47 protein-coding genes (1 of these 47 running past the window's edge) are annotated in these 57,671 nt (G+C 65.9%); 28 read left to right on the top strand and 19 right to left on the bottom strand.

The genetic code is table 11. From position 1 onward, the window contains the following. From Q2M23_RS34050 to Q2M23_RS34000, 11 genes are all read left to right on the top strand, one after another. On the top strand, window positions 1-309 hold the 3' end of the coding sequence (locus Q2M23_RS34050; RefSeq protein WP_229191405.1) for an ABC transporter ATP-binding protein. The gene continues 546 nt to the left of window position 1, outside the view; the window shows 309 of its 855 coding nt (coding positions 547-855); its start codon lies beyond the left edge, outside the window; the stop codon is at window positions 307-309. 2 nt (window positions 310-311) lie between these two features. Next, window positions 312-1,088 (top strand): ABC transporter permease, encoded by a 777-nt coding sequence (locus Q2M23_RS34045; protein WP_316398396.1) that lies wholly within the window; start codon window positions 312-314, stop codon window positions 1,086-1,088. A 44-nt stretch (window positions 1,089-1,132) separates the two neighbouring features. Next, complete coding sequence (locus Q2M23_RS34040) at window positions 1,133-2,158, top strand: ABC transporter substrate-binding protein (RefSeq protein ID WP_316398395.1); 1,026 nt, start codon at window positions 1,133-1,135, stop codon at window positions 2,156-2,158. Window positions 2,159-2,262: 104 nt separating this feature from the next. Further along, entirely contained in the window at window positions 2,263-3,699 is a 1,437-nt protein-coding gene (locus Q2M23_RS34035) for an amidohydrolase family protein (RefSeq protein ID WP_316398394.1), read from the top strand. A 173-nt stretch (window positions 3,700-3,872) separates the two neighbouring features. Beyond that, window positions 3,873-6,305, top strand: coding sequence for a CoA transferase (locus Q2M23_RS34030; RefSeq protein ID WP_316398393.1), 2,433 nt, complete (start codon window positions 3,873-3,875; stop codon window positions 6,303-6,305). After that, the gene (locus Q2M23_RS34025; RefSeq protein ID WP_316398392.1) at window positions 6,305-7,381 is read left to right on the top strand and encodes an ABC transporter ATP-binding protein; all 1,077 of its coding nucleotides are present in this window, start codon (window positions 6,305-6,307) and stop codon (window positions 7,379-7,381) included. The genes Q2M23_RS34030 and Q2M23_RS34025 overlap by 1 nt, the downstream gene beginning before the upstream one ends. Further along, window positions 7,378-8,403 (top strand): ABC transporter ATP-binding protein, encoded by a 1,026-nt coding sequence (locus Q2M23_RS34020; protein WP_253640401.1) that lies wholly within the window; start codon window positions 7,378-7,380, stop codon window positions 8,401-8,403. Before Q2M23_RS34025 ends, Q2M23_RS34020 begins: the two co-directional genes overlap by 4 nt. After that, window positions 8,400-9,947: an ABC transporter substrate-binding protein gene (locus Q2M23_RS34015; RefSeq protein ID WP_057015153.1), complete on the top strand. Its 1,548-nt coding sequence runs from the start codon at window positions 8,400-8,402 to the stop codon at window positions 9,945-9,947. Before Q2M23_RS34020 ends, Q2M23_RS34015 begins: the two co-directional genes overlap by 4 nt. A 3-nt stretch (window positions 9,948-9,950) precedes the next feature. Beyond that, a complete protein-coding gene (locus tag Q2M23_RS34010; RefSeq protein WP_057015154.1) occupies window positions 9,951-10,907 on the top strand; it encodes an ABC transporter permease in 957 nt (318 codons plus the stop codon). Then, the gene (locus tag Q2M23_RS34005; protein ID WP_316398391.1) at window positions 10,904-11,788 is read left to right on the top strand and encodes an ABC transporter permease; all 885 of its coding nucleotides are present in this window, start codon (window positions 10,904-10,906) and stop codon (window positions 11,786-11,788) included. Before Q2M23_RS34010 ends, Q2M23_RS34005 begins: the two co-directional genes overlap by 4 nt. 208 nt (window positions 11,789-11,996) lie before the next feature. Beyond that, a complete protein-coding gene (locus Q2M23_RS34000) occupies window positions 11,997-15,299 on the top strand; it encodes a carboxyl transferase domain-containing protein (RefSeq protein ID WP_316398390.1) in 3,303 nt (1,100 codons plus the stop codon). Between the two features lie 198 nt (window positions 15,300-15,497). Here the strand turns inward: Q2M23_RS34000 and Q2M23_RS33995 are convergent, their stop codons facing one another. Then, window positions 15,498-17,132, bottom strand: a complete 1,635-nt coding sequence (locus Q2M23_RS33995; RefSeq protein WP_316398389.1) for an NAD(P)/FAD-dependent oxidoreductase — start codon at window positions 17,130-17,132, stop codon at window positions 15,498-15,500. 235 nt (window positions 17,133-17,367) lie between these two features. Between Q2M23_RS33995 and Q2M23_RS33990 the strand changes: the two genes are divergently transcribed. The 4 genes from Q2M23_RS33990 (at window position 17,368) to Q2M23_RS33975 (ending at window position 22,050) form a co-directional block, all read left to right on the top strand. Beyond that, window positions 17,368-18,591: a cytochrome P450 gene (locus tag Q2M23_RS33990; RefSeq protein ID WP_316398388.1), complete on the top strand. Its 1,224-nt coding sequence runs from the start codon at window positions 17,368-17,370 to the stop codon at window positions 18,589-18,591. A 118-nt stretch (window positions 18,592-18,709) separates the two neighbouring features. Then, window positions 18,710-20,311 (top strand): GMC family oxidoreductase, encoded by a 1,602-nt coding sequence (locus Q2M23_RS33985; RefSeq protein ID WP_057017568.1) that lies wholly within the window; start codon window positions 18,710-18,712, stop codon window positions 20,309-20,311. 8 nt (window positions 20,312-20,319) lie between these two features. Beyond that, window positions 20,320-20,769: a hypothetical protein gene (locus Q2M23_RS33980; protein WP_057017567.1), complete on the top strand. Its 450-nt coding sequence runs from the start codon at window positions 20,320-20,322 to the stop codon at window positions 20,767-20,769. A gap of 258 nt (window positions 20,770-21,027) precedes the next feature. Further along, window positions 21,028-22,050, top strand: a complete 1,023-nt coding sequence (locus Q2M23_RS33975; protein ID WP_316398387.1) for a S1C family serine protease — start codon at window positions 21,028-21,030, stop codon at window positions 22,048-22,050. 193 nt (window positions 22,051-22,243) lie between these two features. Here the strand turns inward: Q2M23_RS33975 and Q2M23_RS33970 are convergent, their stop codons facing one another. The 6 genes from Q2M23_RS33970 to Q2M23_RS33945 all read right to left on the bottom strand — a co-directional run bounded on the left by Q2M23_RS33970 (window position 22,244) and on the right by Q2M23_RS33945 (window position 30,677). Further along, the gene (locus tag Q2M23_RS33970) at window positions 22,244-22,432 is read right to left on the bottom strand and encodes a hypothetical protein (protein ID WP_316398386.1); all 189 of its coding nucleotides are present in this window, start codon (window positions 22,430-22,432) and stop codon (window positions 22,244-22,246) included. Between the two features lie 681 nt (window positions 22,433-23,113). Continuing rightward, window positions 23,114-23,893, bottom strand: coding sequence for an alpha/beta hydrolase (locus Q2M23_RS33965; protein WP_316398385.1), 780 nt, complete (start codon window positions 23,891-23,893; stop codon window positions 23,114-23,116). A 5-nt stretch (window positions 23,894-23,898) separates the two neighbouring features. Then, on the bottom strand, window positions 23,899-25,194 hold the full coding sequence (locus Q2M23_RS33960; RefSeq protein WP_316398384.1) for an O-acetylhomoserine aminocarboxypropyltransferase: 1,296 nt from the start codon (window positions 25,192-25,194) through the stop codon (window positions 23,899-23,901). A 107-nt stretch (window positions 25,195-25,301) separates the two neighbouring features. Then, window positions 25,302-26,606, bottom strand: coding sequence for a nicotinate phosphoribosyltransferase (pncB, locus tag Q2M23_RS33955; protein WP_092082610.1), 1,305 nt, complete (start codon window positions 26,604-26,606; stop codon window positions 25,302-25,304). 61 nt (window positions 26,607-26,667) lie between these two features. Next, window positions 26,668-30,210, bottom strand: coding sequence for a molybdopterin cofactor-binding domain-containing protein (locus Q2M23_RS33950; protein WP_316398383.1), 3,543 nt, complete (start codon window positions 30,208-30,210; stop codon window positions 26,668-26,670). Next, window positions 30,210-30,677: a (2Fe-2S)-binding protein gene (locus Q2M23_RS33945; RefSeq protein ID WP_076827089.1), complete on the bottom strand. Its 468-nt coding sequence runs from the start codon at window positions 30,675-30,677 to the stop codon at window positions 30,210-30,212. The genes Q2M23_RS33950 and Q2M23_RS33945 overlap by 1 nt, the downstream gene beginning before the upstream one ends. 275 nt (window positions 30,678-30,952) lie before the next feature. Here Q2M23_RS33945 and Q2M23_RS33940 point away from each other — a divergent pair, with 275 nt between their 5' ends. The 8 genes from Q2M23_RS33940 (at window position 30,953) to Q2M23_RS33905 (ending at window position 39,211) form a co-directional block, all read left to right on the top strand. After that, the gene (locus Q2M23_RS33940) at window positions 30,953-32,401 is read left to right on the top strand and encodes a 6-hydroxynicotinate reductase (protein WP_316398382.1); all 1,449 of its coding nucleotides are present in this window, start codon (window positions 30,953-30,955) and stop codon (window positions 32,399-32,401) included. Continuing rightward, window positions 32,398-33,306, top strand: coding sequence for a UPF0280 family protein (locus tag Q2M23_RS33935; protein ID WP_316398381.1), 909 nt, complete (start codon window positions 32,398-32,400; stop codon window positions 33,304-33,306). Before Q2M23_RS33940 ends, Q2M23_RS33935 begins: the two co-directional genes overlap by 4 nt. A 16-nt stretch (window positions 33,307-33,322) precedes the next feature. Continuing rightward, window positions 33,323-33,907 (top strand): amino acid synthesis family protein, encoded by a 585-nt coding sequence (locus tag Q2M23_RS33930; RefSeq protein ID WP_057017559.1) that lies wholly within the window; start codon window positions 33,323-33,325, stop codon window positions 33,905-33,907. Between the two features lie 28 nt (window positions 33,908-33,935). After that, a complete protein-coding gene (locus tag Q2M23_RS33925; RefSeq protein ID WP_229192283.1) occupies window positions 33,936-35,150 on the top strand; it encodes an ABC transporter substrate-binding protein in 1,215 nt (404 codons plus the stop codon). 211 nt (window positions 35,151-35,361) lie between these two features. Next, window positions 35,362-37,251, top strand: coding sequence for an ABC transporter permease (locus Q2M23_RS33920; RefSeq protein WP_316398380.1), 1,890 nt, complete (start codon window positions 35,362-35,364; stop codon window positions 37,249-37,251). After that, window positions 37,248-38,039, top strand: coding sequence for an ABC transporter ATP-binding protein (locus tag Q2M23_RS33915; protein WP_316398379.1), 792 nt, complete (start codon window positions 37,248-37,250; stop codon window positions 38,037-38,039). Before Q2M23_RS33920 ends, Q2M23_RS33915 begins: the two co-directional genes overlap by 4 nt. Beyond that, a complete protein-coding gene (locus Q2M23_RS33910) occupies window positions 38,036-38,740 on the top strand; it encodes an ABC transporter ATP-binding protein (RefSeq protein WP_038383941.1) in 705 nt (234 codons plus the stop codon). The genes Q2M23_RS33915 and Q2M23_RS33910 overlap by 4 nt, the downstream gene beginning before the upstream one ends. A gap of 15 nt (window positions 38,741-38,755) precedes the next feature. After that, window positions 38,756-39,211: a MarR family winged helix-turn-helix transcriptional regulator gene (locus Q2M23_RS33905; RefSeq protein ID WP_057017555.1), complete on the top strand. Its 456-nt coding sequence runs from the start codon at window positions 38,756-38,758 to the stop codon at window positions 39,209-39,211. Window positions 39,212-39,402: 191 nt separating this feature from the next. Here the strand turns inward: Q2M23_RS33905 and Q2M23_RS33900 are convergent, their stop codons facing one another. The 3 genes from Q2M23_RS33900 to Q2M23_RS33890 all read right to left on the bottom strand — a co-directional run bounded on the left by Q2M23_RS33900 (window position 39,403) and on the right by Q2M23_RS33890 (window position 43,157). After that, complete coding sequence (locus tag Q2M23_RS33900; protein WP_229192288.1) at window positions 39,403-40,071, bottom strand: hypothetical protein; 669 nt, start codon at window positions 40,069-40,071, stop codon at window positions 39,403-39,405. Window positions 40,072-40,173: 102 nt separating this feature from the next. Continuing rightward, a complete protein-coding gene (locus Q2M23_RS33895; protein ID WP_229192289.1) occupies window positions 40,174-41,574 on the bottom strand; it encodes a selenium-binding family protein in 1,401 nt (466 codons plus the stop codon). A 386-nt stretch (window positions 41,575-41,960) separates the two neighbouring features. Then, window positions 41,961-43,157 carry an amidohydrolase family protein gene (locus tag Q2M23_RS33890; protein ID WP_057017552.1) on the bottom strand — a complete coding sequence of 399 codons (1,197 nt, stop codon included), beginning with the start codon at window positions 43,155-43,157 and terminating at the stop codon, window positions 41,961-41,963. A gap of 146 nt (window positions 43,158-43,303) precedes the next feature. Between Q2M23_RS33890 and Q2M23_RS33885 the strand changes: the two genes are divergently transcribed. Next, entirely contained in the window at window positions 43,304-44,077 is a 774-nt protein-coding gene (locus tag Q2M23_RS33885) for a ferredoxin--NADP reductase (RefSeq protein WP_141341369.1), read from the top strand. Window positions 44,078-44,200: 123 nt separating this feature from the next. On the opposite strand, the gene soxA is transcribed toward Q2M23_RS33885, so the two are convergent. The 9 genes from soxA to Q2M23_RS33840 all read right to left on the bottom strand — a co-directional run bounded on the left by soxA (window position 44,201) and on the right by Q2M23_RS33840 (window position 52,398). After that, entirely contained in the window at window positions 44,201-44,974 is a 774-nt protein-coding gene (gene soxA / locus Q2M23_RS33880; protein ID WP_316398378.1) for a sulfur oxidation c-type cytochrome SoxA, read from the bottom strand. Continuing rightward, window positions 44,971-45,291 (bottom strand): thiosulfate oxidation carrier complex protein SoxZ, encoded by a 321-nt coding sequence (gene soxZ, locus Q2M23_RS33875; protein WP_076827071.1) that lies wholly within the window; start codon window positions 45,289-45,291, stop codon window positions 44,971-44,973. The genes soxA and soxZ overlap by 4 nt, the downstream gene beginning before the upstream one ends. Further along, on the bottom strand, window positions 45,291-45,755 hold the full coding sequence (locus tag Q2M23_RS33870) for a SoxY-related AACIE arm protein (RefSeq protein WP_316398377.1): 465 nt from the start codon (window positions 45,753-45,755) through the stop codon (window positions 45,291-45,293). Before Q2M23_RS33870 ends, soxZ begins: the two co-directional genes overlap by 1 nt. A gap of 13 nt (window positions 45,756-45,768) precedes the next feature. Then, window positions 45,769-46,197, bottom strand: a complete 429-nt coding sequence (gene soxX, locus Q2M23_RS33865) for a sulfur oxidation c-type cytochrome SoxX (RefSeq protein WP_410469805.1) — start codon at window positions 46,195-46,197, stop codon at window positions 45,769-45,771. Window positions 46,198-46,210: 13 nt separating this feature from the next. After that, on the bottom strand, window positions 46,211-47,482 hold the full coding sequence (locus Q2M23_RS33860; protein WP_076827065.1) for an NAD(P)/FAD-dependent oxidoreductase: 1,272 nt from the start codon (window positions 47,480-47,482) through the stop codon (window positions 46,211-46,213). 58 nt (window positions 47,483-47,540) lie between these two features. Then, the gene (locus Q2M23_RS33855) at window positions 47,541-49,727 is read right to left on the bottom strand and encodes a xanthine dehydrogenase family protein molybdopterin-binding subunit (RefSeq protein ID WP_316398375.1); all 2,187 of its coding nucleotides are present in this window, start codon (window positions 49,725-49,727) and stop codon (window positions 47,541-47,543) included. A gap of 10 nt (window positions 49,728-49,737) precedes the next feature. Further along, window positions 49,738-50,187, bottom strand: coding sequence for a (2Fe-2S)-binding protein (locus Q2M23_RS33850; RefSeq protein WP_316398374.1), 450 nt, complete (start codon window positions 50,185-50,187; stop codon window positions 49,738-49,740). A gap of 153 nt (window positions 50,188-50,340) precedes the next feature. Next, on the bottom strand, window positions 50,341-51,738 hold the full coding sequence (locus tag Q2M23_RS33845; protein WP_316398373.1) for an MFS transporter: 1,398 nt from the start codon (window positions 51,736-51,738) through the stop codon (window positions 50,341-50,343). Window positions 51,739-51,837: 99 nt separating this feature from the next. Continuing rightward, a complete protein-coding gene (locus Q2M23_RS33840; RefSeq protein WP_316398372.1) occupies window positions 51,838-52,398 on the bottom strand; it encodes a helix-turn-helix domain-containing protein in 561 nt (186 codons plus the stop codon). 140 nt (window positions 52,399-52,538) lie between these two features. On the opposite strand from Q2M23_RS33840, the gene Q2M23_RS33835 reads away from it, so the two are divergent. The 4 genes from Q2M23_RS33835 (at window position 52,539) to Q2M23_RS33820 (ending at window position 57,423) form a co-directional block, all read left to right on the top strand. After that, a complete protein-coding gene (locus Q2M23_RS33835) occupies window positions 52,539-52,901 on the top strand; it encodes a darcynin family protein (protein WP_016846500.1) in 363 nt (120 codons plus the stop codon). Between the two features lie 578 nt (window positions 52,902-53,479). Beyond that, window positions 53,480-55,255, top strand: coding sequence for an iron ABC transporter permease (locus Q2M23_RS33830; protein ID WP_316398371.1), 1,776 nt, complete (start codon window positions 53,480-53,482; stop codon window positions 55,253-55,255). A gap of 23 nt (window positions 55,256-55,278) precedes the next feature. Continuing rightward, window positions 55,279-56,304: an ABC transporter substrate-binding protein gene (locus Q2M23_RS33825; RefSeq protein WP_316398370.1), complete on the top strand. Its 1,026-nt coding sequence runs from the start codon at window positions 55,279-55,281 to the stop codon at window positions 56,302-56,304. Window positions 56,305-56,319: 15 nt separating this feature from the next. Then, window positions 56,320-57,423, top strand: a complete 1,104-nt coding sequence (locus Q2M23_RS33820) for an ABC transporter ATP-binding protein (RefSeq protein WP_316398369.1) — start codon at window positions 56,320-56,322, stop codon at window positions 57,421-57,423. The last annotated feature ends 248 nt before the right edge of the window (window positions 57,424-57,671 follow it).

The raw sequence follows: 57,671 nt of genomic DNA, 5'->3' as shown, positions 1-57,671 counted from the left end.
CTCGACGAGCCGTTCGGCGCGCTCGACCAGTTCACCCGCGAGGAGCTGTGGGGAATCCTTCAGCAGCTCTGGATGACCCACAGGCCGACCGTGCTGCTGGTCACCCATGATCTGCGCGAGGCCGGCTTCCTCGCCAGCCGCATCTGCGTGATGAGCGCGCGGCCCGGCCGCATCCTCGACGACTCCAGGGTCGACTTCGCCCGTCCGCGCACCGTGGCGATGACCTTTGAGCCCGACTTCGTCGCGCTCAACCAGAAGCTCCGCGCCTTCATCGTCGATGCGCGCAGCGCGGCGCGCGAGGGAGCCTGACCATGTCCGTGTCAGACATCAGGCAGAAGGCCTGGTCCGCCGCCCTGATCGTGCTGTTCTTCGTCGCCTGGGAGCTGTTCTGCCTGATGACGGGGATGTCGGACCTCGTGTTGCCGCGGCCGTCGCAAATCTTCGTCACGCTGTTCGAGAAATTCCCGATCCTATGGCCGCACATCGTGCAGACCCTGGTCACCACCATGATCGGCTTCGTGCTCGGCGTGGCGCTCGGCGTCGCGCTCGGTGCCGTGATCGGGGTGTCAAAAATCGCCTACGACACCTGTTATCCGCTGCTGGTCGGCTTCTCGTCGATCCCGAAGGTCGCCGTGGTGCCGATCTTCGTGCTGTGGTTCGGCTCCGGTACCGTGCCGGCGGTGTTGACCTCGTTGTCGATCTGCTTCTTCCCGATCGTCGTCAATATCGCCACCGGTCTTGCCACCACCGAACCCGAGCTCGAGGATGTGCTGAAGGCACTCGGCGCCAGCAAGTTCGACATCCTCTGGAATGTCGGCCTGCCGAGGACGATGCCGTTCTTCTTCGCCTCGCTGAAGGTCGCGGTCTCCTACGCCTTCGTCGGCGCGGTGCTGTCGGAAACCGTCGCCTCAAACCGCGGCATCGGCAACGTCATGATGACGGCGTCCTCCAATTTCAACGTGCCGCTGGTGTTCGCCGGGCTGTTCGTGCTCGCCGGTCTCGGCGTCGCGCTCTACGTCCTGTTCTCGCTGATCGAGGGCCAGGTCACCGGCTGGGCGACACGCAAGGACAATGTCATCGCCACTTGAGACACTTCGTCAACCGTCAAGCAATGAAGCTTAAGGAGATCTCGATGCTGAGAAAAGTAAGCGCCGCGCTGTTGGGATTGGCCCTGATCGCCGCTCCCGCGCGCGCCGAGGAAACCACCATCAAGTTCACGCTGGGCTGGAAGACGCAAGGCTCGGACGCCGCGTTCTTCTACGCCAAGGACAACGGCTACTTCAAGGAAGAGGGCCTCAACGTCGTGATCGACCAGGGCGAAGGCTCCGGCGCGACCGTGACGCGCATCATGTCGGGCGCCTATGACGCCGGCTTCGGCGACGTCAATGCGATCATCCAGAACGCCGCGACCAAGCCGCAGGATGCGCCGGTCATGGTCTACATGATGTGGAACCAGCCGCCATTCGCGATCGTCGCCAAGAACTCGAGCGGCATCAAGACGATCAAGGATTTCGAGGGCCACACGCTCGGCGGCGCGCAGGGGACGCCGACCACGCGGCTGTTGCCGGTGTTCGTGCACAAGAACGGGCTCGATGGCGAGAAGATCAAGGTCTCCAACATGGCGCCGAACCTGCAGGAGCCGATGCTGATCAAGGGCGACATCGACGCCGCGCTGGTGTTCAACATCACGAGCTATTTCAACCTGGTGCTGAACCGTCAGGACCCCGACAAGGACTTCAAATGGTTCTCGTTCGGCGATTACGGGCTCGACCTCTATTCCAACGGCGTGATGGTCTCGCGCAAGCTGATCGCCGCGAACCCGAAGGCGGTGGCCGGACTCGTCCGCGCCATCAACAAGGGCGCGATCGCGGTCGGCAAGGACCAGAACGCGGCCATGAAGGCGGCGCTGAACTATGACAATCTGATCAATGTCGATGTCGAGAAACGCCGGCTGCAATATTCCTTCGAGAAGCTCATCGTCTCGCCCGAGATGAAGGACATCGGCATCGGCGACGTCAAGGACGACCGCATGGCGCGCGCCATCGGCTTCATCGTCGAAGGCTACCAGCTCACCCGCACGCCGGCCCCGGCCGAAGTGTTTTCGCGGGAATTCCTGCCGCCACGCGCGGAGCGGGAGCTGGTGTATACGGCGAATTAAGTTTAACTCGTCATTGCGAGCGAAGCGAAGCAATCCATTCTTCGGCACGGGAATAGATGGATTGCTTCGTCGCTCCGCTCCTCGCAATGACGGCGGAGGGACCGATGGACGTCACGGCAACCCGTCTGTTCTGCGGTTCTGACCACGACATCCGCAACGACGTCGTGCTCCGTCACGACGGCGGCGTCATCACCGATATTTCCGAAGCCGCGCGCCCGGCGACAGGCCCGCGTTCCCTTGTCCTTCCCGCCTTCGTCGACGCCCACGACCACGCCCGCCCGCGCGCCTCGAGCTTCGGCGCGGTCGGCATGCCGCTGGAGAGCTGGATCCTGCGCACGGTGGTCGGCACGCCGGTCGATCCCTATCTCACCGCGGCCTCGGCGTTTGCCCGCGCGGCGCAGGCCGGCTGCGCGGCGATGATGGTGCACTACACCCGCCCGAGCGGTACCATGCCGCTCGTCGATGAAGCCAGGGCGATCGCGCGCGCCGCCGGCGATGTCGGCATCCGCATCGCCTTTGCGATCGCGGTGCGCGACCAGAACCCGATCGTCTATGGCGACAGCGAAGCGGTGCTGTCAGGTCTTCCGGCCGATGACCGCAAGACGATCGAACAGCTGTTCGTGCGCGCCCCGATGTCGCCGCAGGCCTATATCGAGCTGACCGACGCGATCGCGGCTGCGATCGGCGGGCCGAAGGTTGATGTGCAGCTTGGCCCGGCCGGGGTGCAGTGGTGCTCGAAGCCGCTGCTGGAGGCGGTCGCGGAGAACTCGGCGCGGACCGGCCGCCGCATCCACATGCATCTGCTCGAGACCACCTACCAGCGCACCTGGGCCGACCAGCATTTTCCCGGCGGCATCGTGCGCTATCTCCGCGATATCGGCTTCCTCTCGGAGCGGCTGACGCTCGCGCATTGCATCCACGCGCGGCCCGACGAGCTCGAGATGATCGCGGCGTCGGGCGCGCGCATTGTCACCAACTTCTCCTCCAACCTGCATCTGCGCTCCGGGCTGGCACCGATCGCGGCGGCGCACGGCTGCGGCTGTGCAGTCGCGGTCGGCGTCGATGGCCTCGCGCTCGATGAGGATGACGACGTGCTGCGCGAGATGCGGCTGGTGCAGATGATGCACGGTGGTCTCGGCTTCAAGCGTACATGGACTGCTCAGGAATTCTTCACGCTCGCGATCCGCAACGGCCGCCGCGCCACCGGCGCGCCGGGCACCGGCGAGCTCGCGGTCGGTGCGCCGGCCGATTTCGTCAGCATCGATCTCGACCGCCTCGAGCGTGATCAGATTCTCGATGCCGATCCGCTCGATCTGCTGTTCGCACGCGGCAATGCGTCGCTGATCTCTGAGCTTGTGGTCGATGGTCGCAGCGTCGCCAGGGCCGGCCGGTGCCTCGGTGTTGATCTCCCCGCCATTGAGCAGGAACTGCGCGGCATCACCCGCGCGAGCGCGGCCACATACGCGCATGTCTTGCGCGCATGGCCGCGATTGTCGAACTCAGTGCAACACTGGTTCGAAGCGCAGCTCACCTGCAATTAGCTGCACAATCTTCGCTTCGCGCTGAGCAGCAACTTCGGTCATACGCTCGCTAATTCCGTCAAGCGGAAGAAAATTCCACTTGCATCACACAGTCGGCGCGGCTTCAAGTTCACCCAACAAGAAGACTGAATCAGTCGCTGTCACCGGCTGGTCATGTGTCGCGAGGAAGCCTGATGGGCGCGTTATCGCATCTGCGGATTGTCGAGATCGGAAGTGCTGCGGCGACGAGCTATTGCGCGCGGCTGTTTGCCGACTTCGGCGCCGATGTGCAGAAGGTCGAGCCGCGGCACGGCGATCCGCTTCGCCGCACCGCGCCGCTGACGCCCAAGGGCCGGAGCGCGTGGTTTGCGTTCCTCAACTTCAACAAGTCGAGTGTCGTGCTCGACACGCGCGATGCGGGCGCGGCATCGCGCCTGCGGGAGCTGATTGCCGGCTGCGACATCCTGCTCGACGGGCGCGGCATCGCTGCGGCGGATTGTCCCGAGATCGATCTCGACGCGATCAGGCGGGACCATCCCGGCCTGATCCATCTCGACCTCGCCTGGTTCGGCGATCGCGGTCCCTACGCCAATTTCGCGGCGACGGACTCCACGATCCGCGCGCTGACCGGACTGGTGAAGCTGGTCGGTCCGGAGCAGGGGCCGCCGATGCATGCGCCGGATTTCCAGACCGGCATTCTGGGCGGGCTGTGGAGCTTCATCGCGGCCGCTTCGTCGGTGCTCGGCCGCATGCACGATGGGCGCGGGCGCGAAAACCATATCAGCCTGTTCGAGGCCTCTATCGCCGTCACCGAATACATCATGTTCGAGGCATTCCAGCGCGGCGACATCATGCGGCGGATCGGCGTCAACCGGTTCTGGCCGACCTTTCCGGTCGGCATCTACGAGACCAAGCAGGGCTGGCTCGGCGTCACCACGGTGACCCCGGCGCAGTGGCGCGCGTTCTGCGAGATGCTCGGGCTCAACGAGCTGCGCGACGATCCGACACTGGTCATGGGGGTCGACCGGCTGCGCCATGTCGCCGAGATCGAAGCCAAGATCCTGCCGAAGCTGAAGCAGCGCACCGCGCAGGAATGGTTCGCCGAAGGGCTCAAGCGCAAGATTCCGATCGTGCCGGTGCCGGAGGTCGCGGATCTCATCGCCGATGAGGAGAAGCGTGCGCGTGGCGCCATCGTCCCGATCACCATCGGTGACGAGACCGGCTTTTCCGCCGGCACGATGCAGCGGCTGACCGCAACGCCGCCGCTGCGCGGCGGCCGGGTGCCTGATCTCGGGGAGCAGCAGGCGAGGCGCGAGGCTGCGCCGCGCGTGCCGGCGCCCAAGCCCGCTGCAACCGATCGCTTGCCGCTCGAGGGCATCCGCGTCGTCGACTTTTCGATGGGCTGGGCCGGGCCGATCTGCACCCGCACGCTCGCCGATCTCGGCGCCGACGTCATCAAGATCGAGGCGACCCAGTATCCGGACTGGTGGCGCGGCGTCGACCGCCGTCCGGCCTATGTGCTGGAGCAGATGTACGAGAAGTCGGTGCGCTACTGCATCATGAACCGCAACAAGCGCGGCATCACGCTCGATCTGACCCGGTCGAAGGGGCTTGAATTGGCCAAGCGCCTGCTCGCCGATGCCGACCTCGTGGTCGACAATTATTCGGTCGAGGTGCTGCCCAAGCTCGGCCTCGGCTACGACGTGCTCAGCAAGATCAATCCCAAGCTGGTGATGATGTCGATGTCGGCGTTCGGTGCCGGCAGCGTGCATCGCGACTGCCGCGCTTACGGCTCGACGCTGGAGCAGGGCTCCGGCCTGCCCAGCGTGGTCGGCGATCCCGATGGTCCGCCGGTCATGAGCCATACCGCGTTCGGCGACGCCGTCGGCGGGCTCAACGGCGCCGCCGCGGTGCTGACCGCGCTGATCCACGCCAAACTGACGGGACAGGGGCAGTTCATCGATCTCGCCCAGATCGAATGCATGATGCCGTTCGCCGCGCCCTGGATCGTGGCGCATTCGACCAGTTGCGAGCCGCCGACCAAATACGGCAACCGCCATCCCGATTTCGTGCCGCATGGCTGCTTTCGCTGCGCCGGAGAAGACAACTGGATCGTCGTCGCGGCGTCCGACGACGCGATGTGGCCGAAGCTCGCCCGGCTGCTCGGCCGCGAGGATTGGGCAGCGGACGCGGCACTCAAGACGGCCGCGGGCCGCCGCGCCATCGAGGCCGAGATCGAGGCTGCGATCACGGCTTGGACCGCGGTGCGCGATGCCGATGCGGCGATGACCGCGCTGCAATCTGCCGGCGTTGCCTCCGGCGTGGCGCGGCTGCCGATCGATCTCCTGGAGGATCCGCAGCTCCACGCGCGCGGCTTCATCCAGCATGTCGACCGCGCGTTCATCGGACGACATCCGCAGCCATCGATGCCGTTTCGCGAGAGCGATGCGCCGTTCGCGATCCGCTCGGTGCCGCCGACGCTCGGCGAGCACAACCGCGAGATCCTCGGCGGCATGCTCGGGCTTTCCGACGCCGAGCTCGATGAGCTCACCCGCGAGGGCATCATCGGCACCGAGATGCTGATGGAGGAGCAGCTGGTGAAAGAGAAGAAGCGGGCGGCGGGCTGATGGAGGCAGGCCAGCCGGCACAGCGCAGGGCGGAGGGGGCGCGCGAGGTCGCGCGGCCGCTGCTGTCCGTGCGCGGGCTCGGCATCCGCTTTAAGACTGCGCAGGGCGTCTGGCAGGCGACGCGCCGCATCGACTTCGACATCGCGCCCGGCGAGCGCGTCGGCATCGTCGGCGAGAGCGGCTGCGGCAAGACCATCACCGGCCTGTCGATCCTGCGGCTGTTGCCGGGCAATTTTGCCGGCCTCGACGGCAAGATCCTGTTCGACGGCGTCGATCTCGCTTCCTGCAGCGCGCGGCAGATGCGCGCGATCCGGGGCAAGCGGATCGCGATGATCTTCCAGGAGCCGATGAGCGCGCTCGACCCGGTCTTCACCGTCGGCCACCAGATCGCCGAGACGCTGCGCGTCCATACGGACGTTTCCCATGAGGAGGCGCGCGCCAAAACGCTGGAGATGCTCCGCCGCGTCGGCATCGCCTCGCCCGAGCGGCGGATCGACGACTATCCGCACCAGCTGTCCGGTGGCATGCGCCAACGCGTGATGATCGCGGCGACTTTGATCTGCGGGCCGCAGCTTCTGATCGCGGACGAGCCGACCACCGCGCTCGACGTCACCGTGCAGGCGCAGATCCTCGAGCTGCTGCGCGACATCAGCGAGACCTCGAAGACCGCGCTGATGCTGATCACCCACGATCTCGGCGTCGTCGCCGAGACCTGCACGCGGATGATCACGATGTATGCCGGCGAGGTGATCGAGGACGCCACGGTCGACGAGGCGCTGGTGCGGCCGCTGCATCCCTACACGTCCGGACTGTTGCGCTCGCTGCCGCATTTGAGCCCGCGCCACGGCCGGCTGCCGTCGATCCCGGGCCGGGTGCCGTCGATCGCGGAGATGCCGAATGGCTGCCGCTTCCGGGCCCGCTGCGCGCATGCGGCCAAAGGTTGCGAGGCCGAGCAGAAGCTGCAGGACGCCGGCGGCGGCAGAAGGGTGCGTTGCTGGCGCTTTGCCGAGCTCAATCTGCCGGGCGCGCTGCATCCGCCTGGCGCGCCGGCTGCTGCGAAGGTCGCGACGCAATGACCACAGCCGGTGCCGAGCCCCGCCGCGATGCCATCGTCTCGGTGCGCGACCTTCAGGTCCGCTTCCAGACCTCGGACCGCCGCGCCACCGTGAAGGCGGTCGACGGCGTCAATTTCGACGTCCGCCGCGGCGAGACCTTCGGCATCATCGGGGAGTCCGGATCGGGCAAGACCACGATCGGCCGCGCGCTGGTGTTCCTGCTCAATCCCAGCGCCGGTGCCATCCTGCATGACGGCATCGATCCAACGGCGCTGCCACGCCGGGAGTTTCAAAACCATCGCCGCGACTACCAGATCATCTTCCAGGACCCGAACGCCGCGCTGAATCCGCGCATGACCATTCTGGCCTCGGTGCTGGAGCCGCTGGAGCTCGCACGTGTCGGCAGCCGCGCCGAGCGTGAGGGGCAGGCGCGGGAGGCGCTGGAGCGCGTCGGCCTGCCGCAGGAGTTCGGTGCGCGCTACCCGCACCAGCTGTCCGGCGGCCAGAAGCAGCGCGTCGTGATCGCCCGCGCGCTGACGCTCAAACCAAAACTGATCGTCTGCGACGAGGTGGTGGCCGCGCTCGACATGTCGATCCGCGGCGACGTGCTCAATCTGTTTGCCGATCTGCAGCGCGACCTCGGGCTGACCTACGTCTTCATCACCCATGATCTCGCCGTGGTCTCGCATATCAGCGAGCGCGTCGCGGTGATGTATCTCGGCCAGTTCGTCGAGCTCGGGCCGACCGAGGAGGTCGCCGAGCGGCCGCTGCATCCCTACACGATCGCGCTGCTGTCGGCCGAGCCGCGGCCGCTGCCGTCCACGATGCGGCAGGAGAGCCGCATCGTCCTGCAGGGCGAGGTGCCGAGCCCGATCGATCCGCCCTCGGGCTGCCGCTTCCGCACCCGCTGCCCGCACGCGCAGCCGCTCTGCACCGAACGCGTGCCGGAGTGGCGCGAGCTGAAGCCCGATCACTGGGTGGCCTGCCATTTCGCCGACCGCCCGAATTTTTCGCCGAACTCACAACCGGAGACGACGCCATGACAATGACGACACGACGCGAGGCCATGGCGCTGATCTCGGGTGCATTGGCCAGCACCACGCTCAGCGGCCGTGCGTTTGCGGAAGGCGCGCCGAAGAAGGGCGGCACCTTGCGCATCTCGGCACCCGCCAATCCGTCGAGCCTCGATCCGGCGACCGGCGGCGCCGGCTCTGACCATGCCTTCCTGTTCACGATGTACGACACGTTAACTGAGTGGGAGTTCGACACGCTGAAGCCGAAGCCCGGCCTTGCCGAAAGCTGGAAGTTCACCGACCCCACCACGCTGGTGCTCAACATCCGCGCCGGCGTCACCTTCCATGACGGCACGCCGCTTGATGCGGAAGCCGTCAAGTTCAATCTCGAGCGCAACCGCAGCGATGCGAAGTCAAACATCAAGGCCGATCTGCTCTCGGTCGCCGCGGTCGAGGTCACCGGCCCGCAGCAGGTGACGTTGAAGCTGAAGACACCGGATACCGCGCTCCCCGGCATCCTCTCCGACCGCGCGGGCATGATGGTGTCGCCGACGGCGCTGAAGGCGGCCGAGGGCGGCGTCGTGACGCGCAAGCCGGTCGGCGCCGGCGCCTATTCGTTCGTCAGCTGGGCCGACGGCGAGAAGATCGTGGTCAAGCGCAACGAGAAATACTGGAAGCCGGAGCGGCCGCTTCCTGACGCCATCGAGATCTCGATCATTCCCGAGCTCACCACCGGCGCCCGCTCGGTCACCGCCGGGCAGAACGATCTGATCTACCAGCTGCCGCCGCGGCAGAAGGTGATCATCGAGCGCGCCTCGAGCGTCAAGGTGGTGCATGGCCCGACGCTGTACGTGCTTCAGATCTTCCTCAACTGGGCCAAGCCGCCGTTCGACAATCTCAAGGTCCGTCAGGCGCTCAACTTCGCGATCGATCGCGAGTCCTTCGTCAAGGCCGCGCTCGCAGGTCTTGCGGAGCCCGCCTACATGAACCTGCCGAAGGCGCATTGGGCATACGACGCGGAGGTCGCAAAACTCTATCCTTATGATCCCGACCGAGCGCGCAAGCTGCTCGCCGAGGCCGGCTTCAAGGAGGGTACCCAGATCGAGCTCGGCGGCTATCCGGACCAGGATTCGGTGCAGCGTCAGGAGATCCTGATCGAGCAATTGCGCAAGGCCGGCATCGGCGTGCGCTTCGTCAACGCCCCGATCGCGGAAGCTTCCGCGGCCTTCTTCGGTCCGGAGAAGAAGGGGGCAGGGCTGCTCTCGGCCTGGACCGGCCGGCCCGACCCGAGCCTGACCTATTCGCTGATGTTCACCAAGGACGCCTATTACAATGGCGGCCGCGCGCCGGTGCCGGCCGAGCTCGAGGCCGCGATCAAGGAATCGCGCGCCTCGGAGGACATCGACACCAGGCGCAAGGCGTTTTCCACCGTGCAGCGGCTGGTGATGGAGAACGCCTTTGTCGCGCCGCTGGCGTTCCAGTTCGAGCTGGTCGCCATGAACAAGAAGGTGCAGGGCTATCGGCCGAACCTGCTTGGCAAGCCGAAATACGACGACGTCTGGCTCGGGAGTTAGGCGATGGCGCGGCGGTCACCGGTCAAGGTCGTCGGCAGCCGCCTCGTGCAGGCGCTGCCCGTGATCCTGCTCGCGACCTTCATGGTGTTCGCGCTGCTCAAACTGGTGCCCGGCGACATCGCCGTGACGCTGGCGGGCGACAACGCGACCGACGCGCGGATCACCGAGATCAGGAAGATCTACGGCCTCGACCGCCCGTTCCTGGTGCAATACGGCGCCTGGCTCGGCAATGTCGCGCAAGGCGATCTCTCGCAATCGCTATTGACCGGCGAGAAGGTCGCGGACTCGATCGGGCGCGCGTTTCCGAACACGCTGCTGATCGTCGTGATCGCGCTGGCGCTGGCGCTGGTCACCGGCATCCCGATGGGCGTGATGGCCGCGATCAAGCCGAACGGCTGGATCGACAAGCTGATCAGCATGCTGGCGTCGCTCGGCGTCGCGGTGCCCGGCTTCTGGCTCGCGATGATCCTGGTGGCGGAATTCTCGCTGAAGCTGAACTGGCTGCCGGCGACCGGCGCAAAATCCTTCAGCGCCTCGCCGGTCGATGCGATCAGGCATGCGCTGCTGCCTGGCATCGCGATCGCGGCCTACGGTATGGCCGAGGTCGCGCGCCAGCTGCGCGGGGCGCTGCTGGAGGTGCTGTCGTCGCAATATGTCCGCACGCTGCATGCCAAGGGGCTGTCGATGTCCCGCATCCTCTGGCAGCACGGCCTGAAGAATGTCGGCGTCAATCTGCTCACCATCATCAGCCTTTTGGTCAACCGCATGCTGGCGGCGACCGTGGTGATCGAGGCGGTGTTCGCCATTCCCGGCCTGGGCAGCCTGATCGTGCGCGGCGCGATCCAGCGCGATTTCCCGATCGTGCAAGGCGTCGTCTTCACCATGGTGGTGGTTGTGATCGCGGTGAACCTGATCACCGATTTGCTCTGCGCCGCGGTCGATCCGAGGATCGAGCAATGACCGAGGTGGCGCTTGCACCCCTGAAGGCACCGGCGCGGCCGACGCGACTGCGGCGCTTTGCGCGCTGGCTCGCCGGCGACCTCCGCGCCGCGCTGTCGATCCTGGTGCTCGTGGTGCTCGTCGTCGTCGCAATCGGTGCGCCCTGGATCGCGCCCTATGCGCCGACCGCGCAGGACGTCAACAACATGCTGGCGCCGCCGGGGCCGGCCCATCTGCTCGGCACCGACGACCTCGGCCGCGACATCTTCTCGCGTTTGATCTACGGCGCGCCGGCCACCGTCTACGCCAGCCTGCTTGCGGTCGGCGTTGCGGTCCTGATCGGGCTGCCGGTCGGCCTCATCGCCGGCTATTTCGGCGGCTGGATCGACGACATCATCAGCCGCATCATCGACACCTTCCTGTCGTTCCCCGCCATCGTGCTGGCGATCGCGGTCACCGGCGCGCTCGGCATCGGGCTGACCAACGGCATGATCGCGGTCGGCATCACGATGTTTCCGGCGCTGGCGCGCATCGTCCGCGCCCGCACGCTGATCGTGCGGCAGGAGCTCTATGTCGATGCCTCCAGAGGCTTCGGCGCGCCGACATGGCATTTGCTGTGGCGGCACGTGCTGCCGAACACGCTGCAGCCGGTCATCGTGCAAGTGACGCTCTTGCTCGCCGCTGCCCTCTTGGCCGAAGCCAGCCTGTCGTTCCTCGGCCTCGGCATCCAGCCGCCGGACCCGAGCTGGGGCGCGATGCTGGCGCGCGCCTATCAATACATGGAAATCGCCCCGGAGCAGATGTATGCGCCGGGTCTTGCCATTCTCGTCGTCTCCCTGGCGTTCAATGCGCTCGGGGAATCCTTGCGTGTCGTGCTCGATCCGACCATGAAGGATCGCTAGTGCAAATGTGTACGGGATGCCGCGCGCTCATCACCTCGCCCCGCTTGCAGGGAGAGGTCGAAGCCGAAGCGAAGCGTAGGCTTCGGGTGAGGGGGAGTCTCCGCAGGCGAGCTCGCGGAGAGTCCCCCTCACCCGAAATTCGCGCTGCGCGCAAATTTCGACCTCTCCCCGCAAGCGGGGCGAGGTGAGCAAACTTACGGAACCGATCATGTCCTTCAAGAAATTGCTGATTGCCAACCGCGGTGAGATCGCGATCCGGATTGCCCGCGCCGCTGCCGATAGCGGCATCGCGACCGTCGCGATCTATCCCGCCGACGATGCCGCCTCGCTGCATGTCCGATCCGCCGACGAGGCCCGCGAGATTCCGGGCCGCGGCGCGCGGGCCTATCTCGACATCGAGGCGGTGGTTGCGGCGGCCAAGGCCGCAGGCTGCGACGCGTTGCATCCGGGCTACGGCTTCCTCAGCGAGAACACCCAATTGGCGCGGCGCTGTGCCGAGGAGAAGATCACCTTCGTCGGCCCGTCGCCAGAGGCGCTCGATCTGTTCGGCGACAAGGCCAAGGCAAAGGCGCTGGCGAAAAAATGCGGCGTCCCGATCATTGCCGGCACATCAGGCGCGACCAGTCTCGACGAGGCAAAGGCGTTCTTCGCCGCGCTCGGCGCCGGCGCCGCCGTGATGATCAAGGCGATCGCCGGCGGCGGCGGGCGCGGCATGCGCCTGGTCGAGGACGCCGCCAGGCTCGACGAGGCCTATGCGCGCTGCCAGTCGGAGGCCAAGGCGGCGTTCGGCAGCGATGCGGTCTATGTCGAGCGGCTGATCCGCAAGGCCCGCCATATCGAGGTGCAGATCATCGGCGACCGTCACGGCGTCATCAGCCATCTCTGGGAGCGCGAATGCACCATCCAGCGCCGCAACCAGAAGCTCATCGAGGTGGCGCCCAGCCCGTCGCTGAGCGATGGCATGCGTGCGCGCATCATCGAAGCGGCGAAGCAGCTCGCGACCGCCGCGCGCTACGACAATCTCGGTACCTTCGAATTCCTGGTCGATGACGAAGCCGGCGAAGGCGAGGGTGCCTTCGCCTTCATCGAGGCCAACCCACGGCTCCAGGTCGAGCACACCGTCACCGAGGAGGTGCTCGGCGTCGACCTCGTGCGCGCGCAGCTCGCGGTCGCCGCCGGCGCCACGCTCGCTTCGCTTGGGCTGGCGCAGGCCACCGTGCCGCTGCCGCGCGGCTATGCGATGCAGCTTCGCGTCAACATGGAGGTGATGGACGAGAAGGGCATCACAAAGCCAACCGGCGGCACGCTCAGTGTGTTCGACCTGCCGTCCGGCCCCGGCGTTCGCGTCGATACGTTCGGCTATTCCGGTTACCGGACCTCTGCCGCGTTCGACTCGCTGCTGGCAAAAGTCATCGTGCATTCGCCGAGCCCAAAGTGGACCGACGTGGTGCACAAGGCATCGCGCGCCTTGCGCGAATTTCGGATCGGCGGCGTCGCCACCAACATCCCGTTCCTCGGCGCCATCCTGGCGCACCAGAGCTTTGGCCGGAACAAGATCAGCACCAATTTCATCGACACCCATGTTGCGGCGCTGGTCGGCGCGGCGCAGGATCTCGCCGCACCATTGATCGAGGTGAGCGAGGCGGCTGCGACCAAGGCCGTTGCTGTCGAAGCCGCCCCCGAGGGATCGCTCCCGGTGCCCGCGCCGCTGCAGGGCACGATCGTGGCGATCGAGGTCGCGGAGGGCGATCTGGTTCGGCCCGGCCAGCAGATCGCGGTGCTGGAATCGATGAAGATGGAGCATCTCGTCACCGCACCACATGGCGGCCGGGTGACCAGGATCGCGGGCGGCATCGGTGTCACCCTGATGCATGGCGAGCCGATCCTGTTCCTCGAGCCTGCCGAGGTCGACGGCCATCACGCGGCGGAAGAGGCCGCGATCGATCTCGATCACATCCGGCCTGACCTCGCCGAGTTGATCGCGCGTAAGGCGATCACACTGGACGAGAACCGCCCGGCCTCGGTCGAGCGCCGCCGCAAGACCAACCAGCGCACCGCGCGCGAGAACATCGCGCAGCTGGTCGATGAGGGCTCGTTCGTCGAATACGGGTCGCTCGCGATCGCGGCGCAGCGCCGCCGCCGCAAGGTCGAGGATCTCATCAAGAACACCCCGGCCGACGGCCTGATATCAGGCGTCGCCACCGTCAACGCCAAGGATTTCGGCGCCGACGGCGCGCGCTGCATGGTGATCTCGTACGACTACACCGTGCTCGCCGGCACCCAGGGCCATATGAACCACAAGAAGATCGACCGCATGCTCGGCCTCGCCGAGCAGTGGCGCATGCCGCTGGTGTTCTATGCCGAGGGCGGCGGCGGGCGTCCCGGCGATACCGACCGGCTTGGCATGACCGGCCTCGACGGCCCGTCCTTCGTGCAGTTCGCAAAACTCTCCGGACTGGTGCCCGTGGTCGGCGTGGTCTCCGGCTATTGCTTCGCCGGCAATGCCGCGATGCTCGGCGTCTGCGATGTCATCATCGCCACCAAAAATGCGTCGATCGGCATGGGCGGTCCGGCGATGATCGAGGGCGGCGGGCTCGGCGTCTACCATCCGGCCGAGGTCGGCCCGGTCTCGTTCCAGTCGCCGAACGGCGTGATCGACATCCTGGTCGAGGACGAGGCCGAGGCGACCACGGTGGCACAGAAATATCTGTCCTACTTCCAGGGCGCGGTGCAGGACTGGAAGGCGCCGGACCAGCGGCTGCTGCGCCGTGCGATCCCGGAAAATCGCCTGCGGGTCTACGACATCCGCAACGTGATCGACCTGATCGCCGACGAAGGCTCGGTGCTGGAGATCCGGCGCGATTTCGGCGTCGGCATGATCACCGCCTTCATCCGCATCGAGGGCAAGCCGTTCGGCCTGATCGCCAACAATCCAAAGCATCTCGGCGGGGCGATCGACGCACCTGCCGGCGACAAGGCCGCGCGCTTCATGCAGCTGTGCGACGCCTTCGACATTCCGATCGTCTCGCTCTGCGACACGCCGGGCTTCATGGTCGGCCCCGAGGCAGAGAAGACCGCGATCGTGCGCCACGTCGCGCGGATGTTCGTCACCGGCGCCAGCATCACGGTGCCGCTGTTCGGCATCGTGCTGCGCAAGGGCTATGGCCTCGGCGCACAGTCGATGATCGGCGGCGGCTTCCACGCCTCGTTCTTCACGGTGGCGTGGCCGACCGGCGAGTTCGGCGGCATGGGTCTCGAAGGCTATGTCCGCCTCGGCTTCCGCAAGGAGATGGATGCGATCGAGGACCCGGTCGAGCGCGAGAAGTATTTCCAGACCAAGGTCGCCGAGCTCTACGCCAACGGCAAGGCGGTCTCGATCGCCTCGGTGCTCGAGATCGACGAGGTGATCGATCCCGCCGACACAAGGCACTGGATCATGGCCGGCTTGCGCTCGGTGCCGAAAGCTGAGCCGCGGACCCACCGCAAGCGGCCGTGCATCGATGCGTGGTAGGGTGGCGTAGGGCGAGTTAGATCGTGCATCAAACTCGGTGTCGTCCCGGCGAAGGCCGGGCCCATAACCACCGATGGTCATTGTTGCACGGTGCTGGGGCCATAGCCTCCTTCAACAACCCAACCCTGTGGTTATGGGTCCCGGCTTTCGCCGGGACGACGGCGGCGGGTGGGCGGGCGTCTCGCGTCATTGAGAGAGTTACCCCAACCGCAACTCCGCATACCCCTTCGCCGCCACCTCGTCGCATCGCGCGCGATATGCCGGGGCGCTGCCGCTGTAGCGGGCGACGATGCGGGTTTGCTTGCCCTCGACGTTGCGGTTGATGCCGGTCATCCAGGAATCGACCTCGTTTGAGAGCAGGCCGACGCCGAGCGCCTTGACATGCTCGGTCCAGTCGGCGGTGCCTTCGGGCGTCGCGTCGAGGAAGGTCAGGCCTCTCTCCTGCGCAAAGCGGATCAGCCCGGTGACCCAATCCACGCTGTATTCGATGCTGCGCGGGATGTTGCCGAGCGCGGTGTGCGGGCCCATCAGCATCATCATGTTGGGAAAGCCGTCGACCATCAGCCCGAGATAGGTTTCCGGGCCGTGCGTCCATTTCTCCTTCAGCCGCGCACCGTGCGCGCCGCGGAAATCGATCTTGTCGAAGCTGCCGGTGATGGCATCGAAGCCGGTGGCGTAGATGATGATGTCGAAGGCGTAGTCCTTGTCGGTCGTCCGGATGCCCTCGGGCGTGATCCGCTCGATCGGCGTCTCCTTGATATCGACCAGCTCGACATTGTCGCGGTTGTAGACCTCGTAATAGAAGGTCTCGAGCGGCAGCCGCCGCGTGCCGAAGCCGTGGTTCTTCGGGATCAGGATCTCGGCGACCGCCTGGTTCTTCACGCGCTGACGGATCTTGCGCGCGACGAAATCGCTGATCGTCGCATTCGCCGCGCGGTCGATCAGGATATCCTTGAAGTTGCCTTGCCAGATGCCAAACCCGCGCTCGCCATAGAGCTTCTCGTAGAACGCTTCGCGCTCCTCCGCGCTCACCTCGAACGCGCCGCGCGGATCGGGCGTATGCACGAAGCAGGCGAAGGTCTCCTTGCAGCGCGCGAAGATCTCGGGATAGCCGGCCTTGATCCTGACTTGCGTCTCGGCGTCGATCTTGCCGTTGTGCAGCGGCGCCGCCCAGTTGGCGGTGCGCTGGAACACGGTGAGATGCCCGACCTCGCCGGCGATGGTCTGGATGGTCTGGATGCCGGTCGCGCCGGTGCCGATCACGGCGACGCGCTTGCCGGTGAAATCCACCTTCTCCTTCGGCCAGCGCGCGGTGTGGAACGATTGGCCCCTGAAATCGTCGCGGCCCTCGATGCGCGGCAGGGTCGGCGTCGACAACGGGCCGATCGCGGTGATCAGGAAGCGGCAGGAGTGCTGCGCGCCACTTTCGAGTGTGACCCGCCAGCTTCGCGTGTCGTCCTGGTAGATCGCGGACGCGACGCGGCTCTCGAACTGAATGTCGCGGCGCAGGTCGAACTTGTCGGCGACATAGTTGCAGTAGCGCAAGGTCTCGGGCTGGCCGGCGAAATGCTCCGACCACTCCCATTCCTCGAGCAGCTCCTTCGAGAACGAGTAGCCGTACGAATAGCTCTCGGAATCGAAACGTGCGCCGGGATAGCGGTTCCAGTACCAGGTGCCGCCGACGCCGGTGCCGGCCTCGAACACGCGCGCGCTGAGCCCAAGCTCGCGCAGCCGGTGGAGCTGGTACATGCCGGACAAGCCTGCGCCGATGATGATGACGTCGTAGTCCAGCGCAGCCGTCTGGGCGGTGTTGTCCTGGCGCAATTCGGCCACCTGTCGTTGCTCCCCGATGGATTGATTGCCCGCAAGGCTAACCGGTCTTCCTGCTGCCGACAAACATCGCGGAGCGGAGCAGCTATCGGGATTTGCCGGGTGCGTCGGCCCGCGCGCATTCCGCGCGGCGGACTGTCCGCCCCGCGGCTTTACTCGGCCGCGGGATTCCCTTTATCGTCGGCCCGACAGGACGATCGCCCGCCAAGCGGCGACGGAACCTAACGGGAGTGAAGCGATGGGAGAGGCGCTGCGCAGGCCGACGTCCATAGACGTCAGCAATCCCCGGCTTTATCAGGACGACACCTGGCGGCCGCTGTTCGCGCAGCTCCGCCGCGACGATCCCGTGCATTATTGCGACGCGTCGGCCTACGGCCCCTACTGGTCGGTGACGCGCTACGACGACATCTTCGCGGTCGAGCTGGATCACCAGAACTATTCGTCGGCCTCCGAGCTTGGCGGTATCCAGGTCGCGGACCAGCCGAAGGGGCAGGAACGGCCGAGCTTCATCCGCATGGATCCGCCCGGCCACACCGCGCAGCGCCGCACGGTGGCGCCGATCGTGGCGCCGTCGAACCTTGCCAATTTCGACGCCCTGATCCGCAAGCGCACCTCAGCCGTGCTCGATGCGCTGCCGCGCAACGAGACCTTCGACTGGGCCGAGCGGGTCTCGGTCGACCTCACCAACATGATGCTGGCGACGCTGTTCGATTTTCCCTCGGAAGACCGCGCCAAGCTGACCTGGTGGTCGGATGTCGCGATCGCCAACGTCGAATCCCCCGACGCGGTGGTGCATTCGGAGGCGGAACGCACCGCCGAGCTGGTCAAGATGGGAGAATATTTCCGCAAGCTGTGGGACGCGCGGGTCGATGCGCCGCCGACCTTCGATTTGATCTCGATGCTGGCGCATTCGGAGGCGACGAGGAATCTGGAGCCGCGCGAGTTCATCGGCACGATCGGGCTGTTGATCGTCGGCGGCAACGACACCACGCGCAATTCGATGTCGGCCGGGCTGATGGCGCTGTGCGAGAATCCGGAGCAGTTCGAGCTGGTCCGCGCGAGGCCGGAGCTGATCCCGAACCTGGTGTCCGAGACCATCCGCTACCACACGCCGGTGCTGCACATGCGCCGCACCGCACGCAACGACGTCGAGCTTGCCGGCCGCCGGATCAAGAAGGGCGACAAGGTCGTGATGTGGTACATCTCCGGCAACCGCGACGAGGACAAGATCGAGCGTGCCGATGAATTCATCATCGACCGCGCCAAGCCGCGCCAGCATCTCGCCTTCGGCGCCGGCGTCCACCGCTGCGTCGGCGACCGCCTGGCCGAGCAGCAACTGCGCATCCTCTGGGAGGAGGTTCTGGCGCGCGATCTGCGTTTTGAGATGATGGGCCCGCCGCAAAGGCTCTATTCCAATTTCATCCGCGGTATACGAAGCTTGCCGGTGAGAATCGTCAATTGAAGTTGTGGGGTTGTCATTCCGGGGCGATGCAGAGCATCGAACCCGGAATCTCGAGATTCCGGGTCTGGTCCTTCGGACCATCCCGGAATGACGGGGTCATAAAGATCAAGGAACAAGAATGAAGAACGATCCCGTTGACGTCCTGATCATCGGCGCCGGCGCCTCCGGCGCCGCGGTGGCCTGGAGCCTCGCCGATACCAAGATGCATATCCTCTGCCTCGATCAGGGCGGCTGGATGAATCCGGCCGAATATCCGAGCACCGGGCGCGACTGGGAGGCGAAGTTCTACGGCGAGTGGTCGTCGAGCCCGAACGTCCGCAAGCGGCCCGAGGACTATCCGATCAACGACGACAATTCGCCGATCAAGGTCGTCAACTTCAACGCCGTCGGCGGCTCGACGGTGATGTACACCGCGCACTGGCCGCGGCTGCATCCGTCCGACTTCAAGGTGAAGACGCTGGACGGCGTCGCCGATGACTGGCCGATCGACTACGACGCGCTCACCCCGTTCTTCGAGGAGAACGATCGGATGATGGGCGTCTCGGGCCTGTCGGGCGATCCGCTGTCGCCGCTGAGCCACCCGCCGATGCCGCAGCAGCCGCTCGGGCTATCCGGCCCGCTGATCGGCAAGGCCATGAACAAGCTCGGCTGGCACTGGTGGCCGTCGGACACGACCGTGGCGACGATGGATTACGAGGGCAGGGCGCGCTGCATCAATCTCGGCCATTGCACGCCGGCCTGCGCGCAGGGTGCCAAGGCCTCGACCGACATCACCTACTGGCCGCACGCGGTCCGCGCCGGGGTCGAGCTCAAGACCCATTGCCGGGTACGCGAGATCCTGACCAACGAGCACGGCATGGCCTCCGGCGTCGTCTACTACGACAAGGACGGCGTCGAGCAGTTTCAGCCGGCCGAAGTCGTCATCATCGCCTGCAACGGTGTCGGCACGCCGCGGCTGCTGCTCAATTCGGTGTCAGGCAAATTCCCGAATGGCCTCGCCAACTCGTCGGGCCTGGTCGGCAAGAACCTGATGTTCCACCCCTACGCGCAGATCTACGGCTTCGTGAAGGAGCCGACCGACAGCAACCGCGCGCCGCCGACCTGCCTGTGGAGCAAGGAGTTCTACGACACCGATCTGTCGCGCGGCTTCGTCCGCGGCTACGGCATCCAGTTCGGCCGCGGCGCCGGGCCGGTGTTCGAGGCGGTCGCGAGCGAGCAGAAGGGCATCCTGCCCTGGGGCAAGGATCATCACCGCGTGTTCCGCAAGCTCAACGGCCATCGTCTCGCGGTATCGGCGATCTGCGAGGATCTGCCGGAGGAGCACAACCGCGTCACGCTCGATCCCGTGTTGAAGGATAGCCACGGCATCCCGGCGCCGAAGATCGACTACACGATCAGCGCGAACAGCCGGAAGATGATGGATCACGGGCTGGCGCGCGGCCGGGAGATTCTCGAGGCCGCCGGCGCCACCGACATCTGCATCAACGATCCGATCCCGTGGGGCGGCTGGCATCTGCTCGGCACCGCGCGGATGGGCACCGATCCGGCGCGCTCCGTGGTCAACGAATGGGGCCGCTCGCACGACGTGAAGAACCTCTTCATCGTCGACGGCAGCATCTTCGTCACCTCGGGCGGCGTGAACCCGACCTCCACCATCCAGGCCCTTGCGCTCTACATCGCCGACCAGATGAAGCAGCGCCTCGCCAACCTGTTCGACTGAGACCGTCCATGTCCGATGCAAAACAACTGACCGCAGCCCAGCGCGCCGATCTGCGCACCGTCGCCGCGATGATCGTTCCCGAAAGTGACGAGTACAAGGTGCCGGGTGCGGACGATGCCGCGATCCAGGCCGACATGCTGGCGACGCTCGGCCGCGACACCGCGCTGGTCGCGCAGGCGCTGGATCATCTGGCTGATCTCGCGGGCAAGCCGCTCGCCGAGCTCGACGATGCCGGGCGCGATGCGGTGGCGCGGGAGTTTCGTAGCCGTGGCGGTGCTGCCGCGGCGACGCTCGTCCGCGTGGTGCTGCAATGCTACTACCGCGACGACCGCGTGCTGCGCTCGCTCGGCCTCGAGCTGCGCGCGCCGTTCCCGAAAGGCCATGTGCTGCCGGAGGGCGACTGGTCGCTGCTCGATCCGGTCAGGGCGCGCGGCGGCACGCTGCGGCGGGCGACCTAGCGTTGTGTCCGTGACTTGACAGTCCATTCCGTCATTCCGGGGCGCGACGAAGTCGCGAACCTCAGATGCGCAATCGCGCATCGGGGAATCCAGAGGTCGTGCATCGAGATTCCGGGTTCTCGCTTCGCGAGCCCCGGAATGACACTGAGTCAATCGCGCGTCAGAGACGCAGCCCTAGCCATCCGGGCAGGTGCAGGGCGTAACCACTTGCGGCGCGGGGAGCCGGTCACCATCTGAGGAGACCAAAGGACTCTCGCCATGCTGGATATTACCTCAGATACCGCCGGTGACACGCCGTCACCGCGAACGGCCGATGCTGCCCAGGATAACGACCGGGCTTTGCTGGATGCCTATTCGAATGCCGTGATCGACGTCACCGACCGCGTCGGCCCGGCCGTGGTCCGGGTCGAGACCGGGCCGAAGCTGCGCAACGCGCGCGAGCGCGGCGGGCTCGGCTCGGGCATCGTGATCTCGCCCGATGGCTTCGTGCTGACCAACAGCCACGTGGTCGGATCGTCGAAGGAGATCCGCCTGCGCGATACCGAGGGCTTCGTCACCGACGCCCATGTGCTCGGCGTCGATCCCGACACCGATCTCGCGCTGCTGCGGGCCGATGGCGCGCGCGATCTGCCTTACGCGTCGCTCGGCAACTCCAAGACGCTGCGGCGCGGCCAGCTCGTGGTCGCGATCGGCAATCCGCTCGGCTTCGAATCGACCGTCACCGCCGGCGTGGTGTCGGCGCTCGGACGTTCGATCCGCTCGGTGAGCGGGCGCACCATCGAGGACGTGATCCAGACCGATGCCGCGCTCAACCCCGGCAATTCCGGCGGGCCGCTGGTGTCGTCGAAGGGCGAGGTGATCGGCATCAACACCGCAATCATCAACGGCGCGCAGGGCATCTGCTTTGCGGTCGCCAGCAACACCGCGCAGTTCGTGCTGTCGGAGATCATCCGCCATGGCTATGTCCGCCGCGCCTATATCGGCGTCGCCGGCCAGACCGCGCCGGTGCCGCGGCGCCACGCGGTGCTGGCCGGTGTCGAGAACAAGATGGGCGCGCTCTTGATGCAGATCGAGCCGGACAGCCCGGCCGCGCGCGCCGCGCTGCTGCCGGGCGACGTCGTGATCAGGCTCGACGGCATCGAGATCAACGGCGTCGACGATCTGATCCGCGCGCTCGACCACAGCCGGATCGACCGGACCCTGTCGATGGACGTGCTCCGCCTCGGCCGCCTGCGCGCGATCGAGATCCATCCGATCGGGAGGAAGCCGGCGAAGCAGTGATTGCTCTCGCCGCGTGCGGGATGCACCCTCTCCCCTCATGTCCGCCGTAGCCTGGCGAAGGCGGATGTGGGAGAGGGTGCATCCCGCAGCGAAGCGGTGTCTCCGCGAACTCCTCTGCGGAGAGAACCCCTCATCCGGCGCTTCGCGCCAGCTTCTCTCACAAGGCGAGAAGGGAGGAGGGCATCGGGTGTTGCTATTGCAGTTTCGCCAGCAGTTCCTCGGGCGTTTTCTGTTCAGCGCTACCGGCCAATTGTTGTGCTGAAGGACGAGCATATGCGTCCGTCGCGATTGAGAGCGCGAAATACCATTGCGACGCAAGCATTATCGGCTCAGCACGCTTGCCCGCCGCGATGACTTGAGACATTTCGTCCAGGATATGCAAAGCGAAATCTAGACAACTAAATCGCGCTTTGCATTCGGCTGAATGTGTATCTATTTCTCAGAGATGCGATACTGGATCTTGGCGCAAGTCATTGTTAATTCATAAGAATATTGTATCTTCCTGTCTGAAGACTGCTTCGGCTGCAGACATCTGCGATGCTCAAGGCTCGCGGGTTCGACCTCGTCGCCCCCGATAGCCCAACCTCATTCCTGGCTGACGCGCCAACCACTCGGGTCATCAAGCAGGTTCCTGATGGCATATCCTGAGTTTGAGAAGGCTGTGCTGTTGGCAAAGCTCAATCGCGCTCGGGACCGCAATCGGTGCACCCGCTTCAAGGTGGAAGGTCGCAACTCCATGGCCGAGCAAGAAGCCTGAGACCGTGGAAATGGCCCGAAGGCTTGCGCATGCGAGGCCGAAGCGTGGCAAGCAGCCCTGCGGGAAACCTCTACTGCCCTCGCTGAAGCGGGCCGTACGACACGCGAGGGCACGCCGCACGTGTCTAGTGCGGTCAAGTTGACGTTGCGCAGGCGCGTTTGCAAATGTTCGGAATAATAGAATATTATATTGAGTTGCCCGACGTGTCAAGGTTGCTTGTCCGAGTGTCGGCGGCCGCGTGGCTCCTTTGCATGGGGTTGTTTTCGATATTTTGGATGGTGGCGGGAAGCGGAGCCCGCGTTGCCGCTACTGCAGCGCCGCCAGCAACTCGTCGGGTTGCTCGACCATCATCATGTGGCCGGCGCCCGCGAGCACCACGGTGCGCGCATTCGGCGTCGCGGCGGCGAGTGTCTTGCCGGCTTTGGCCGGGGTCATCATGTCGCGCTCGCCGAGGATGAAGGTGGCGGGCACCTTGACCGCGGCAGCAGCCGTGAGCGCGTTCTGGTAGGCGTTGCAGGCGTTGAGATCATTGTATAACACGCCGGGCTTCGCCTCCTGCAGCACCCGCTGCGCGCCCTGGTGCATCCACAGGCCCGGCGCGAGGCTGCCGCCGAGCTCGGCCTTGAAGCCGAGGCCCCAGATCGAGACCATGTCAATCGCGGCGACGTCATTGGCCTCGGCGGCCTTCAACAGATCGGGGCCGACCGTCATGGTCGCGGCGGTGCCGATCAGCGCGAGGCCGGAGACCTTGTCGGGATGCCGCGCCGAGGTCTCGATCGCGATCAGCGAGCCCATCGAATGGCCGATCAATCGGGCCTTCGACGCGCCGGCCGCCGTGATCAGCGCCGCGATCCAGTCGGCCATCTCGGCGATGGTCGGGAGCGGCTTGCCGGCGGAGCGGCCGTGGCCGGGCAGGTCGGGTGCCAGCACGGAAAAACCGTGATGGGCGAACCAGCGGCTGTGCAGCGCCCAGGTCGAGGAATCGAAGCCGGCGCCGTGGATCATCACCACCGCCGGCAGCGACGGATCGAACGGCTTGCCGCCGGTCGCGATGAAGGTGTCTGATCCGTTCACGGAAAGCTGCATGGCGCTCAAGTCCTTTGCGAGGCGCGCAGCGCCTGGCCGAGATCGTCGATGATATCCTGCGCGGTTTCGATGCCGACCGACAGCCGCACCAGCTCCTCGCCGATGCCGGCGGCCTTGAGCTGCCCGGCATCCATCTGCTGGTGCGTGGTGCTGGCGGGATGGATCACCAGCGTCTTGGCGTCGCCGACATTGGCGAGATGGCTGATCAGCTTCAAGGACTCGATGAACTTCTTGCCGGCGGCGCGGCCGCCCTTGATGCCGAAGCTGACGATCGAGCCGGCGCCGCGCGGCAACAGCTTCTTGGCGAGCGCGTAATCCGGATGCGTCTCCAGCGAGGGATGCAGCACCCAGTCGACCGCCTTGTTCGCGGCGAGGGCGTCCAGCACCGCATGGGTGTTGCTGACATGGCGGTCCATGCGAACGCCGAGCGTCTCGATGCCCTGCAAGAGCTGGAACGCGTTGGTCGGCGACAGGCAGGCGCCGAAATCGCGCAGGCCCTCGGTGCGGGCGCGCATGATGAAGGCGGCCTTGCCGAACTGCTCGTCGAAGACGATGCCGTGATAGCCGGCATAGGGCTCGGTGAGCTGCGGGAATTTACCGGAGGCGCGCCAGTCGAACCGGCCGCCATCGACGATGACGCCGCCGATCGCGATGCCGTGGCCGCCCATCCACTTGGTCGCCGAGTTCATCGCGATGTCGGCGCCGAGCTCGATCGGCTGGCTGAGATAGGGCGTCGCAAAGGTATTGTCGATCAGCAGCGGAATCTTCGCATTATGCGCGATCTCCGCGACCGCCGGGATATCGAGCACCTCGAGCCCGGGATTGCCGATGGTCTCGCCGATCACGAGGCGGGTGTTCGGCTTGATCGCGGCACGGAATTCGTCGAGCGCACGCGGCTTCACGAAGGTCGTGGTGATGCCGAACCGCGGCAGCGTGTGCGCCAGCAGATTGATGGTGCCGCCGTAGAGCGAGGCGGAGGCGACGATGTGGTCGCCGGCATTGAGCAGGGTTGCGATCGCAAGATGCATCGCGGCCATGCCGCTGGCGGTGCAGATCGCGCCGACGCCGCATTCGAGCGCGGCGATCCGCTCTTCCAGTACCGCGGTCGTCGGGTTCGAGATGCGGGTGTAGATGTGGCCGGCGCGCTCCAGATTGAACAGCGCCGCGGCATGATCGGCATCCTGGAACACGTAGGACGTGGTCTGATAGATCGGAACCGCGCGCGCGCCGGTCGCGGGATCGGGGCGCTGGCCGGCGTGCAGGCTCAGGGTTTCGAAGGCAGGCAGCTTGGGTGCGGGCATGCGAAGCTCGTCAGGTCAGTCGATGGGAGTGGTGGGTTGGCAGGAGTCTTTTATTTGACGCGTTTTCTTCACGCGAACCGGTGTCCACTTCGCTTGAAAACGCTTTGTTAGACGTGAACTGCGGTGCGAACACGGCCGACATTGCCGAACACGCGCAAATAGCGCTCCACCTCTGTGGGGATGCCGGTCGCCTTCTCCGGATTGTCGGAGAGCTTGACGGCCGGGCGTCCGTCGACCGACGTCACCTTGCAGACGATCGAGATCGGGTCGAGCTCGGCGGTGCCGTCGGGTGCGCAGCCGACGAAATCGTTGGTGAGGTTGGTGCCCCAGCCGAAGCTGACGCGCACGCGTCCCTTGAAATGGTGGAACGTCTCCTCGATCGAGCCGACATCCATCGCGTCGGAGAACACCAGCAGCTTCTCCTTGGGATCGCGGCCCTTCTGCTTCCACCATTTGATGATCTCTTCGCCGGCCGTGATCGGCGGCGCGCTGTCGGGACGAAAGCCGGTCCAGTCGGCGACCCAGTCGGGCGCGTCGCGCAGGAACGGCTTGGTGCCGAAGGCATCGGGCAGCGCGATCAAGAGGTTGCCGCCATAGGTGTGGCGCCACTGATCGAGGATGCGATAGGGCGCCCAGCGCAGCGCCTCGTCGTCATTGGCGAGCGCAGCGGCGACCATCGGCAGTTCATGCGCGTTGGTGCCGATCGCCTCGAGGTCGTTGTCCATCGCGAGCAGCACGTTCGACGTTCCGGTGAAGGAGGGGCCGAGGCCTTCCTTCACCGCCTCGACGCACCAGCGTTGCCAGAGGAAGCCGTGGCGGCGGCGTGTGCCGAAATCGGACAGCCGCAAGCCGTCCAGCTTGCGCAGCCGCTCGACCTTGGCCCACAGCTTGGCCTTGGCGCGGGCGTAGAGCACGTCGAGCGCGAAGCGGCCGTAGGTCTTGGTCGCCGCGCGCGAGCGCAGCTCGTTGAGGATCGCGAGCGCCGGGATCTCCCACATCGTGGTGTGGGTCCACGGCCCGTGGAAATGCAGCTCGTACTGGCCGTCGACCTTGTGCAGTTCGTATTCGGGCAGCCGGAAGTTCGACAGCCAGTTGATGAAGTCGGGCGAGAACATCTGGGTCTTGCCGTAGAACGTGTTGCCCGCGAGCCAGATCAGCTCCTTCTTGGTGAAGCGGATGGTGCGGGCGTGGTCGAGCTGGGCGCGCAGCTCGGCCTCGTCGATGACCTCGGCGAGTCGGATATGGGTCGAGCGGTTGATCACCGAAAAGGTCGTGCGCGTGTCCGGATAGCATTCCCGGATCATCTGCTGCATCAACAGCTTGTAGAAATCGGTGTCCAGCAGGCTGCGCACGATCGGGTCGAGCCGCCAGCCGTGGTTGTAGGTCCGGGTCGCGATATCTGTCACGGTCATGCGGGAACCTTAGCCTGCCGGGCGCCGCCCGCCCAGTGGGTATCGGGCGGAACATGGCAGGTCAGCGCGCTATGGTCTGCCGTATACGGCCGACGGCGGCGGCGACATCGGCCCAGGCCGGCTTGTCAGGGGCAAATTGCCGCCGGAGGAAGCTGACGAGCTCGGCGACCTGGCCGTCGCTCATGCTGTCCTTGAACGCCGGCATGTAGCCCAGATCGGTCACGGCCGGCTTGGCGATGCCGTGCAGGATCACCTGGATCAGATTGTCGGGCGCGTCGCTGTGCAGATTGCTGTTCAGCGCCAGCGACGGCCGGCTGCCGAACAGCGGCGGGCCGCCGACCTCATGGCAGACCGCGCAGGCGCCTTGATAGATCCGCGCTCCGGCCGAGGCGGCGGTGGTGACGACGGTGCCGGCTTCGAGCTTGGCGGCCATGGCATCGTGGGCCGGCCGATCGGTGCCCTGGTTGAACGAGGCGAGGTAGACCGCCATCGCGCGGATGTCCTGGTCGGGCAGCGCGGCGAGCTCCTGCACGACCGGCGCCATCGGCCCTGCGGCAACGCCGTGCAGGCGCGACTCGCCGGTGCGCAAATAGGCGTAGAGCTCGTCCTCGCTCCAGGGGATCGGCGCCTTCGACAGCGACGTCAGCGCCGGCGCCTCCCAGCCCTCGGCGAAGCCGCCAGCGAGATAGGCGCGCTGCCGTTCGGCGCCGAGCGCATTGCGCGGCGAGTGGCAGGCGCTGCAATGGCCGAACCCTTCGATCAGATAGGCGCCGCGATTCCATATCGCTGACTTCGATGGATCGGGCTGGAACGCCTGCGCCTGATGGAACAGCGCATTCCATCCGGCGAGCAACGGCCGCAGGTTGAACGGAAAGACGAGCGCGTTGGCCGGCGTTTCGGCGCGCTCCGGCGCCTGCGCCATCAGATAGGCATAGAGCGCCTGCAGGTCGGCGTCACTGGTCCTGGCGAAGTGCGTGTATGGAAACGCCGGATAGAGATGGCGCCCGTCGCGATGAATGCCCTCGCGCATCGCGCGCTCGAAGGCGGGATAGGACCAGGCGCCGATGCCGGTGTCGACGTCGGGCGTGATGTTGGTGGTGAAGATGGTGCCGAACGGCGTCTCCAGCGGCCGACCGCCGGCGTTAGGAACGCCATGCTCCGACGTATGGCAGACGGCGCAGGCGCCGAGCGCTGCAAGCTCCTTGCCACGGGCGATCGTCGCAGCGGAATAGACCGAGGCGTCGGGCCGGGCGATCGGCGCGATCGCGCGCCAGGGCAGCACGGCCGCGCCGATGCCGATCGCCGCTGCGCAGAGTGCGGCAATGCCGGCGAGCACGCCGCCGCGCTTTGCAAAGGGATTCTGCCATCTGTTGAGGTCGGCCGTCTGCGCAGGCGGCGGGAGCGGGGCGGGCGCGACCGGTTGCTCGCCGCGCAATCCCTTCAAAATGCGCTCCGGTGTGAACGGCAATTCGCGGAAGCGGATGCCGGTCGCGTCATAGATCGCGTTGGCGATCGCAGCGGCGCTCGGCACCGAGGCGGACTCGCCGACGCCGAGCGGCGGTTGATCCTGCCGCGGCAGCATCAACACATCGATCTTCGGCAGCTCAGGAAACTTGATGATGGGGTAGGCGCCCCATTCCCGCGCCGCCACCGCGCCGCGCTCGAAGGAGACCTCCTCCATCAGCGCGCGGCTGGTCGACTGGATCACGTTGCCTTCGATCTGGTGCCGCACGCCCTCCGGATTGATCATCAATCCGGAATCCTGGCCGGCGACGACGCGGGTCACGCTGACATCGCCGGTCGCCTTGTTGACGGCGACATCGGCGATCCACGCCGACCATGCTGCGCCGTAACCGGGAAACTTGCTGTGCACGTACAGCGCATAAGCAAAGCCGCGGCCGCGCACGATATCGCCGTCCGCCTCGGGTTCTTTCCACACCGGGCGCGGCGTCCAGCCGGCGCGCTCGGCAACGGCATTGACGAGATCGATCGCGCGTTGGTCCTTCAGATAGCGCAGCCGGTACTCGATCGGATCGACCTTCGCCTCCGCCGCAAGCTCGTCGATGTAGGATTCATGCGCAAAGGTGTTCGGCAGCGCCGAGACGCCGCGAAACCATGACGCGCGCACGATCGGCGGCATGTCGTTGGCGATCACGCGCATGTTCTCGTAGTCGTAGGGCGGGATCGCGGTGCGGTCGCCCATCTCGAACACCGCGGCTTCAGGCGCGATCCGCCCTGTGAGCAGCAGTGCCAATGTCGGCGCGCCGTTCGAGGGATAGCGCGTGGCAAAATCGTAAGCGGCGACGCTGCCGTCGGCGTTGAGCCCGCCATTGACGTCCATCAGCTGCGCGGTGCCCTTCGGCTCCCAGGCATGTTCCTGCTCGCGGGTGAGCTGGACGCGCACCGGACGGCCGACCGCGCGCGACAGCAGCAGTGCATCGGCGGAGACATCGTCGGCGCAGTTGCGGCCGTAGCAGCCGGCTGCCTCCATCCGGATCACGTCGATCTCGGATTCCGGCCGCTGGATCAGCAGCGCGAGGTCGCCGCGCAGGATGTGCGGGTTCTGGGTGCCGGACCAGACCCGGACCGCGCCCTCGCTGTAATCGGAGACCGCGCACGACGGGCCGATCGAGCCGTGCATCTGGTAGGGCCAGAGATAAGTCCGCTGCATCGGCTTGGCGGCCGCCTTGAGCGCGGCGTCGACGTCGCCCTTGTCGATCAGCTGGCGCGGCGTCGAGGGATTGGCGCGCAGCGCCTTCTCCACGTCGGCAAGATCGGTCAGCGCCGGTCCCGGCTTCCAGCTCACCTTGAGCTGCGCGGCGGCCTTGATCGCATTCTCCTCGCGCTCGGCAACGACGCCGACGAAATCGCCGATCCGCACCACCGCGACGAGGCCTGGAATATCGCGCACCGAAGCTTCATCGACCGCAATCAGGCTGGTGCCGACGAACGGGCCGGCATCGACGCCGGCGTAAGGCGGGCGGACCACGCGGCCGTGCAGCATGCCGGGCACGCGCACATCGTGAACGTAGACAAGCTCGCCGGTGGCCTTCGCCAGCACGTCGACGCGCGGCACGGACTTGCCGACGACGGAATAGGCGCTCACGGCCTTGACCGGAACGTCGTCGGCAAGATCGAGCCGGATGGTTTCGTCAGCGATCAGCTCGCCATAGCTGACGCTGCGGTTGTCGTGGCCGCGGATCAGGCCGTCCTCGATCGCGAGGCTACTCGCCGGCAGCTCAAGCCGCTCGGCCGCGCGTGCGAGCAAGAAGTGTCGCGCTTGCGCGGCGGCCTTGCGCAGGGGAACGGCGGTGATCTGGATGGTTTCGCTTGCGATCGTCGGGCCCTGGTTCGGCACCACGGCGGTGTCGCCGAGGATCACGACGACGCGGGCAAAGGAGACGTCGAGCTCTTCGGCAACGATCTGACCGAGCGCGGTGCGGATGCCGGTGCCGAGATCGACATGGCCGTTATAGGCATTGACCGTGCCGTCGGCCGTGATGGTGATGAAGGTCTCGAACTCATCTTCGGCGCCCAGCACCGCAGGGCGGACGACCGACAGCGAGCCGCGCTGGCGTTGCTCAGGAGCCCGTGCGTCCACCATCAATCGCGCGCCTCGAGCGCGTGGCCGGCCGCACGCATCGCCGCGCGGATGATCTCGATATGCGCGCCGCAGCGGCAGAGGTTGTAGCGCAGCGCCTCCAGCACCTCATGCTCAGACGGATTGGGATTGCGCGTCAGCAAGGCCTTGGTGGTGATGATCATGCCATTGAGGCAATAGCCGCACTGCGCGGCTTGTTCGTGGATGAAGGCATCCTGCACGGGATCGGGGTGCTCGCGGCTGCCGAGACCTTCGAGCGTGACGATGTTGCGGCCGGCGCAGCCCTCGATCGGAATCACGCAGGCACGCGCAGCGACGCCGTCGATCAGCACCGCGCAGGCGCCGCACTCGCCGAGCCCGCAGCCGTATTTCGGTCCGTTCAATTCGAGGTCGTTGCGCAGCACGTAAAGCAATGCGGTGTCGGGAGCGGCGTCGACATCATGATTCCTGCCGTTCACGGTCAGGCGCATTGCCCCGGTTCTCCCTTGATGTTTGCGCTGCAACGTCAGCGTCGGATCGCCGACGAGGATAACGTTTGTATACAAACGTGCAAGCGGCGGCATGCCGCGCTGCAGCGCGTGCCCGCTTTATGAACAGGGTGCGCACGCGAAGGGCACGGTTTGATTGCAAAGGCCGCTTGACAGGTCACGGGCTCGCGCGCAGGATCATTCGTATACGAACGATATGCATGGGAGGCGGAAGCGCAGTATGATCGACCGCCGCCACAAGTCCAGGCTTGGTCACGATGGCTGACACAATGACCGTCGCCGCCGGCGACAAGATCCGCTGCGATGCCTGTCCGGTGATGTGTTACATCAAGCCGGGCGCGGCCGGCGCCTGCGACCGCTATGCCAACCATGACGGCACGCTGGTGCGCGTCGATCCGCATGTCGTGCTGGAGCGCACCGTGTCGCATGGCGGCAAGCTGGTTCCGTTCCAGGTGAGCGGCGACTGGGACGGCAAGATCGTCCGCCAGCCCGAACTGTTCGTCACCGCGATCGGCGCAGGAACAACCTATCCGGATTACAAGCCGGCGCCCTTCATCGTGTCGTCGGAGGTCGACGGCGTCGACATGGTCACCGTGGTGACCGAAGGCATTTTCTCGTATTGCGGCGTCAAGGTGAAGATCGACACCGACCGCTACCTCGGCCCGGAAACCGCGACCGTGCGCTCGGACGGTGAGGCGGTCGGCCATGTCACGACCAGCGAATATGGCTCGCAGATGCTCTCGCTCGGCGGGGTGCATCATTTGACCGGCGGCTCCAAGAAGGAAGGCCGCGTCACCTGCGACACGCTGATGGATCTCTCCAACTGCAAGGCGGTCGAGTTGACCATCGACGGCGGCGCCACCGTCGTGGTGCAGGCCGGCAGGCCGCCGATCGTCAATGGTGTGGCAGAAGAGCGCATGCGGGTCGGCTGTGGCTCGGCGACAATCGGCATGTTCGCCAAGCAATGGCACGGCAAGGTCGATGAGGTCGTGGTGGTCGACGATCACATCACCGGCGTGCTCAGCGAGCACCAGGCCGGCAAGCTGCTCGACATCGCCGACACCGGGATCAAGATGAAGGGGCGGCGCTCGACGCCGGGCCGCTATTTCCAGGTCGCCGATCCCGGCACCGGATGGGGCGGCACCAACATCTCCGATCCGCTGTCGATCCTCGGCCCCTTCAATGCGAAGGAGGCGCGGCCGGGGCTCACCATGCTGATGGTCTCGACCACCGGCGAGCATGCGTCCTACTACGTGCTCAACGAGGCGCTGAAGCCGGTCGAGACCGAGATGCCCGCCGATCTCAGATTTTCGGTCGAGCGCATCCAGGAGAATTGCGAGCCGGCGCTGTGCACCGTGCTGTTCATGGGCGGCGCGGGCGGATCGCTGCGCGCCGGCGTCACCGATAATCCGGTGCGGCTGACCCGTTCGGTCAAGGACGCGCTGACGCGGGTGACCAGCGGCGGCGCGCCGGTCTATGTCTGGCCGGGCGGCGGCATCACCTACATGGTCGATGTCACGCAGATGCCGGCCGGTGCCTTCGGCTATGTGCCGACCCCGGCACTGGTGGCGCCGATTGAATTCACGATGAAGCTGTCGGACTACGCGGCGCTCGGCGGCCATATGGATTACGTCCGGCCGCTATCCTCACTGCGGGATAGCGCCGAGGTCCGGTCGATGCCGTATCTTCCCGAGCGGCGCGCATGAAGAGGCTCCCGCAAATCGCGCTCCTTCCTGACGGCAAGCGGCTGCATTTGCAGGACGGCCCCATTGATTTGATCGTCGAGGCCAAGGGCAGAGACGCTGACATTCGTACCGCCTATCAGGCCGCTGCGGCGCGCTTCACCGGTTTGCTTGACGAACTCTGCGCGGAGCTGGCCGAGCTGCGCAGTGCGGCGGATCCCCGTCTTTGCGTGCTGAAGGGCGTGGTCGCGCGGCGCATGCATGCGGCGGTCGCGCCTTTTGCCGCCGATTGCTTCATCACGCCGATGGCGGCGGTCGCGGGGTCGGTCGCCGAGGAAATTTTGGGCGCGATGCTTGAGGCCGCGCCGCTCGACCGCGCCTATGTCAACAATGGCGGCGACATTGCCCTGCATCTCGGCGACGGCGAACGATTCACTGTCGGTCTGATGGATCGGCCCGACCGTCACGGCGTGATGCGCACCATGACGGTCGATGCCGATATGCCGGTTCGCGGCATCGCGACCAGCGGCCGCCACGGCCGCAGCTTTTCGCTGGGCATTGCCGATGCCGTCACCGTGCTGGCGCGGACGGCGTCGCAGGCGGATGCTGCGGCGACCGTGATCGCCAATGCGGTCGATCTGCCCAATCATCCCGCGATCCTGCGCGTTGCGGCGAGCGAGCTGCAGCCCGACAGCGACCTCGGCGCGCGGCTGGTGACCCGCGATGTCGGGCGGCTGGCGGAACACGAGGTTGAGCAGGCGCTCGAGGTGGGGGCGACGCGGGCGCGCGACCTCCTGATGTCGGGATTGATCGAGGGCGCGGCATTGCGTCTACTGGGCGAAACGCGGCTTGTCGGTGCAACTGGGATTGGGGCGCCGGCGTCGCACGCGTTTCAGGGACAAACGATAGAACACATGCTGCGGGCATGACTGGAAGCGAGGCAAGATGAGCGCCGTCATTCGCAAGATCGTCACCGTGGTCGAGGAGACCCATCTGGAGATGGGCAAGACCATCGCACCGCCGACAAGGCGTGCCGCCGCCATCGCCGTGATCGAGAACCCCTTTGCCGGCCGCTATGTCGAGGATCTGTCGCCGCTGATCGCGATCGGCGAGGAACTCGGCGAACTGCTCTCGAAGCGGGCCGTCGCCGCGCTCGGCATCGAGGGCGCCAAGGCGCACAGCTACGGCAAGGCCGCCGCCGTCGGTGAGAATGGCGAGCTCGAGCATGCGGCGGCGATCCTGCATCCGAAGATGGGCGCGCCGGTGCGCAAGGTACTGTCGAAGGGCGCGGCGCTGATCCCGTCGTCGAAGAAGCGCTCGGGGCCTGGCACCACGCTGGATATTCCGCTCGGGCACAAGGACGCGGCTTTCGTGCGCAGCCATTTCGACGGCATGGAAGTGCAGATCAACGACGCGCCGCGGGCCAACGAGATCATGGTCGCGGTCGCGGTAACCGACAGCGGACGGCCGCTGCCGCGCGTCGGCGGGCTGACGGTCGGCGAGATCAAGGGCGAAGACGGATTGCGATAATCTCTTTGAAGAAAAACTGGAGGACGGGATGCGTGGTTATTTCGTAGGGGCGGGATTGGCGATCGCGGTCGCGACCATGGCAACGAGTGCCATGACAACGCAGGCCATGGCGCAGAGCGAAATCAAGATCGGCGAGATCAACTCTTATTCCTTGCTGCCGGCATTCACCGAGCCCTATCGCAAGGGCTGGCAGCTCGCGGTGGAGGAGATCAATGCCGCCGGCGGCATCGGCGGCAAGAAGCTCGTGGTCATTTCCAAGGACGACGGCGGCAAGCCGGCGGATGCCCAGACCGCGGCGAACGAGCTGGTGTCGAGCGAGAACGTCGCGATGCTCACCGGCACGTTCCTCTCCAATATCGGCCTTGCCGTTTCTGACTTCGCCAACCAGAAGAAGGTGTTCTTTCTGGCGGCAGAGCCGCTGACCGACGCCATCACCTGGTCGAAGGGCAACCGCTACACGTTCCGCCTGCGTCCCTCCAACTACATGCAGGCCGCGATGCTGGTAGAAGAAGCCGCAAAACTGCCCGCAAAACGCTGGGCGACGATCGCGCCGAACTATGAATACGGCCAGTCGGCGGTCGCGGTGTTCAAGAAGCTGATGTCGGCGAAGCGGCCCGATATCCAGTGGGTCGACGAGCAGTGGCCGCCGCAGGGCAAGATCGACGCAGGTCCGGTGGTGCAGGCGGTTGCCGCGGCGAACCCGGAAGCGATCCTCAACGTCACCTTCGGCGCCGACCTCGTCAAGCTCGTGCGCGAAGGCAACACCCGCGGCCTGTTCAAGGGCCGCACCGTGGTGAGCTTCCTGACCGGCGAGCCGGAATACCTCGATCCGCTGAAGGACGAGACGCCGGAAGGCTGGATCGTCACCGGCTATCCCTGGTACGCGATCAAGACGCCGGAACATGACGCGTTCCTGAAGGCCTACCAGGCCAAGTACAACGACTATCCGCGGCTCGGCTCGATCGTCGGCTACCAGACCATCAAGGCGGCGGCGGCGATCCTTGCCAAGGCCGGCTCGAGTGATCCGGAGAAGCTGATCGCGGCGGCGGAAGGCATCTCGATGCCGTCGCCATTCGGCGAGATCACCTTCCGCAAGATCGATCACCAGTCGACGCTGGGCGCCTTCACCGGCAAGACCGCGCTGAAGGACGGCAAGGGCATCATGGTCGACACCGCCTATCGCAAGGGGGCGGACTATCTGCCCAGCGATGCCGAGATCGAGAAGCTGCGGCCGAAGGATTGATTTTTTTCTTCTCCCTCGCCCCGCTCTTGCGGGGAGAGACTTGAACTTCTCCCTCTCCCCGTTCTTACGGGGAGAGGGGTGGGGTGAGGGGCTATCTCCGCGAACGAGCGCGCGGAGAGTCCCCCTCACCCGAAACTCAAGCTGGCGCTTGAGTTTCGACCTCTCCCCGCAGGCGGGGCGAGGTGAACGGAAACTCCAACGCGGACCGCCCATGGCTTTCTACGTCGTCCAGTTCCTGACCGGTCTTGCCAGCGCGGCGTCGCTGTTCCTGGTCGCTTCGGGTCTGTCGATCATCTTCGGCGTGACGCGGATCGTGAACTTCGCGCATGGCGCGTTCTACATGCTCGGCGCCTATGTCGCCTTTACCCTGACCGAGCGCTTTTCCGGTGCGCTCGGCTTCTGGGGCGGCATCGTCGTTGCCGCGCTGGCGGTTGCTGCGATCGGCGTGCTGGTCGAGATGGTGCTGCTGCGCCGGATCTATCATTCGCCGGAGCTGTTCCAGTTGCTCGCCACCTTCGGCCTGACGCTGATGGTCGAGGACCTCGTGGTGCTGATCTGGGGGCCGGACGATCTGGTCGGCCGCCGCGCGCCCGGCTTCAAGGGCGCGATCGATTTCTTCGGCCAGAATATTCCGAGCTATGACCTGTTCCTGATCGTGCTCGGGCCGGTCGTGCTCGGCGTGCTCTGGCTGTTGTTCCAGCGCACCCGCTGGGGCGTGCTGGTGCGCGCGGCGACGCAGGACCGCGACATGGTGGCTGCGCTCGGCGTCAATCAGAAATGGCTGTTCACCAGCGTGTTCGCGCTCGGCGTCTTCCTCGCCGCGCTCGGCGGCGCGCTGCAGATTCCGCGCGATGCGGTCAATCACGCGATGGATTTGCGCGTCATCGTCGAGGTCTTCGTCGTGGTCGTGATCGGCGGCCTCGGCAGCATCATCGGCGCCTTCGTCGCGGCGGTGCTGGTCTCGGAGCTCAACGCCTTCGGCATCCTGATCTTCCCGAAGATCTCCATCATCCTGGTGTTCCTGGTGATGGCGGTGGTGCTGATCGTCCGGCCGTGGGGGCTGTTCGGCAAGCCGGAGGCACCGGCACGGCGCACGCCGGGGCTGACCGTCAATCCGTGGCGTCCGCTGACGATGAACGAGCGGTTCGCCGCGATTGCCGTGCTGGTCCTCGCCGCCGCGCTGCCGTTCGTCGCCGGCAATTATTTGCTCACGGTCGGCTCGGAGATCGCGATCTTCGTGATCTTCGCGGTCAGCCTGCACTTCCTGATGTCGGTCGGCGGGCTCGCCTCGTTCGGCCACGCCGCCTATTTCGGCCTCGGCGCGTATGGCGTGGCGCTGCTCGCCAAGATGGCCGGCCTGCCGATGATTGCCTGCCTGCTGCTCGGGCCGCTGCTCGGGCTCCTCGGCGCCGCCGTATTCGGCTTCTTCGCGGTGCAGCTCTCCGGGGTCTATTTCGCGATGCTGACCCTGGCCTTTGCCCAGATCGTCTGGTCGATCGCGTTCCAATGGGTGTCGGTCACCGGCGGCGACAACGGCATCCTCGGGGTCTGGCCTGCGAGCTGGGCGGCGAGCCCGTCGCATTTCTACTGGCTATCGCTCGGCATCGCCGCGCTCGCGGTGGTGATCCTCCGCATCATCGTGTTCTCGCCGTTCGGCTTCGCGCTGCGCGCGACGCGCGATTCGCCGCTGCGCAGCGAAGCCATCGGCATCGACGGCAAGCGCATCCAGTGGACCGCCTTCGTCATTGCGGGCACGGTCGCCGGCCTTGCCGGCGCGCTGTTCGCCTATCTCAAGGGCAGCGTGTTCCCCGACAATATGGGCATCTCGCTGTCGGTCGATGCGCTGGTCATGGTGCTGCTCGGCGGTGTCGAGACGGTGTCGGGCGCGGTGGTCGGCGCCATCGTCTACAAGGCGCTCAACATCTGGCTGGTCAGCCAGACCGATTGGTCAAAACTCGTGCTCGGCGCGTTCGTGGTGCTGATCGTGGTCGCGTTCCCGAAGGGCATCGTCGGCACGCTGGAAGCCGTCATGCATCGCCGGCGCAAATCCTCGTCGTCGGTATCGCCCTTGCTGACCTCCCGCATCGAGAGCGCCGAATGAGCATGGTTCCCACATTGCTGTCGGTCGAGGGGCTGACCAAATCCTATGGCGGCGTGCATGCCGTGCGCGGCGTCTCCTTCGAACTGCGTGCCGGCGAGATTTTGGCGCTGATCGGGCCGAACGGCGCGGGCAAGAGCACCTGCTTCGACATGCTCAACGGCCAGAATATTCCCGACAGCGGCCGCATTCGCGTGCTGGGCGCGGAGACCACGGGCAAGAAGCCGCGCGTGATCTGGCGCATGGGCGTCGGCCGCACCTTCCAGATCGCGGCGACATTCCCCACCATGACGGTACGCGAAAACGTGCAGGTCGCGCTGGTCTCGCATGGCGGGCAATTGTTCAACCTGTGGGCCTCGACCGCCCGCCACGCGCGCGACGAGGCGGGGCGGCTGCTCGATCTGGTCGGCATGAGTGCCTATGCGGAGCGGCCCTGCGGCGAGCTCGCCTATGGCGACGTCAAGCGGCTCGAGCTTGCGATCGCGCTCGCCAACCAGCCGAAGCTGCTCTTGATGGACGAGCCGACCGCCGGCATGGCGCCGCGCGAGCGCGTCGAGCTGATGCGGCTGACGGCGCGGATCGCGCGCGAGCAGTCGATCGGCGTGCTGTTCACCGAGCACGACATGGACGTGGTGTTCGAGCATGCCGACCGCATCCTGGTGCTCAACCGCGGCAGCCTGATCGCCGAAGGCTCGCCCGAGGAAGTCCGCGGCAATGCCCAGGTGCGGGCGATCTACCTCGGCGAGGGCCTCGTCTATGACGCCCGGCACCGCGAGGGGGCATCGGCATGAAGCTGACGGTAAAGGATCTCAACAGCTTCTACGGCCCGGCGCATATCCTGTTCGACATCGCGCTCGAGGTCGGCGAAGGCGAAGTGGTTGCCCTGCTCGGGCGCAACGGCGCCGGCAAATCGACCACGTTCCGCTCCATCGTCGGCCTGGTCGAGAACCGCTCCGGCCGCGTCATGTTCGAGGGCCGGGACGTCTCGGATCTGCCGACGCACGCGATCGTGCGCGGCGGGCTCGGCTATGTCCCGGAGGAGCGGCGCATCTTCACGGATTTGACGGTCGAGGAGAATCTCGAGGTCGGCCGCCAGCCGAAGCGGGCAGGCGCGCCGCAATGGGATCGCGAAAAACTGTTCAAGCTGTTCCCGAACCTCGGCGAGATGCGCGGCAGGCCCGGCGGGCGCATGAGCGGCGGCGAGCAGCAGATGCTGACGATCGCGCGCACGCTGATGGGCAATCCGTCGCTGGTGCTGCTCGATGAGCCCTCGGAGGGCCTGTCGCCCAAGATCGTCGAGCAGATGGTCGATGCGATCCTGGCGATGAAGAAAGAGGGCGTCAGCATCGTCGTCTCCGAGCAGAATCTGCATTTCGCCCGGCTGATCTCGGATCGCGCCTACATCATCGAGCGCGGCCGGATCTGCTTCGGCGGCACCATGGCGGAACTCGATGCGCGTCCGGATATCCGCGACGCGCATCTGTCGCTGTAAAGGGCGGAGTAGACAATGGCGAGGAGTGCGGCACCGAAGCGAAACGGGAAGGCGACCAAGCCGGGATACGTGCTGGACGAGCAGATCGGCTTCATCCTGCGCCAGGTGTCGCAGCGCCACGCCGTGATCTTCGCCCGCGAGATCGGCATCAATCTGACGCCGACGCAGTGGGCAGCGCTGTCGAAGCTGTCGGAGGTCGGCGCCTGCTCGCAGAACCAGCTCGGGCGGCTGACCTCGATGGACGTTGCGACCATCAAGGGCGTGATCGATCGCCTGACCGCGCGCGGCCTGACCGAGACCTCGCCCGATCCCGACGACGGCCGCCGCCTGCTGGTGAGCCTGACGCGCGCCGGCCAGCAAATGGCCGACAAGGCCGCGCCCAATGCGCTGGTGATCTCCAGGGAAACGCTGGCGCCGCTGGACGCCAAGGAGCGCGAGACGCTGATCGCGCTGCTCGGCAGGCTGCGGTGACATTATCTATCCCCGTCACCCTGAGGAGCCGCGCGCAGCGTGGCGTCTCGAAGGGTCGACGGCCCCGACTTCTGCCGTGGGCCGTTCACCCTTCGAGGCACGCTTGCGCGTGCACCTCAGGGTGACGGGTCGCCGCTACTGCTTCGTGCGATCTCCAGCGTCTTACCTACGGGCAGGGTGCCGCGCCCGCACTACGTCGCAAGAGCAAGCGCCAGCGCGACGACACCCACCAGCACGAGGCTGAGCGCCCAAACCGTGTCCAGGTTGAACCAGCTCCGGGATACGAATTTGAGGCCGAGATAGCGGTAGACCAGCCACGCCAGGCATCCGCCGGCGGCGATCATCGCGCCGGCATGGACGATCGAGACCAGTACGGCCATCGTGAGGCTGGTATCGATCAGGCTGTTGGCAGCCGCATGGCCTTGGTCCGCTTCAGCCTCGCGGCAGAGCCCCAGATAGATCGGCACCAGCATCAGCGCCGCGCCATGCGCGATCGCCACGGCGAACGACCACAAAGCGAGTTGCGTCGGCGGTATCCGCGCCAGGGCGCGCGGATGGCGTCGGTCGATCAGCCGGTAGACGCCGAACAGGATGACGAGCAGGCTCGCGCCGATCCGGATCGTGCGCTGCCATTCGACGAGGGTGATCAAGAGCGCGAACGGAAGGATCACCAGCAGCATCGCCAGCAAATGACCGATCGCGAGCGGGCCAAGCGCGGTCACCAGCGCACGCGAACTCCTCTGCATTAACCCCGCAGAAACCGCGAGCGGCCAGCCCATGCCCGGGTTGATCCCGTGGTAGAGGCCGCTCGCGATGACCGCCAGCCACAGCCAGGCCGGAGTCCAGTCGGCCGGGCTCACGTCAGGGCCCTTTCCGTTCCGATCGAATCGGAACGGGCTCTGGATTCTTGTTTTGACGCGTTTTCTTCACGCGAACCGGTACCCACTTCGCTCGAAAACGCTCTAGACCGACGGATAGCAGAAGGAGTCGGTGGAGCAGTCACCGCCATCGAGCCGGATCTGGTGCGCCCGGTAGCCGTCGGGGAAGCTGACCCAGTAGTCCTTCGCCAGTTCGAGCCCACCGCCCGGGCTTGCATTCGCCATCACCTCGGCGCCGGGAATGCCTTGCGGATAGAACTGGTCGTCCCAGGTCGAGTAGAGCGAATTGGTCCAGTACACCCGCTTGCCATCGCGGCTGATCTCGACCATCTGCGGCCCGCCGGCAAAGGCCTGTCCGTTCGGGTGAGGCGCGCGATGAACGATGCCGCCGATGCGGACCGATCCGGCGAGCTTCGGCTTGCGCGGATCGCTGACGTCGTATTGGCGCATCTCGCCGGTGCCCCAGCAGGCGACGTAGAGAAACTTGTCATCCATCGACAAGTCGATATCGGTCACCAGCGGAGGTGCGGCGCCGAAACCCTGCAGCAACGGCGGCAGCTGGTCTTTCGATGCAGGCTCGGGCGGGATCGTCACCGTCTTCTCGATGTGAAACTTGCCGCCCTCGCGCCACCAGGTCCAGATCGAACCCTCGAGGTTCGTGGTATCGACCACTACGCCAACGAAGCCGTGTTCGCGAACCGGATCGTGCGCCGGACGCACCTCCAGCGCCATCTGATGATTGGCGCCGAGGTCGATGGTCTGGACATTGCGTCGGGCGCGCAGGTCCCAGAAATGCAGCCGATGGCCGTATTTGTTCGACAGCAGGTCTTCCGGCACGATGCCGTTCTCGAACTGCGGCGGCAAGGCCCACTCGCTGCTCACCATGTAGTCGCGCGGCAGATTCCACCAGAAGTCATAATGCTTGGTCTGCGGCCCACGATCGATCTCCCACCGGCCGAGCACCTCGAATGTCTCGCAGTCCATGATGAAGATGCCGGGCGGGCCATCGGTGCCGTCCTTGCCGCTCCCGCCGAGCGTGCTGACATAGATGCCTTCCGGCCCGCAGTGGATGGTGTGCGGTCGCGAATAGCCGGTCTTCTTGAAGATTTCCTCCGGCTCGATGATCTTGTGGATCTTGGCTTGCGTCGGGTCCGGCTTGGTGTCGACGATATAGATCCGGGAGGATCGCATGCCGGGGATGATGAGATAGCGACGCTCGAGGAAGGCGTGTCCGGCCAGCGGGGACAGCGCCGACGAGCAGGCGTTCCAGCCGAAATGGTGGAACTCGTCGCCCTTGTTGGGCATCGTCACCGTGTGGACGATCTTGCTGTAGGTCGGAGAGCCGGGCTTGACGTCGATCACCGCGAGTGCGTCCGGCTTTGAAAAATCCGGACTGAGCAGCACGGTGTAGGCAAAGCTCTCGGCCGGCGCTTCCATCGCGAGCTTCGGCGAGGCGTGGAACGTAGGATCTGGCCTCATCGTCATCGGCTGCCTCCTGATTGTGTGATGTGGATCGACACGGCACGGCGGCATGCAGCAGCAAGAACTTAAATCCGGATCGAAAAATGCCTCTTGCGAGTGCTGCCGGCTAAGGTTCGCTTGCGGGCAGACTACACCTCAACGGTGACAGCTGAAAACAAGGTTCGGTGACGGCGCTGGCGCGGCAAAGCCGCGCGCCGCCGGGCGCGCGATCTGGCAGCCTGCTCAAGGGGTTGAGCAACCGACCCAGCACATCAGCCTGAGAGCAAGTGAATGTATGACTGACGAGTGGCACCAAACGTTCAGCGCCGTCCCGGCCTTCGCCGGGGCGACACCGGATATGTTGCACCGCTGTTCACCCCGTTACCTCCGCGCAACGGCTTTGGTGCACGTCACTTCGCCACCACCTCCGGCACCTTGCCCGCGGGCGGCGTGTTGCGGCTGCGCTGGGTGCGGACGATGCCGTCGATGATGGTCATGCCGATGCCCGGGAGATCGCCGAGCTGAACGCTCTCCAGGATGTTCTTGCCCGGCGAATGCTGTGCCTTGTCCATCAGCACGAAATCGGCCGAGCGGCCGACCTCGATCAGGCCGCAATCGAGCTCGCGCATCCGCGCGGTGTTGCCGGTCGCCAGGCAGAACGCCAGCTCGGCCGGGAGCTCGCCGAGCGAGGACAGCAGCGAGACCATCCGCAAGATGCCGAGCGGCTGCACGCCGGAGCCGGCGGGCGCGTCGGTGCCGAGGATGACGCGGTGCAAATCGCCCATCTCGCGCGCGGTGCGCAGCGTGAACAGCGCCGAGCGCTCATTGCCGTTATGCACCAGCTCGAGTCCGCGCTTGCAGCCCTCGCAGATGCAGCGGATCTGGTCGTCGGGCAGGGCGGTGTGGCCGCCATTGATATGACCGACCACGTCGGTGTCGGCCTCCAGCACCACGTCCTTGTCGATCAGGCCGGAGCCCGGGATCGACGGGCCGCCGGTGTGGATCGTGCTTTGAATGCCGTATTTGCGCGCCCAGCCGACCATCTTGCGCGCGGTCGGTCCGTCCTTGACGCCGCCGAGCCCGACCTCGCCGAGCAGCTTGACGCCGGCGGCGGCCATCTCCTTGAAGTCGTCCTCCACCATCTCGCATTCGATCACGGGCGCGCCGGCATGCACCTTCACGCCGCCCGGACGCAGCGTCCAGAACGCGCGTTGCGCGAAGATCGCCATCGCCTTCAGCCCGACGACGTCGCGCGGACGCCCGGGCATGTGCACCTCGCCGGCGGAGATCATGGTGGTGACGCCGCCATGCAGATAGCTGTCGATCCAGTTGATCTGGTTCTGCCGCGGCGTCCAGTCGCCGGCGACAGGGTGGACGTGGCTGTCGATCAGGCCGGGCGCGACCGTCGTGCCATTGGCATCGACGATGGTGGTGGCGCCTTCGGTGTCGACATCCTTGAGGCGGCCTATCGCAGTGATCTTGCCGTTCTCGGCGACGATGGTGTCGGCATCCAGGATCGGCTTTTCCAGGGCCCCCGACAGCATCAGCCCGATATTGCGGATCACCAGCTTGCTCGGACCGGTCGCTTGGGGTGCATCGTGCGCCATGGTTTTTCCTTTTGGTTCAATGCCTTCGCCGGCCATTGTGCCCGTGGCTTGACGGCCGGATCAAGCTGGATTATTCATTTGTATACGAACGATCGTGTACAAATGATTTTGCCGCCAATCCGGCCCGCGCGTCAAGGAAACTGACGATGAGCAATTTCAACCAGGAAAGCGTCCTCAGCGTTCACCACTGGACCGACACGCTGTTCTCCTTCAAGACCACGCGCAACCCGTCGTTCCGCTTCCGCAACGGCGAGTTCACCATGATCGGGCTCAAGGTCGGCGAGAAGCCGCTGCTGCGGGCCTACAGCGTCGCCAGCGCGAATTACGAGGACACGTTGGAGTTCTTCTCGATCAAGGTTCCGGACGGCCCGCTGACCTCACGCCTCCAGCACCTCAAGGAAGGCGACGAGATCATCGTCAGCCGCAAGGCGACCGGCACGCTGGTCATCGACAACCTCGAGGATGGTCGCAACCTCTATCTGGTCGGCACCGGCACCGGCCTCGCGCCGTTCCTCAGCGTGATCAAGGATCCCGAGACCTACGACCGGTTCGAGAAGGTCGTGCTGCTGCACGGCTGCCGCCGCGTCAAGGAGCTCGCCTATGGCGAGATGATCACCGAGAAGCTGCCGCAGGACGAACTGATCGGCGAATTGGTGCGCGACCAGCTGATCTACTACCCGACCGTGACGCGCGATCCGTTCCATAACCGCGGCCGCATCACCGACCTCATCACCTCGGGCAAGCTGTTCACCGACATCGGCCTGCCGGCGCTCGATGCCGCGCATGACCGCGTCATGATCTGCGGCTCGCCGGCGCTGGTCGCCGACACCCGCACGTTGCTGAACGGCCGCGGCTTCGTCGAGGGCAATCACGGCGAGCCCGCGCAGTTCGTGGTGGAAAAGGCGTTCGCCGAGCGCTGAAGCTCGGCACGCATCTCGCCGTCATTGCGAGCGAAGCGAAGCAATCCATTGCTACCCAGCGCGCGGAGGGATGGATTGCTTCGCCGCTCCGCTCCTCGCAATGACGCGGATGGAGCTGTGTAGTCAAGGCCTGACCGCCGGCGTCTCGACCGGCATGCCGCGTGCCCGCGTCATCAGATAGAGCTCGAGCTCGACCAGCTCCGGCGAGCCGTAATCATAAGCCTGCGCGCGGATACCGGTGATGCAGGCGCGCAGCCGCCGCTGCAACGATCCGAGCGCCTGCCATTCCAGCCGGTACAGCGGATAGCCGGTCGGCTGGCCTTGCGTGATCGCGCTGCCCGCGAGCTTCTTGTCCCAGTTATCATCGTGGCAATTGGTGCAGCCGAGATTGAGCTGGCCCTGCCGTTGCATGAACAGCGCGTGGCCCCGTCCGACGAACGGCGCGAGCTCCGTATCGTCGCCGGCCGTAATCGGCATGCCGCGCGATTGCCGTGCGACATAAGCGGTCAGCGCCAGCAGCTCGCGGCTCTCATAGGCGAAAGGCGAGGCCTGCTGGTGATTGCTCTGGCAGAGGTTGATCCGTCCCTCGAGGTCGACCGGCTTGCCTAGCGCCTTGTCGAAGGCCGGATAGTGCGCCGCGACGCCATTCATGCTGACGCGGGCGTCGTTGTGGCAGTCGGCGCAGGCCTTGTTTGCGGTACCGGCCTTGCGCGTCCACAAGGCCTCGCCGTCGAGCACGGACAGCATGCCGGGATTGGCGGTGTCCTCGTCCTGCATCGCCTTGCTGTCGGCGCTCATGAAGCTGTAGCCGGAGCGGCGTTCGGATCGCGGGATCTCGGTCGCGAGCGCGGCGCCCGCCATCGCCGTCAGCAGCGCGATGCAGACCGCAATCCTCATTCGACCGTGATCGAAGCCTGCGCGGTCTCCGAAAACCCTTTGTCGCCGATCCATTCGAATTCGAACTTGCCGCTCTCGGTCACCGTGGTGAAGAAGGTGATGAACGGATTGGCCGCGATCGCAGGATAAAGATCGGCGCGGAACACTTCCTTGCCGTTGAAGCGGCAAGTGAAGCTCGTGATGATGTCGCGCGGCACCACGCTGCCCGAGGCCGTGTGGCGGTAGCCGGTCTCCATGATGTGCGACATCAGCGTCTTGATCTCGATGACGCTGCCGCGCTTGGCCTTGGCCGGGACATTGATCAGGGCCGACGGCATCAGATCGCCTCCTCGGTGCAGGCAGCGAGCGTCACCACGACGTCGGCAGTTGCAGACCAGAACGTGTCGTCGGACAGCCGCGCGATGGCGGTGACCTTCTGGCTGTCGGCGAGGCGGATGCGGGTTGACACCTGGGCGCGCCCGGCGCGCGGCCCGAGATGGAAATTGCCGATGTTCGGCTGCGGATTCTTCTCGTTGAAGATGTGGATGCTCTTCACATACTCGACCGCCGTCATCGGGCTGGTGACGTTGACCGTCATCGGCACCGTGTTGCCGTTCTCGACCAGCGGCGGAATGTCGAGCTTGACCTTGCCGGTGTGCACATTGGCCTCGCCGATGACACTACGGATCGCGGCCGATAGCATCGCCGGCGTCGCGTCCACGGGGCGCACGATCACCAGCGCGGCGGCGCCGCCAGTCAGGCTCAGAAACGTCCGGCGTGTGGTGTGGTCCGAATTCGCCATCGATTGATTGGTCCTAGTTCCGCAGTGTCGTCAAGTAAGCCACGAGATCCTCGATCTGCTCCGCCGACAGGATCGGCTTGCCGCGCCAAGAGGTGCCGACCCGCACGAGCCCTTCGACCCGATAGTAGGACGGCATGATCGTTGCCGCATTGAGATGCGACGCATCGACCAGGCGGAGCCGCAACTGTCCTTCCGACCAGCGGCTGCCGCTGCCGGCGAGGTTCGGCGCGAGGTCGCCCTGGAACGCCTGCTCGGGAAATGGGCCGCTGTGACAGAGGATGCAAGTGGAGGAACGCTCGACGATCAGCGCGCGGCCGCGCGCCACATCGCCCCTGGTTCCCGTCAGCGATGCTGGAATCTCATCGCCCACGACGGTGTAGGGCCGCAGCTCCTCGGCGCCGGCGGGCAAGCAGGCCGCGAACAGTCCCGCGGCGAGCAGCATTGTGAGGGCGAGCCTAGCCAAAGGCATCTCCCGTGATCCTCTTGAACCAGTCGAGCGCCTGATCTGCCTCGCGCTGGCGCACCTCGCGCGGCGCGTCGACCGGGCTCGTGGTGACCTCCGCCTCGGCGTACTGATCTTCCTTCGGCTGATAGATGCCCTTCAGCGAGAAGGCGTAGCCCGGCGCGACCGTGTTGTAGCAGGCACCATCCAGCCGCGGCGTCTCCGGCGCCTTGCCGGCAAGCGCGCTCACGATCGCGGCCGCGCAGGCGCGGCCTTGCGCTGCCGCCGCGGAGGCGGATTTCGGGATGCCGCCGGCGATCGCGGCATCACCGATGACGTGGATGTTGGGCACGAGCTTTGAAGCAAATGTGACGGGATCGATCGGGCACCAGCCGGTGTGGTCGGCGGCGCCGGCGATGTCAGCGATGCGGCCGGCCCTTTGCGGCGGGATCACATTGGCGACCGCGGCGGTGTAGTTGCCGAAGTCGGTGACGATCTCGTTGGTCGCCGGATCGACCGACGTCACCCGTCCGCCCTGCGACAGCGCGATCCGTTCGATCATGCCGGGATAGAGCTCCGTCCAGGCCTTCTCGAACAGCTTCTGCTGCGAGTAATTGTCCTTGGCGTCGAGCACCAGGATCTTCGACTTCGGCTTGTTCGCCTTCAGATAATGCGCGATCAGGCTGGCGCGCTCGTAAGGCGCGGGCGGACAGCGCAGCGGCGCAGCCGGCACTGCGATCACGACGAGGCCGCCATCGTCCATGGCTTCAAGCTGCTTGCGCAACAGCATGGTTTGCTCGCCGGCCTTCCAGGCGTGCGGCATCTTCTCGGCCGCTGCCTCGTCATAGCCGGAGAGGGCGTCGAAGCGCATGTCGATGCCGGGGGCCAGCACCAGCCGGTCATAGGACAGCGTTGTCCCATCAGCGAGCGCGATGCTGCGCGCCTGCGCGTCGACCTTCGTCGCCGCCTGTGCGGCAATCGTGATGCCGTCGGCCCCAACCTTGTCATAGGTGAATTGCTGCGCGGCAAGCTCGCGCAGACCTGCAATCACCTCGTTGCTGAAGGGGCAGGCGGTGAAAGTCCTGTTCGGCTCGATCAGCGTAACCTGAAGCTTGGTGTCGAGCCGCCGCAGCGCCCGCGCGCAGGCCGCGCCGCCGAAGCCGCCGCCGATCACCGCGATGCGCGGCGCCGCCTGCGCCAACGCCGGACGCGCCAAGGCGGCCGCTGCGACGGCAGCGGCGCCACGGATCACATCCCTGCGCGTCTGATGACGCGTGACGGCCATGCACGAGAATCCGAAAAAAGGAGGCGGCGGCCGGTCGGGGCCGCCGCTTCCGGTTTGATCAGGCGAAGCTGATGTTCTGGTTGCGCAGCGGGAAGCTGCGGATGCGCTTTCCCGTCGCGGCGAAATAGGCGTTGAGCACCGCCGGCGCCGCAACGCCGATGGTCGGCTCGCCGACGCCGCCCCAGAATCCGCCGCTCGGCACCATCACCGATTCCACCTTCGGCATCTCGTTGATGCGCATCGAGTTGTAGGTGTCGAAATTGGTCTGCTCGATGCGGCCGTCCTTCACGGTGCAGCCGCCGTAGAACAGCGCGCTGAGGCCGTAGACGAAGGAGCCCGCGATCTGCCGCTCGACTTGCGCCGGGTTGACGACATAGCCGGGATCGGTGGAGGCGACGATGCGATGCACCTTGATCTTGCTGCCGTCGGTCACCGAGATCTCGGCGGCGCCGGCAACATAGCTGCCATAGCCCATTACCTGCGCGATGCCGCGATAGACGCCCTGCGGCGCCGGCGTGCCCCAGCCGATCTTCTCGGCCACGGCGTTGAGCACGGCGAGATGCTTGGGGTGCTTGCCCATCAGCTTGCGGCGGAATTCGAGCGGGTCCTGCCCGACCGCCAGCGCCAGCTCGTCCATGAAGCATTCCATGTAGATCGCGTTGTGATTGACGTTGACGCCGCGCCAGAAGCCCGGTGGAACGTGCGGGTTGCGCATCGAATGCTCGACCAGCAGGTTAGGCACCGAATAGCCGATCGCGGCCTCGCCGGCTTGCGCGACGCCCTGGAACGCGGCGGGGTCCATGCCGTTCTGCAGCGCTTCCGGGCGCACCGAGAACAGGATGGATTGACCCGACAGCCGGTAGTGCAGCGCGACCAGGTTGTTGTCGGCATCGAACGCACCGGTCAGCTTGCACTGCGTGATCGGGTGATACTTGCCGTGCTGCATGTCCTCTTCGCGCGACCACAGCAGCTTGATCGGCGTGCCCGGCATCTGCTTGGCGATCGCCACCGCCTGCCGCACATAGTCGGTCATGCCGCGCCGGCCGAAGCCGCCGCCGAGCATCAGCTTGTGCACGTCGACCTTCTCCGCCGGCAGGCCGGAGGCCTCCAGCGCCGCCGCGAACGCCGCCTCGCCATTCTGCGTGCCGCACCAGACCTCGCATTTGTCAGGCGTGTAGAGCACGGTGGCGTTCATCGGCTCCATCGTGGCGTGGTTCTGGTAGGGATAGCTGTAGATCGCCTCGACCTTCTTGGCAGCGCCGGCGATCGCCGCCTTGGCGTCGCCATTCTGGTTGCCAATGTAGGCCGGCTGCGCATTGTCGAGACCTTCGGCGAGCCACGTCGCGATCGTCTCGCTGGAGACCTTGGCGTTGGGGCCTTCGTCCCAGACAATCGGCAACGCATCCAGCGCGGTCTTGGCGTGCCACCAGGTGTCGGCGACGACGGCAACGGCGCTGTCGCCGACCTGCACCACCTTCTTGACGCCCTTCATGCCAGCGACCTTGGCCTCGTCAAAGCTCTTCACCTTGCCGCCGAACACCGGGCAATCCTTGATCGCGGCGTTCAGCATGCCCGGCAGCTTGACGTCGATGCCGTAGACCATCTTGCCGGTGGTCTTGTCGACGGTGTCGAGCCGCTTCAGGCCCTTGCCGGCGATGGTCCAGTCCTTCGGGTCCTTCAGCTTGACGTCGGCCGGCGGCTCGAGCTTGGCCGCGGCTTCCGCGACCTTGCCGTAGGTCGTGGTCTTGCCCGAGGGCGTGTGGGTGATGACGCTGTTGACGGCCTTGCATTCCGAGGCCGGCACCTTCCACTCGTTGGCTGCCGCCTGGATCAGCATCACGCGCGCGGTGGCGCCGCCCTTGCGGACATAATCCTGCGAGGTGCGGATGCCGCGGCTGCCACCGGTCGAGAAGTCGCCCCAGGCGCGCTTGCGGGCGACGCTCTGGCCGGGCGTCGGATATTCTGTCGTGACCTTCGACCAGTCGCATTCCAGTTCTTCGGCGACGAGCTGGGCGAGGCCGGTGAGCGTGCCCTGGCCCATTTCGGAGCGGGCGATGCGGATCACCACGGTGTCGTCGGGCCGGATCACGACCCAGGCGTTGACTTCAGGCGCGCCGGCGGCCGCGCGCACCACGGCGGGGCCGCCGAACGGCAGGTCGAGGCCGAGCGCGAGGCCGGCGCCGGCGGTTGCGGTGCCGATCACAAAGGCGCGGCGATTCAGTTTTGGCATGACGTGCTGGTTCATCGCTGCGTCCTTATGCGTTCGCGGCAGCATGGATCGCCTCGCGCACCTGCTGGAAGGTGCCGCAGCGGCAGATATTGGTGACGGCGTCGTTGATGTCGTCGTCGGTCGGCTTCGGATTGTCCTTCAAGAGCGCCGCGACGGCCATGATCATGCCGCTCTGGCAATAGCCGCATTGCGGCACGTCGCTGGCGATCCAGGCGAGCTGCACCTTGTGCATCATGCCGCCCGCCGCGAGACCCTCGATCGTGGTGATTTCCTTGCCGGCCGCTTCGCTCACCGTGACGCCGCAGGAGCGCATCGCGACGCCGTCGATATGCACGGTGCAGGCGCCGCATTGGGCGATGCCGCAGCCGTATTTGGTCCCCGTCAGTCCGACGTTCTCTCTGATTGCCCACAACAGTGGCGTATCGTCCTCGACGTCTACAGTGATTGTCTTGCCGTTAATTTTGAGGTTTGCCATCGCGATCCCCTGAATGGTCCGATCCTCCGACCGGACTGCAGCGCGATGTTGGCCTTGAAACTGGAACGGTTCAAATCAAGAAAATGCGCTCGCAGCGCGAAAGAAAGTTGATGCTGTGGTGTTTGGCCGCGGACTGTGCGCGCCGCATACCTGTCATGACTTTTGCGGTGAAGCGACGGCCAAACGCAGGAAGCTCATGACGCTGCCGAGCGCGGCAAATCCGGCACCCAGCGCCAGCGCCACGGTGGCGCCCTCGCGGTCGGCCAGCGCGAAGCAGAGCGCGGCGAGGGCGGCGCCGGTGGTCTGCCCGGTCAGCCGCGCGGTCGCGACGATGCCGCTGGCGCTGCCGCTGCGATGCGACGGCGCGCTCGACATGATCGCCTTCATGTTGGGAGTCTGGAAGAAGCCGAAGCCGATGCCGCAGATCATCGTGCGCCAGACGATGTTGGCGACGCTGGGCTCGGCCGGCAGGGTCGCGAGCAGCACCATGCCAAGTCCGAGCAGCAGCATGCCGATGCCGCCGAGAATGCCGGCCGGATAGCGGTCCGACAGCCGGCCGCCGATCGGCGCCATGAAGGCGACCACCAGCGGCCAGGGCGTCATGAAGAAGCCGGTCTCGACCTGCGAGCGGTGCAATATGTCCTCGAAGTAGAACGGCAGCGACACGAAGGCGAGGCCCTGCACAGCGAATGAGCAGACGGCGGTCGCGGCCGACAGCGCGAAGATCGGCCGCCGGAACAGGTCGATCGGCAGCATCGGCGCCGGATGGTCGGCATGCCGCCGGGTCAGGATCCATCCGAACAGGACGGCGCCGACAAGCTCGGTGATGACAAGCGCCGGCGCGGCCTTGTGCGCGGCGCTGCCGATGCCGATGATGAAGAGGCCGAGACAGGCGCAGGCCAGCGCCGCGCCGGCGAAATCGAAGGCGTGGGTGGCGCGCGGCGTCGTCGGCAGCGTCTTCATGCCGATCAGCAACGCGACGACGCCGAACGGAATATTGACGGCGAACAGCCAGGGCCATGGGCCGAGCGCGAGGATTCCGGAGGCGATGGTCGGCCCCAGCGTGAAGGCGGTCGCGACCACAAGCGCATTGTGGCCGAAGCCGCGGCCGTGCATCCGGCTCGGATAGACGAAGCGCACCAGCGCTGTGTTGACGCTCATCAGGCCGCTGGCGCCGAGCCCCTGCAAGGTGCGCGCGACCAAGAGGCTCGGCAGCGACCATGCCAGGGCGCAGCCAAGTGACGCCAATGTGAACAGCAGGAGGCCGCCGAGATAGATTCGCTGATGACCGACGATCTCGCCGAGCGCGCCGAGCGGCAGCAGCGTCGCGACCAGCGCGATCTGATAGACGTTGACGACCCAGACCACTTCCGCAGGGCTGACATGCAGATCGCTCGCGATCGCCGGCAGCGCGATATTGGCGATCGCGGTATCGAGCGAGGCCATCGCCAGCGCCGTGAAGATCGCGGCCACCGCCCAGCGGCGGCGTTCCCAAGGCAATCCATCGGTGATCGGCGCCGTTGCCGCGGTGGTCGGGGTCTTCTCGAGCATGCCTGAAATGTCTCCGCGACCGCCATGTACTACGCCGGCATCCCGTTCCCCAGCCGCGCCATTGCATGATGCGTATGCGAAGCGGCCTTGCCGGAAGCGTCAAAAGTCCGGCCGCGGACCGAACAGATATCCCTCGATGGCGCGCAGCACCCGGCGGCTGGCCGCAGCCTGCGAGAGGTCGTTTTGAAGCGCGTGGTCGACCATGGCGCGGCTGATCACGATCAGATCCTCGATGGCGTCATCGTCGACGGGCCTTGCGATCTCACGACGATGCCGCGCCAGCAGGGCGGCGACCAGCTCCTTCAATTCGCCGGCCGCTGACGTGCCCGATGACGCCGCGCGCAGGCGATCCTCCTCGGCCTCCAGAATGCGATTGAGCCCGGCCCGCTCGGCATGCGCCTCGAGCTGGGCCCGAACGATCAGGTTGAGCGATGCCGTCAGGCTCTTGCCCTCGGATGCCGCGACCGCATCCCGTACTTTCGCCAGCAGCGCGTCCTCGAATCTGGCGATCAATGCCAGCGTCAGCGCGTCCTTGTTCGGGAAGTACTGGTACACCGAGCCGACGCTGATCCCGCCGCGCTCGGCGACCGCATTGGTGTTGTAGCCCTCGAGCCCGCCCGCTTCCAAAACGCGAGCCGCCGCTTCCAGAATCACCGCCACGGTTTCCCGCGAACGCTGCTGAAGCGGCTGTTTGCGGGACTTTGTGCGCCGCTTCGGCGGCATGGCGGGCGTCTCCCAAAACGCGAGTTGTGGAATATGAGCAATTACTCACATTATGGCCGTGAAAGGAGAACCGATCAATGGTGACACTGCAAACGACCTCGTCTCCCGTGCTTCCCGAGCACGAGGACGATCCGCACAGGTTTCATATCTTCGTCATGGTCAAGACCACGCGGCACTGGCTCGATCTGAAGACCGAGCAGCGTCTCGCCTTCCTGCACGAGGAGGTCATTCCCTTGCTCCGGCGTCGCCCGGAGCTGAAGGTGCGCTGGTTCGAGCCGGAGGCCTTCTCGACCAGGGCGACCGACGTCATGATCTGCGAGACCGATGACCTCTCGGCCTGGGCGTGGTTCTGCGACCACCTGCGCGAGACGAGGTTCTGGGACCACTATTTCGAAGTGCTCGACATCATGCCGGCGCTCGAAGGCAATTACCTTGCCTAGGATGCCGACGCCGGCCCGGATCGTTCCGGGCCGGCGTCCCGGCAGCCTGTGGCGACGCAACTGCGTCCCATCCACATCTGTCATCGCCCGGCTCGATGTTCAGCCCGGACAGATCACTGACGGGTGTTCGGAGACATAGCTGACACATCAACATTGGCTGGATTGGTCCGATTCGGGAGGCCGTCCATGCCTTGGAGTGAGGTGTCAGTGATGGATCACCCGCTTTCGCTTGCGCGGGTGATGACACCGAGTGGCTGTTTTGGCATCTCGAATTCCGCCCCACCCGCATCGTCGTCCCGGCGCAGGCCGGGACCCATAACCACCGATGCTGCTTATCGGGCGTGTTGGAACGACGAGTCCCGTTCAAGACATCCGCCGCGGAGTATGGGTCCCGGCCGTCGCCGGGACGACGGCGGTGGAGCAGCGTGCGAACGCGATCAATCGATTTCGTGTTCCCGCGGTGCGTCACAGAATCGCGCCGAAGCGACTTTCGGATAGCTTGCGTCACAGTCACGATCGACTACCCTTGGTATACAAGCAGGCCCGGCGTCAGATCGGGCCGCAAGAGGAAACGGGCATTGCACGGACAGGCCGACCGGCGCAGCGAAGCCATGCGAAGCGCCAGCGAGGGAACTCGCCGCCGCGCGTTCACCGGCCTCTGGGTCGCGGCATTGCTGGCGATCCTGACCTTCCTGGTCATCTATCCCGTCTTCATGCTGCTGCTCGGCGCGCTCACCGACACCAATCCGGTGGTCGACGGCATCCGTCTCAGCCTGAGCCATTTGTCGATCGCCAATTTCCTCGCCGTGCTGGCCAATCCGAACGTCGCCGAAGCGCTGCTCAACACGCTGATTGCCTGCGGCGGCGGCACGGTGATCGCGGTCGCGATCGGGCTGTTGTTCTCCTGGATCGTGGTGCGCACCAACACGCCGTTCAAGGGCTTCATCGCCGCGGCGAGCATCCTGCCGCTGTTCGCGCCGCCGCTGGTCGCGGGGGTGGCCTGGGCGATTCTCGGTTCGCCGAAGACCGGCTTGATCAACACGATGTTCAAGTGGATGGGCTCCGACCTGCGCGTCGATCTCTATTCGATGTGGGGCCTGGTGTTCGTGTTCGGCATCTACTACGCGCCCTATGTCTACATGTTCACCTCGTCGGCGCTGCGCAACATGGACCCGAGCCTGGAGGAGGCCGCGGAAATCTCCGGCGCGAGCCCGGTCGCGACCCTGTTCACGGTGACGTTCCCGCTGATCATGCCGGCGATCGTCTCGGGCATGCTGCTGTCCTTCATCGTGATGCTCGGCATCTACGGCATCCCCGCCGTGCTCGGCGCGCCGACCAACCTGAACGTGCTCACCACTTACATCTTCAAGCTCACCAACTGGTCGCCGCCGCTCTACAACACCGCGGCTGCGGTCGCGATCATCCTGATGGTGGTCACGGGGCTCCTGGTCTATCTGCAGCAGAAATTGCTGAGCGGACGCAGCTATACCACCGTCGCGGGCAAGGCGTTCCGGCCGCGCAGCCTCGATCTCGGCCCATGGCGCTGGCTCACCTTCGCGATCGGGATCGTCTACCTCCTCATCGTCGTGGTGCTGCCGTCGCTGGCGCTGATCGTCGCGGCGTTCCGCAAGTTCATGTTCATCCGCGACGTCGCGAGCCTGTTCGACATGCGGCAATATTCGCTGACGCATTTCGAGAGCATCTTCGACAATCCGTTGACGATGCGCTCGATCTACAATGCGGTCGAGGTCGGCGTCATCACGGCCGTTGTCGGCGGCGCGCTCGCCTTTGCGATCGGCTACACCATCCATCGCACCCGCGTCAGCGGACGCGGCGCCATCGACCTGATCTCGACGCTGCCGGTCGCGATCCCCGGGCTGGTGGTCGGCGTCGCCTATCTCTGGGCCTGGATCGGCGTGCCGGGCGGGCTCTACGGCACGATCTGGATTCTCGCGCTGGCCTTCATTGCGCGCTTCATGCCGGACACCGTGAAGGCGCTGTCGACCTCGTTCCTGCAAATCCACCGCGAACTCGAGGAGGCCGCCTGGGTCTGCGGCAAGGGCATGCTCGGCACCATCAGGACGATCGTGTTGCCGCTGGCGCGGCCGGGGGTGCTGGCGTCGATGACGCTGCTGTTCGTGCTGGCGATCCGCGAGCTCGGCTCGTCGCTGTTCCTCTACACCAGCAACACCATGGTGATGTCGGTGCTGCTGCTCGACTATTATGAGGGCGGCAATATCGGCAAGACCGCGGCCTTCAGCCTGGTGCAGACCGTGCTGCTCGGTGTCCTGATCGGCGGCGCCAACTGGCTGTCGCGCGGATCGGCGCAGGGCAACGTGGCGCGGACCGGATAACAACGAATAAGGGGAGGATTGCGATGGATAGACGAACCTTCACCACACTGGCCTTGGCAAGCGTGGCGACGCTTGCATTGGCGCCTGCGGCACAGGCGCAGGAGTTCGGCTCGGCGGAGTTGATCGCGGCGGCCAAGTCCGAAGGCAAGCTCGTCTACTACACCGCGAACTTCGCCGAGATCGAGCAGCAGGTCATCAAGGCCTTCAATAGGCGCTTTCCCGAGATCAAGGTCGAGATGGTCCGGGCGCCCGGCGGCCAGCTGATCACCCGCGTGAAGACTGAGGCCGCGGCCGGCAAGCTGATCGCCGACGTCGTCGACCATTCCGACCGCGCGCTGATGCAGCCGCTGGAAGACCTGTTCCAGGATTACGCGCCGCCGAACGCGGCCGATTACGATCCGCACGCGCTGATCTCGCCGAAATACTGGCCGCGCGCGACGATCGCCTGGTCGATCGCCTACAACACCGAGCTGGTGAAGGACCCGCCGAAATCCTGGATGGACCTGACCAAGCCGCAGTATGACAAATTGATCGGGCAGGTGTTCGCGCAGTCCGGCGGCACCACCTGGACGCGGATCATGTTCGAGCGCCAGGTGCTCGGCGAGGACTATTGGGCAAAGCAGGCCGCGACCCATCCGGTGCTGTATCCCTCCGGCGCGCCGACGGCCGATGCGCTGGTGCGCGGCGAGATCGCGATCGCGCCGCTGCTCTACAACGTGATCTACCAAAAGAAGAAGGACGGCGCGCCGATCGAGATCTTCTTTCCGCCCGAAGGCGCTCCGGTCAATCCCTACGCGACCGGCATTCCGAAGACGGCGGCCCATCCCAATGCAGCAAAGCTGTTCCTGAACTGGTGTCTGTCCAAGGAAGGACAGACTTTCATGATCAAGGAGCTTGGCAATCTCACGTCGTTGAAAGCGCCGCCGGCATATCCGGAGGGGTTCGATCCAAAGGTGGTCAAGCTCTGGTATCCGAAGTTCGACGAGTATGTGAAGCTGCATGCGGCGTGGGTCGCGGACTGGGACAAGACGTTTGGTTACCGGCAATAGGCTGATGGTGCAGCGATGACGGCGACGCTCGAAGTCACCGATCTCAGCAAGCAGTTTTCGATCGGCCGCCCGGCCATCGACGGCGTCAGCTTTGGCGTGCCGGCCGGCGAGATCGTGGTGCTGCTGGGGCCGTCCGGCTGCGGCAAGACCACGACGCTGCGCTGCGTCGCCGGGCTCGAGCATCCGACCGGTGGCGAGATCAGCATTTCCGGGCGGGTGGTCTCCTCGCCGGCAAGCGGCATCCTCGTGCCGCCGCGTGCGCGCGATCTCGGCATGGTGTTCCAGTCCTATGCGGTGTGGCCGCATATGACGGTGCGGCAGAACGTGATCTATCCGCTGAAGCACCGCAAGATCGGGCGCACCGATGCTGCCCGCATGGTCGAGGAGGCGCTGGCGCTGGTCGGACTGTCCGACTATGCCGACCGGCCGGTGGTGGCGCTGTCGGGCGGCCAGATGCAGCGCGTCGCGCTGGCGCGCAGCATGGTGTACCGGCCGCAACTCCTCCTGCTCGACGAGCCGCTGTCGAACCTCGATGCCAAACTGCGTCTGCGGCTGCGCGACGACCTTCGCGTCATCCTCAAGCAGACCGGGATGACCGCGCTCTACGTCACCCATGACCAGGCCGAGGCGGTCGTGCTCGGCGACCGGATCGGGGTGATGCGCGACGGCAAGCTGCTGCAGATGGACACGCCCGACGTGATCTACAACCGTCCGGCCGATCTGTTCGTCGCCAATTTCACCGGCGCAACCAACGAGCTCGCGGGCACGCTCGTCACATGCAATGGCCGCTATGGCGTGGTCGATTTCGGTGACGGCCGGCGAGGCGAGGTCGCGCTGTGCCAGGCGCTCAAGCCCGACGAGAAAGTGCGGATCGCGCTGCGGCCCGAGAACATCGCGATCGGCCGGCCCGACGGCGCCAACACGTTCGCGGCAAAGGTGCTCGACCGCAGATATCAGGGCACCCAGACCGCCTACGGCATCGAGCTGTTCGGCAAACGGCTGGAAGCGATCGAGCTCGGCACCGCCGCGCGCCATCAGGTCGGCGTCGAGGCACAGGTCGCGTTGCCGCGCGAATGCCTGTGGGCCTATCGCGACAGCGGGCCGGCATCGCATGAGTAGAGCGTGGTATTGTCGCGTCGAGTGGCGAAGGGGCTGGGCTCCCTCGCCCCGCTCTTCGCGGGGAGAGGGTGGGGTGAGGGGCTGCTTCCGCGAATACAGTGATAGTTGCGTTTGCGAGGCTCTCCCTCACCCGGAACCCATCTAACGATGCATTCCGACCTCTCCCCGCACGCGGCAGGGGTGTCCGGGGAATGATTCACTGTGTCGCGGTGCATGCTCGGCAGGACCGAGGCAAATCGGTCTTTTCT

The organism is Bradyrhizobium sp. 33ap4, assembly GCF_032654765.1.
Taxonomy (GTDB): Bacteria; Pseudomonadota; Alphaproteobacteria; order Rhizobiales; family Xanthobacteraceae; genus Bradyrhizobium; species Bradyrhizobium australafricanum.
This window is presented reverse-complemented; position numbering and strand designations above follow the sequence as displayed.

What these genes read in the sequence shown, in the direction of transcription:
- Q2M23_RS34045 (WP_316398396.1), top strand. Translation starts at nt 312, where the DNA reads ATGTCCGTGTCAGACATCAGGCAGAAGGCCTGGTCCGCCGCCCTGATC.
- Q2M23_RS34040 (WP_316398395.1), top strand. Translation starts at nt 1,133, where the DNA reads ATGCTGAGAAAAGTAAGCGCCGCGCTGTTGGGATTGGCCCTGATCGCC.
- Q2M23_RS34035 (WP_316398394.1), top strand. Translation starts at nt 2,263, where the DNA reads ATGGACGTCACGGCAACCCGTCTGTTCTGCGGTTCTGACCACGACATC.
- Q2M23_RS34030 (WP_316398393.1), top strand. Translation starts at nt 3,873, where the DNA reads ATGGGCGCGTTATCGCATCTGCGGATTGTCGAGATCGGAAGTGCTGCG.
- Q2M23_RS34025 (WP_316398392.1), top strand. Translation starts at nt 6,305, where the DNA reads ATGGAGGCAGGCCAGCCGGCACAGCGCAGGGCGGAGGGGGCGCGCGAG.
- Q2M23_RS34020 (WP_253640401.1), top strand. Translation starts at nt 7,378, where the DNA reads ATGACCACAGCCGGTGCCGAGCCCCGCCGCGATGCCATCGTCTCGGTG.
- Q2M23_RS34015 (WP_057015153.1), top strand. Translation starts at nt 8,400, where the DNA reads ATGACAATGACGACACGACGCGAGGCCATGGCGCTGATCTCGGGTGCA.
- Q2M23_RS34010 (WP_057015154.1), top strand. Translation starts at nt 9,951, where the DNA reads ATGGCGCGGCGGTCACCGGTCAAGGTCGTCGGCAGCCGCCTCGTGCAG.
- Q2M23_RS34005 (WP_316398391.1), top strand. Translation starts at nt 10,904, where the DNA reads ATGACCGAGGTGGCGCTTGCACCCCTGAAGGCACCGGCGCGGCCGACG.
- Q2M23_RS34000 (WP_316398390.1), top strand. Translation starts at nt 11,997, where the DNA reads ATGTCCTTCAAGAAATTGCTGATTGCCAACCGCGGTGAGATCGCGATC.
- Q2M23_RS33990 (WP_316398388.1), top strand. Translation starts at nt 17,368, where the DNA reads ATGGGAGAGGCGCTGCGCAGGCCGACGTCCATAGACGTCAGCAATCCC.
- Q2M23_RS33985 (WP_057017568.1), top strand. Translation starts at nt 18,710, where the DNA reads ATGAAGAACGATCCCGTTGACGTCCTGATCATCGGCGCCGGCGCCTCC.
- Q2M23_RS33980 (WP_057017567.1), top strand. Translation starts at nt 20,320, where the DNA reads ATGTCCGATGCAAAACAACTGACCGCAGCCCAGCGCGCCGATCTGCGC.
- Q2M23_RS33975 (WP_316398387.1), top strand. Translation starts at nt 21,028, where the DNA reads ATGCTGGATATTACCTCAGATACCGCCGGTGACACGCCGTCACCGCGA.
- Q2M23_RS33965 (WP_316398385.1), bottom strand. Translation starts at nt 23,893, where the DNA reads ATGCAGCTTTCCGTGAACGGATCAGACACCTTCATCGCGACCGGCGGC.
- Q2M23_RS33960 (WP_316398384.1), bottom strand. Translation starts at nt 25,194, where the DNA reads ATGCCCGCACCCAAGCTGCCTGCCTTCGAAACCCTGAGCCTGCACGCC.
- pncB (WP_092082610.1), bottom strand. Translation starts at nt 26,606, where the DNA reads ATGACCGTGACAGATATCGCGACCCGGACCTACAACCACGGCTGGCGG.
- Q2M23_RS33950 (WP_316398383.1), bottom strand. Translation starts at nt 30,210, where the DNA reads ATGGTGGACGCACGGGCTCCTGAGCAACGCCAGCGCGGCTCGCTGTCG.
- Q2M23_RS33945 (WP_076827089.1), bottom strand. Translation starts at nt 30,677, where the DNA reads ATGCGCCTGACCGTGAACGGCAGGAATCATGATGTCGACGCCGCTCCC.
- Q2M23_RS33940 (WP_316398382.1), top strand. Translation starts at nt 30,953, where the DNA reads ATGGCTGACACAATGACCGTCGCCGCCGGCGACAAGATCCGCTGCGAT.
- Q2M23_RS33935 (WP_316398381.1), top strand. Translation starts at nt 32,398, where the DNA reads ATGAAGAGGCTCCCGCAAATCGCGCTCCTTCCTGACGGCAAGCGGCTG.
- Q2M23_RS33930 (WP_057017559.1), top strand. Translation starts at nt 33,323, where the DNA reads ATGAGCGCCGTCATTCGCAAGATCGTCACCGTGGTCGAGGAGACCCAT.
- Q2M23_RS33925 (WP_229192283.1), top strand. Translation starts at nt 33,936, where the DNA reads ATGCGTGGTTATTTCGTAGGGGCGGGATTGGCGATCGCGGTCGCGACC.
- Q2M23_RS33920 (WP_316398380.1), top strand. Translation starts at nt 35,362, where the DNA reads ATGGCTTTCTACGTCGTCCAGTTCCTGACCGGTCTTGCCAGCGCGGCG.
- Q2M23_RS33915 (WP_316398379.1), top strand. Translation starts at nt 37,248, where the DNA reads ATGAGCATGGTTCCCACATTGCTGTCGGTCGAGGGGCTGACCAAATCC.
- Q2M23_RS33910 (WP_038383941.1), top strand. Translation starts at nt 38,036, where the DNA reads ATGAAGCTGACGGTAAAGGATCTCAACAGCTTCTACGGCCCGGCGCAT.
- Q2M23_RS33905 (WP_057017555.1), top strand. Translation starts at nt 38,756, where the DNA reads ATGGCGAGGAGTGCGGCACCGAAGCGAAACGGGAAGGCGACCAAGCCG.
- Q2M23_RS33895 (WP_229192289.1), bottom strand. Translation starts at nt 41,574, where the DNA reads ATGACGATGAGGCCAGATCCTACGTTCCACGCCTCGCCGAAGCTCGCG.
- Q2M23_RS33890 (WP_057017552.1), bottom strand. Translation starts at nt 43,157, where the DNA reads ATGGCGCACGATGCACCCCAAGCGACCGGTCCGAGCAAGCTGGTGATC.
- Q2M23_RS33885 (WP_141341369.1), top strand. Translation starts at nt 43,304, where the DNA reads ATGAGCAATTTCAACCAGGAAAGCGTCCTCAGCGTTCACCACTGGACC.
- soxA (WP_316398378.1), bottom strand. Translation starts at nt 44,974, where the DNA reads ATGAGGATTGCGGTCTGCATCGCGCTGCTGACGGCGATGGCGGGCGCC.
- soxZ (WP_076827071.1), bottom strand. Translation starts at nt 45,291, where the DNA reads ATGCCGTCGGCCCTGATCAATGTCCCGGCCAAGGCCAAGCGCGGCAGC.
- Q2M23_RS33870 (WP_316398377.1), bottom strand. Translation starts at nt 45,755, where the DNA reads ATGGCGAATTCGGACCACACCACACGCCGGACGTTTCTGAGCCTGACT.
- soxX (WP_410469805.1), bottom strand. Translation starts at nt 46,197, where the DNA reads ATGCTGCTCGCCGCGGGACTGTTCGCGGCCTGCTTGCCCGCCGGCGCC.
- Q2M23_RS33860 (WP_076827065.1), bottom strand. Translation starts at nt 47,482, where the DNA reads ATGGCCGTCACGCGTCATCAGACGCGCAGGGATGTGATCCGTGGCGCC.
- Q2M23_RS33855 (WP_316398375.1), bottom strand. Translation starts at nt 49,727, where the DNA reads ATGAACCAGCACGTCATGCCAAAACTGAATCGCCGCGCCTTTGTGATC.
- Q2M23_RS33850 (WP_316398374.1), bottom strand. Translation starts at nt 50,187, where the DNA reads ATGGCAAACCTCAAAATTAACGGCAAGACAATCACTGTAGACGTCGAG.
- Q2M23_RS33845 (WP_316398373.1), bottom strand. Translation starts at nt 51,738, where the DNA reads ATGCTCGAGAAGACCCCGACCACCGCGGCAACGGCGCCGATCACCGAT.
- Q2M23_RS33835 (WP_016846500.1), top strand. Translation starts at nt 52,539, where the DNA reads ATGGTGACACTGCAAACGACCTCGTCTCCCGTGCTTCCCGAGCACGAG.
- Q2M23_RS33825 (WP_316398370.1), top strand. Translation starts at nt 55,279, where the DNA reads ATGGATAGACGAACCTTCACCACACTGGCCTTGGCAAGCGTGGCGACG.
- Q2M23_RS33820 (WP_316398369.1), top strand. Translation starts at nt 56,320, where the DNA reads ATGACGGCGACGCTCGAAGTCACCGATCTCAGCAAGCAGTTTTCGATC.